The sequence below is a fragment of the Streptomyces sp. NPDC017520 genome (genome assembly GCF_044329855.1).
Lineage (GTDB): Bacteria > Actinomycetota > Actinomycetes > Streptomycetales > Streptomycetaceae > Streptomyces.
Genome location: NZ_JBIRKB010000013.1, coordinates 146611 through 196469, shown reverse-complemented (window position 1 = coordinate 196469; position 49859 = coordinate 146611). Strand labels below are relative to the sequence as shown.

The following is a 49859-nucleotide window of genomic DNA, read 5'->3' as shown; positions in this document are numbered from 1 at the left end:
GGTTTTGGGGGGGGGGGGGGGGGTGCTGGGGGGGGGGGGGGGGGGGGGGTGGGGGGGGGGGGGGGGGGGGGGGGGGGTTCTGGGGGGTGGGGGGGGGGGGGGGGGGCGCCCCCCCCCCGGGGGGGGGGGGCCCCCCCCCCCGAAGGTGTGCGGTCAGGAGGCCAGGGCCGCCCAGACGGCGTTGGAGTCGGCCACCACGTCGCCGGGGGAGAAGGACGTGGGCAGCGAGGTCCGGCCGGTGGTGCTGAGCCGGCCGTGGCGGATGAACTTGCCGGGCATCCTGGCGCTGCCGCCCGGCGCCACGCCCACACTGGCGCCGCGCAGGAAGCCGGGTCCGCTGTTGGTCGGGTTCGGTCCGTTGACGACGAGCCCCACCCAGTAGGTGCCGGCCGCCGCCTCGAACGGGGCGGTGAGCGGGCAGACGACCGTCTCGCCCTCGGTCTGGGGGATGGCGGTCTTGAGGGTGGCGGTCACCCCGACCCGGACTCCGGCGCCCGTGTAGAGACCGGCGTACGAGGAGGTGCTCAGGGTGCCGCCGGCGTACCCCGCGACGTAGAACACGACGTTGCGCACCGTCGTGGGTGCGTGCAGGGGGATTCCGATGAGGTACACCCAGCCGTTGATGCAGTACTGCACGGAGTGCGATGAGCCGGCCGCCGGGTCGAAGGCCCAGCCGCTGAACCCCATCGACGAGGGGGTCCAGGTACCGGAGGCCGCGACCGCGTCGACGTAGCCGCGCCGCGTCAGCTGGTCGGCGGTGACCGGAGCCGCGACCGTCGCGGGCGGGGTGGTGAAGGTCTTGACCCCGTCGACGGTCTGGTCGCCCGCCAGCAGCACGGCCTGGCCGTCCGGCACGGCCGAGACGTCCGCCGCGCCGAGGACGACCCCGCCGACGAGGCCGTTGACCGAGGTGACGGGCGCGCCGCCGAGCGCCAGGTAGCGGGCGTCGCCCGCCGCCTGGGTCAGGGCCCCCAGGTCGCTCGCCGTCAGCAGGACCTCGCCGGTCTGCCCGTTCACGGAGGCGACGGCGCCGCCGCCCGCCGGGAGCTGGGCGGGCGTGACCAGCCCGTCGGCGCCGAGGGTGGCCACCCCGCCCGGCGCGCCCGCCGCGTCGGCGGCGAGCGCCGAGACGTCCGCGGCGCCCAGCACGATGTCGGCCTCGGTGCGCCCGTTGACGGAGTGCACCGCGCCGGCCGGTCCCGCCGGGCCCTGCGGGCCCAGTTCCCCGGCCGGGCCGGGCGGCCCCGGCACGGCGACGTACTGCGGGGCGGCCGGATCGGCCGGGGCGATGTCGGCGAGGTCCACCGCCGACTGCCCGGCCGTGAGTGCGATCTGGTAGGTGCGGCCGCCGCGGGCGAGACCGGCGAGCTTCTCGGTGACGGTGTACGTCCAGACCGCCGGGTTCCAGCCGGGGGCGTCGGTTGCGGGCAGGACGACGCTGACGCGGCCCTCGGCGTCGAGGGCGGCGCGGGTCGGGCCGCCCAGGAAGAGATCCTCCTCGGCGTGGGTGAGGAGGGCCGGGGGGCGGAACTCGACGGTTCCGCTCATCGGGCGTCCGTCGGGGGTCATGTAGCGGGCGGTGACGGTGACGGTGGGGATGTTCTCAGGCAGCACGCGGGTGCCCCTTTCGGTGGTTGACGGGCCGCTGCGGTCGGCAGGTGGGGCGCGGTGGAGCTCAGGACTGGACGCCGTACAGGGCGAGGGGGCGGCAGCGCAGGGTGTCGCCGGCGGTCGCCACCCGGGCCTGGATCTCGAAGGAGACCGTGGCGCCGAAGTCGGCGGGCAGCCGCTCGGCGAAGGCCAGCCCGTCCCCCGGCCCGCCGAGCGGGCCGAGCTGGACGCCGTCGACGAGCAGCCGCACCTCGGCGCCCGCACTGCCGTCGGCGGCGATCACGCAGTGCAGCCGGGGGTGCTGGGCGATGCCGGGGCCCCGGTAGAGCGTGGTCCAGGCCGTGGACCCGGTGGACTCCCAGCGGGCGGTGTCGGCCGGGCCCGGCAGCGGGTACGGGATGTAGGGGCGGGCCAGCCCGCCGCGGATCGCGTCGTCGGCGACGACCACGTTGCCCCGGCGGTCGAGGATCTGCACCGGCTGGACGGGCAGCGTGTCCGGGGCCGCCGTCCACACGGTGAGGGCGAGGGACCCGTCGTCGCGGCGTACGACGAAGCCCTGCTGCGGTTCGTTCTCGCCGCGGTCCGGCTGGACCCGGCCCAGGTAGAGCAGGTCCTCGTCGCCCGAGGTGCGCACGCGCAGCCGGCCCTGGTCGCCGATGACGACCTCGCCGCCCATGATCCGGTTCAGCGCCGGAGTGGTGTTGGCGCTGCCCATCAGCTCCCTGACCTGGCGTTCCAGCGCGCGGATACGGTCGAGGAGATCGGTGGGGATGATGGCCACGGGTCAGGCTCCTTCCAGGTAGAGGACGGCGGTCTCCGCCTTGGTGCGTTGGGGCGGGGTGACGGCGATACCGACGATCCGGTAGGCGGCGTCGAGGCCCTCGTCGTGCCACAGGTCGTGGATCCGCAGCCGGATGCGCGCGCCGAGCAGCGCCGGGGTGATCTGCCCGTCCAGCAGCACGGTCAGCTCCGGGATGACCTCGGGGCGGTTCTGCCGGGCCAGTTCGGCACGGGCCAGCGAGCGCAGGGTCTCCTCGTCCGTGACGCCGCTGTGGTCGGAGGTCAGCTCCAGGCGGGGCCAGCCCGCGGCCAGGTCGTCCGGGGCCGCCTCGCGGGCGGTGAGCGGCTGGGAGTCCTGCGACTGGTCGGTGTTGACGGAGTCGCCACGGGCCACCCAGACGTTCGCCTGCACGGTGGAGTCCGTCGGCAGGCTGTAGGCGAGGACCTGGCCGGGATGGTTGAGCACGATGTCCGTGCGGCCCGTTCGGATCCGCGGGTGGCCGAGCTGGAGCCGTTTGATCCGGCGGCCCTCGGCGTCCCGGTAGCAGTGGACGCGCCACTCGAAGCCGTCGCTCAGCTGGCCGAGGTTGTGGAGCAGTTCCCGGACGCGGGCCAGTGCGGTGTAGGCGTAGGCGTAGTCCCGGACCACCCCGGAGCGGCCGTGGCCCGGCTCGATGCCGATGTCGCCGCCGGACTGCTCCTGCGCGTGGGCGATCAGGGTGCGGGCGATGTCGAACTGGTCCGTGCCGGTGCCGGCCAGATCGTGGGCGAGGATGCGGTGGTCCAGGTACGAGTCGAACGTGCCTGCCTGGAACTGCACCGTGATCCGGCCCTGTTCGTCGGCGGCCGGCGTGCAGGTCCACAGGACGCCGCCCCACCAGATGTCACCGTCGCGCTCCAGCCAGACCGCGGTGCGGCCGGGCTGGAGCGCCGCCCGGGCCCGGGCCGCCAGCGCGCCCGAGGGCAGGGGGATCTTGGCGGAGAGCGAGCCGGGCTTGCCTATGTAGTCGTCGAACTTGGTCTCCGTGAGTGGCAGCACGTCCAGCAGTCGGTCGGTGCGCAGGTCGCAGAAGAGTGCCCGGTAGACGGGTGTGGTGACGGACGCGGTCATCGGCTGCCTCACACGAGCGGGTCGACGCGGACGAATCGGTTGTCGAACCAGCCCCGGTTGCTGGTCGCCGACGTGGTGTAGGCGGAGACCGCCGTGTAGACCGCGCCGGGCTGTAGTCCCGCGATGCGGAAGGTGGCGGATACCGAGGTCATGGCCTTGGACCCGACCGTCGCCGAGCGGGCGTCGTTCGCTTCGAGGACCAGGACGCCGTCCTTGCGGATGTTGACGCCCATGCGGGACCACTGTCCGTCGACGCCGGTGTGTCCCATGAAGCCGACGGTCACCAGGACCGCGCCGGTGACCGGAACGGTGAAGGTCGCGGTGACCGTGGGGCCGGTGGTGTCGGTGACCGCCTCCACCCAGGAGGTGGCGGTGCAGTACCCGCCGTCGGTGTTGTGCGCCCAGGCGGTGGACGGTACGGCCGGGCGCCAGAGGGTGCCGTCCCAGCGCTGCAACTGCCCGTTCTCGTCGCGGTACTGGCCGGTGTACTCGCCCGCGGCCAGCGCGCCCTGCGGGGCGATGCCTCCGGTCTGCCGGGGGTAGCTCGCCCAGCGTGCCCCGTCCCACCGTTGCAGGGCGGCGGAGGAGTCGCGGTACTGCCCCGGGTAGCCGCCGGTGACGTCGCGGTTCCAGGACTCGACCAGGATGCCGCCGACCGCCACGGTCGGTACGCGCAGGTCGTAGACGGCCTCCTCCCAGACGATGCCGCCCGTGCCGACGGAGGCCCCGGCGGGCACCGTGATCCGGGCGAGCGGGAGGGAGGTCGGCGGGGTCTGCGGCTGCTCGGGGGTCGCCTTGGCCTCGCCCGTGATGACCTCCAGGGAGGCTTCGGTACGGTCGCCGCCGTCGTGCTGGGCGTCGCGGACGCGCAGCACGACGAGGTCGATACGGTCGTTGGAGGCGTTCCCGTCCTCGAGCACGAGGCTCGCGTAGTCGGTGAGGACGACCGGGTAGGCCCCGGCTGCCTCCTGGCCCTGGATCACCGCACGGCCGGGGGCGACGGTCACCCTCATGCCGGCGCTCTCACCGAAGACGTAGAGCCCGGACATCAGGTGCTCGCCGCCGACGGAGCCGGGGATCACACCGCTTGCTCCGGTCAGCGCTCCGTTCGGGGCCATGGTGCCGAGCGGGGCGAGCCGGGTGTCGGCGCGGCTCTGACCGCTCTCGGTCTCGGTGCGGTTGATGAGCCAGGCACTGCGTACAGGCATGTTGTCCTCCTGGGAAGGGGTGGTGGGTCGGTCGGGTGCCGCGGGAGGGTCACCAGTGGGCGTCGCGCCAGCGCAGGGTGACCGATGCCCGCGGGTCGGGTGTGGCGTCCTCGGCCCGGAAGGCCAGCTCCGTGGCGCCGGGCGGCAGGTGGAACAGCTGCTCGGGGGCGGAGGAGGGGGTCGCGGTGTAGAGCCGGGAGGCGGTGCCGTTGAGCAGCACGGTGCCCGCTTCGGTGTCGATGCTCAGGACGTCCTGGGGGCCGAGCACGATGTCGTACTGGAGTTGCCTGCCGTCACGGAGCCGGGTCAGCGTGGGCCGTCGGAGCGGCCCCCGGAACTCGACGACAGGGAGGGCCGCCGCTCCGCCGTCGTTGACCGCGGTGCAGGTGCCCGCGGTGCCGGTCCTGCCCCACTCCAGCGGCCACTGGAGCCCCAGGCCGGTGGCACCGGGTTCGGCGGGCCAGTCCAGGCCCGGTTCCTGCACGGGCAGGGATGTCCGGGTCTCGCGCAGTACCGCTCCGAAGCGGCGCGGGTCCGTCGCGGTCCACTGGATGCTGGTCTTGGACGTGCCGTGCACGACGAAGGACCGGTCCTGCGGTACGACGCGGCGGCTCACCCGTGCCCGGACGGCGAGCGTCTGGCCGTGCAGCCGTACGGCCAGCCAGCGTTCGCCGCCGTCGGCTCCGGTGGCCGTGCGGAAGGCGGAGAGGACGCCGAGGGACTGTTCGGCCTTGCGGGGCAGCAGCCAGAGGGAGGCCCCGACGATGCGGGGCTGGGCCCAGCGGGCGCCGGGCCAGGCGCCGTGCTGGTCGGGGCGGGAGACGTCGCCGGTGTCCAGGACCGGGAGATCGTCCCAGCCGGTGATGCCGGTGCGGTCGATCTCGTACGGCGTTCCGGGGCCCATCAGCAGTCCGGCCCACTGGATCTGCCCGTCGCGGGTGATCAGTGAGCCGGGTGCGGTCTCGTGGGTCTCGTGGGGATATGTGGTTGTGGTCTCGGCCATGCGGGCCGTCACCTCGCTTCAGTCGTGGGGCGGGTGGGTGTTCACGCCGCCGCCCCGTGGAGGAACAGCAGGTCGTCGGCGACGGCGAGCGGGCCGTTGCCCTCGGCCGCGTGGTACGTGTGCAGCCGGGTGCGGTCCGTGGGGCGGGCGGGGCCGGCCGTGCGCGGTTCCGTCTCGGCGGGGCGCAGCCGGCTGAGCGAGGAGAGCGGCAGCACGGCGGATGCGGCATCGTCCGGACCGGCGGGCCGGACGATGCCGCCCTCGGCGAGCTGGGGGATCTTGGGCAGGTCGACGCCGAACTTCTTCCCGAAGAAGCTGAAGCTCAGTTTGTTGAGGCCGTCGATGACCCAGTTGGCGAAGGAGATCAGTGCTTTGACGGGCCCGGTGACGGCAGCCATGACGCCCTGCATGCCGGTGCTGATGAAGCGGCCCATGCCGCTCAGAGTCCGGGACAGGGCGCTCCTCACCCGGGTGAACATGCTGGGGATCTTCTGCGTGATCCAGCTCAGGACGGGCCGGATCACGGCGCTGAAACCGCTCCAGGCACGGCGGACGAGGCCGGAGAGGGCGCGGGTGGCGGAGGTGACGGCGCTCCGGGTGGAGTGGAAGCCCTTGGAGAGGAGCGGACCGACGACGGACAGGACCGTGGTGATGACCTTGATGGCTGCCTTGAAGTAGGCCGAGATCACGGTGGCGTACGCCTTGAGGACCGGGCCGAGAAATTTCCAGATCGTCTGGAACACCTTGCGGACCTGGTCGAAGACCTGCTGCATGATCTTCTGCCCGGCCTGCGAGTTGAGCGCGTACTCGATCAGGAAGCCGATCAGCGGAGTGACCAGGCCGAGGACGAACCCGAAGGGGTTCGCGCGCATGGCGACGTTGACGGCGGTCATCGCGCCGGAGGCGACGGTGAGCGCGCCGCCGAAGAAGCCCATGAGCTTGGAGACCGTGCCCGAGCCCTTGCCCAGGACGCCGACGGCTCCGCTGAACACGGCTCCCTCGGTGGCGATCGAGTTCAGGGGCGCGACGGCGGGGCGGGCCTTGGCGCTGCCGGTACGGAGCTGGGTCGCCGTACGGCCGGCTGTCCGGCCCGTCTTCGTGAGGGACCTGCCGGCCGCGTCCGCCCCGGTCTTCATCTGCCGGAGCTGGGTGCTCGCGGAGGCGGCGGTGCCCTTGATCCGGCCGGCCGCCGTCGCTGCCTGCCCCAGGGTTCGCGCGGCGGAGCCGACGGACCGTCCGGCCGCGGTGAGCCTGGTGCGAAAGGTGTTCAGGGCTCCGGCGACCCTCGCGAGCGGGTCCGCGCCGGCCCGGAGGGCCGCGGCGCTCATCCGCGGGCCTTGGACAGGAACAGCAGGGCGGTGGCGGTCTCCTGGAGGTCGGCGGAGGACGCCTCGTAGTAGTTCTCGATCTGGAAGCCGGCCATCGCGCCGGCCGTGGCGTTGACCGAGTCGGCCTTGGCCCGGCGGGCGGTGTGCCGCAGCAGCCGGTCCAGCTTGGACAGCGGCAGCACGGCCTCGGCCTCACCGGCCTCGGCGACGATGGCGTGGACGCCGCCGTTGCGCGGGGCCACGATGCCGCCGGCCGCCAGTTGCGGGATCTTCGGCAGGCTGATGCCGAAGGTCTTCCCGCCGACGCCGGGGACCCAGCCGGGGATCGACACCTTGATGCGGTTGAGCTTGCCGATCGCGGAGTTGATGAGCCTGATGACGGCGTTGACGGGGCCCTTGACCGCCCCCTTGATGCTGCTGAAGGCGCGGCTCGCGATGCCCTTCAGTCCGCCCCAGATGCTGGACAGCCTCTCCTTGACGCGGCTGAAGGCCTGGGGGATGACGTTGCGTATCCAGTTGACGACGGGGGTGATGATCTTCCGGATGCCGTTCCAGACGCTGGAGATGACCTTCCTGACGGCGTTCATCACCGTGGTGATGATCTTCTTCCAGGCGTTGAAGTAGGTCGTGATGACCTTGGCGACGGCCTTGATGACGACGGTGATCGCCTTCTTGATGCCGTCCCAGACCTTCTTGATCAGCGCGCCGGCCTTCTTCATGATCGGCCCGACGACCTTCATGACCGAGCTGATGACCTTCTTGATCGCGGCGAAGGCGGCCTTGAGGACCTTCTGCATGGTCTTCGAGCGGGTGGCCATCTCGACCACCTTCTCGACGAGCGGGGCGAGCAGGGAGAACAACTGGCCGATGAGGTTGCCCTTCATCGACTTGTTGAGCCCCTTCATGCCCTTGGACGCCTTGTCGGCACCGGACTTGAAGGTCCCGACCTGGGGCCCGCTCTTCTTGGCGGTGCGGCCGGCCTTGGCCATCGAGCGCTCGGCCTTGTCGGCGGCCTTCTGGACCTTGGTCAGTTCGCGGGCGGATGCCTGGGCGGAGGTGCGGATCTTCCCCAGTTCCCGGGAGCCGGTACTCGCCTTCTGCTTGAGTCCGTCGGCGGCACGGCCTGCCGAGGACATTCCTGATGTGAATCCCCGCAGGGAACTCGAAGCTCTTCCCAGGGACCGTACAAGAGACACGTTGATTCCCATCCTTGGTGCGACGGCCCCGGTCCGGGGCGGCAGTCTTCCGGGGGACGCCCGTCGACTGCTCGCGATGGCTCTCGAACGAGGGCCCGGATGTCGCTCCGGCTGCGGTGCCGGTCGGTTTCTGCATGGTTTTCGATCGGAGAGAAGAAATCCGGTTCGATGTCTGATCGAGGCCGTTCCCCCCTCCTACGCGCCCGCAACTCTCAGCCGAGCGTGTTCTCCAGCTCCGCGGCCCTCCGCTGAACGGCTTGCAGATCTCGTTCCGCCTGGCGCAGTTCGCGAGCTTCGGCCGCATGAGCCTGCCGCCTCACCGGACTGAAACGCGCGCTTCGCTCAGCCCTGCCGGCGCGGGCGGAGACGTCAGTCCGGGCGGCGGCCGACGTGTGTCGCTGACCCCGTGCAAGGTCCTTGATGGCACTTTCGTGGCGACGGAGCTGCCGGGTATTGGCTGTCGTCCTGTCATCGATCTCCTGCTGTCGCTCGCGCAGGTTTCCCAGCTCGTTCTCGGCGGATCGGCCACCGTCCGGAGAATTTCCCGGAGCTGGCGAACCGTTACCTCCCGCGTCCCACGGAAGCAGGCCGCTTATGAAACCTTCGACCGCGTTCTTCCATCCCGGAGTGATGTTGACGCCGAGGATCTCGATACCCGTAGGCGTGATTTCCAGAAGATCCGGAGCGACAGTGAGGATGCTGGGGTCGAACTTGATGGCCTGAGTGCTCCAGTAGAGCTGCTGATCCGCTATGGCCGCGTGTTCGTCCGCCCATTCCTTTCCCGCGCTTTCGTCGATCAGTATCTTGGATACATCTCTAGGGGCAGGGGGCGGATCCTCAAGTGCAGTGATTCGTTCGTGTGCGTTGTCATTCTCCAGTGACCGAATTCTGTTGCGCGCGGCACTCAGGTCTTCGGTGAGCGTCAGTATGTCTTCGATCGCCTTACTGAGGCGTTGCGTGTCCTCGTCGTTGCTCAACGGTTCTGCCCCTTTCGGCATGCGGCCGGGGAGTCGGTCGGCGGGGTCCGCGCCGGTGGTACTGTCTGCGGCGTGAATATCAATCCAGTGACGCTATTCGTCCTCATGGCTGGGCTCGCCCCTATGGCTCTAGGATTGCGCCTCATACACTTGCGGTTTCGGCAGAATCGTTTTTACTCAAGCGGTAGAGGGTGCAGGGTGACGGGGGTCTGCGAGCGGCTGCGCTGGACATCGGGCGGAATGGTTTCCAGCGGTGTCCGCTATGCGGACGAGGAGGGACGTCAGCTCATGGCCTGGTCTGCACCGACCAGTTTGGTGCTGGTGGAGGTAGGTCAATCCGCACCTGTTCTTTATGACCCTCTGCATGCTGCGACTCCGATCGTGAACGATCAGAAGCGGAGAATCGGTTCCTATCCCCTCGGCGGATTGCTCTGCGGGATCGGACTCACACTTGTCTGGTTCCTGGGGAGCGGCATGTGGTAGACCGCGTTTCCGAATAACCTGCCACGCGAACAGTCCGCGCTCGCCGGCCGCGAACCGGGCCAGGGCGCACAGGGCGCACTTGACGATCTGAGTGTTCGCGCGGACCTGTAGGTTTCGGGGGCGGCGTGTTCGCCCAGTACCTCGCCCGTCGCGCTTTCCGTGTTGCTGTCGCGGGTGAATGCTATTCGCGTTCGCGTTCGCATGGAACTTGTCCGCCAAACGCATAAGCTCATTCTGTACTCTTGGTGCTCCGGTCCGACGCCCTGCGGAGCACGCAAATGCTGAGCGGCGTGTTATTTATCCTGGTCGTTTCCGGGCACGGTCGGAAAGAGCTACCGGCTGGAGTTCACCGTTCCCAGGGCGCAATCAACACGATCTGGACGCCTCGTTACTGCGAGGTCGGCGGGTGCGTCGGCCTGGTGGTCGTATCCGTGATCGCGCTGGTGATCCGGTGCTGTGACGGGGCGCCCCGCTCAGGAGAAGAAGCGCGCCAGATCGCTCGGGCTGGGCGCCTCCGGCGGCTCCGGGGGCTCGTCAGGGGCGGCCACGTCCCCCGGCCTCGGCACCGGCACGGGCAGCTCCGGAGGGTCGGAGTCCTCGTCGGTGTTGACCGAGGCGAACATCCAGTTGGCGGCCGCGAGATGGTCGACGACGGCGGCGAGCAGGTAGTCGGTGACGGTCCATTCGGCGCTCTCGCCGTGGAGTTGCTGGGTGGTGGCGCTGTCGCGTGGCAGGTGCTTGACCAGCACCGCGAGCCGGCGGGAGGAGAGCCGGCCGCGGTGCCAGTCGAGCAGGTCCACGCCGTAGTGCCGCAGCAGGTCGGCTTCCAGGGCCTCGGCGTGTTCTTCGGCGAACGCGTCGAGGCTCAGCCTTCCCCCAGGCCGAGCCCGGTCTCCTTGCCGTACGCCTCCAGGATCGCGGCGATGTCCTGCATGGTGATGTCGTGGCGCTCGAAGCGCGCGAACTGCTCCTCGCCCAGCAGGAGCTTCAGCAGGCCGTCGACGTCGTTGTCGTCGAGGCCGCGGAGCGCCTTGGCCGTGGCGCGGCCCAGCTCGGTGGGCAGTTCGAAGGTGTCGTCGTCCAGGTCGAAGGACCAGGAGCGGCCGAGCGCTTCCAGGCGCTGGGCGCGTGCTGCGTTGACGTCGAACGAAGCCATGGGTGGTGGGTCTCCTTACGCAGAGCAGGGCAGAGGTGGCGTGGGCCGGGGCGGTTACGGGCCCCGGGGGTGCCGGGCGGGTCCGGAACGTTCCGGACCCGCCCGGCGGGGGATCAGGCGCCGGTCGGCACCTTGTAGGCGGCGTCCTTCATGACGAAGGTGGCGAGTGCCTGGCCGTCGCCCGGGGAGAGCGCGGTGAAGGTGACACCGAGCATCGCGGCGGCCTTGCGGGCGAGCTTGATGTCGTCGGTGGCGGTGACCTGGCCGCGCGGGATGACGAAGCGGTAGGTGACCGCCGTGCCGTCGGTGAACTCCAGGCCGAGGGCGCGCTCGTCGAAGGTCGGGCCGTCCGGAACGTCGAACTGGACGATGTCCGGCTTGGTGGCGTCCCGGCGGATGTCCGCCGCCGCGCCGCCCAGGAAGAAGGGCAGCGTGTCCTCGTTGAACTGCAGCATGGAGAACTTCAGCGTCAGGTCACGGTCCGCGTAGACGAACCGGGCCGGGCTGATCGACTGCCACGTCTCGACCGGGTCCAGCTTGTCCTTCTTGGAGAAGGCCACTCCGTCCGTCGAGGTGTAGCCGAGGTCGGTCCACCCCGCGCCCCAGTCGGCCGACGGGTCGTCGGAGAAGACGTCGGGGAGAGGGGCGTTGACGTCCGCGATGAGGATGCGGCCGGTTCCGGCCACGCGGATCTCGGACGCGTTGTTGCCTGCCATGAATGGCTCCTTCAGTGGTTTCCGTGGGTGGTGGTGGTGGTGCCTGCCGTGGGTACGGCGAAGGCCCCGCCGGTGACGGGGCCCTGTCTGTGGGGCGCTCGGAGGCGCCGGGTCGGTACGGGTGGTGCGTGGACGGCCGCCGGGCGGGTGCCGGCGGTTCAGCCGATGCGCAGCGACACGCGCAGGACGCAGACGTAGCGGTTGGCCGCGGGGTGGAGGAACTCGGGCAGCCAGCGCGGACCATCGGCCTCGACCACATCGGTGATCACGAGGCTCGTTCCGTACGTCCGTCCGGCCGCCGACAGCAGCTCGGCGCGGGCGGCGTTCGCCAGGCGGTGCGCCGTCGCCTTGTCCGGCCCGTAGGCCTCCAGCTCGACGAGCGGCTGGTCGAGGTGGAGGTCGTCGACCCAGGCGCCACCGCGGCGGGAGACGATCACCGCCTGCTGGGTGCCGTCGAAGCCCGGCGGCGTGGTCTCGTCCACGACCGCGTCCGCGAGATCCGGGCGGTCGGAGAGGAGCTCCACGACGATGGCCTCCACGTCGGGGAAGGTACTCGGAGGTGAGGTCATGACAGGGCGATCACTCCTGTTCGTCGAGGGTGGGGAAGGGACGGGGACGCGGACGGCGGAGCCGCGCCCGGAGGGTGGGCGCAGCTCCGCCGCTGCACTTATTGTGACTCAGATCGTGCGCGCACGCAACTACGTGTGCGGGAGTGCAATTACTGAGGAGTGGGCCCAGGGGCGGTCGCACCCGGCGGACACGTGGCCGAGACCCGTTCCCGCCTCCCCGCATCGCCGCCGAGGGTGCGTTAGTCTGCGGCTATCGAACAAGTATTCGAGAGGTGGCGATCCTGAAGGGGAGAGCGTCCTGACGAGGCGTGTGGGAAACGAGGGAACGGGGAGCGGGTGGACGGGAGTGAGCCGGTGATCAGTGCCCAGGAGCGGCTGGCCGATGTCGTGGCCGCCGCGGTGGAAGTGGCCGCGGAGTCGGGGGAGTCGGGCACGTACACCGCGGAGGTCGCCCACACGCTTACCGCCGTCGTCGGCAAGGTCGGTGCCCGCGTCGCCGTCGAGGCGGAGACGCGGGGGTTCCGCAGCGGCTGGAGCGAGGCGATCGCGCTGGCGTCCGGAGGTGCGGAGGGCGGGGCCCAGGTGCTCCGCATGTCGTCCACGCCCGAGAAGTAGGCGGGGGACACGCAGGAAGGGGCGGCCCGAACGGGCCGCCCCTTCCTGCGTATCTGTTGTCCTTGCCATCCCTCTCCGGCCGTGTCCCTCAGCGCGCTTCGGGAGCCTTCCGCCGGGCCGCCCGCTCCGCCGCGAAGACGTCCTCCAGACGGAACACGTGCGCACGGCCCTCCCGGCCGGCGGGGCTGAGGTGGCCCAACTGGACCCACTTGCGGATCGTCGCGGGGCGCACGCCCGCCTCGTGTGCGGCGAGAGCACCGGTCACCAGGGTCGCGGCCGTCATCGCCGTCCCTCCCGGCGCGCGGTGTCCTCCGCCGAGGCGGTGAGTTCGGCGAGGTCGCCGCCGGACTCGGCCGCGAGCCGTGTCCACGCACCCTCGCTCCACGCGTGCCGGTGCGCCGGATCCGTACGGCAGTCGCAGGCGCGGTCCGCGCAGCGGCAGGCCGGGTTGACGCAGAGCACCGCCCGGCGGGCGGGGAAGGCCCGCAACGAGACCGAGTCGCACCACGGGCAGCGCCCGCTCACCCGCACCACCGGTTCGGCGCCGCCCAGCGCCCGGGTGCAGCGCCGCGCCATCCGGCGGGCCTCGTCCCGGATGTGTGCGAGGAGTACGTCGTCGTCGGCGGTCCGGTCGAGCAGCCCCGCGATGCGCAGCAGTCGTCCGGTGACCCGGTCGCGACGGGGGCGCGGAAGCCGGAGCCGGTCGTGCACGGCCTCGTCGAGCTCGATCACGCCATCCGTGATGTCCCGTACGGCGTCGGAGATGTGGAGTCGCACGGGGGAGGTACGCGAGCCGGACGGGGTGAGCCCGTGCGCCTGCTCGGTACGCAGGGCCTCCTCGCGCTCGGCGCGGGTCGGGCCGGCCGGGGTGGTGGGGGAGCCGGACGGGATGGCCGGCGGGGCCGAGGGGGAGCGGTAGGAGGGGGCGAGTTCGACAAGCAGCTCCGGGAACTGACACAGCAGCAGCTCGATCCAGAGCATGGCGTCCGCGACCGTGGCGTCCGCCGCGGAGGCGTCCGCCCCGGAGGTGCCTGCCGTGGAAGCGTCGCTCGCGGAGGCGTCCGCGACCGCGGAGTCCGTGGTCCTGAGGCTTTCGCGGCCGGGCTTCCGGGCGGTGGCCCGTGCTCCGGCCGACTGTCGCGTGGTCGGTGTGGATGTGGTCGGTGTGGATGTGTTCGGTGCAGTCATGGCGATCCCCTTCTCCCCGCACAGGGTGTTGCGAGTCCGCACACTGGCATGTTGCGCGCTCGCGCGCAAGACTGTTTGACAGCCTACCGGGCCTTTATCTCCACAGAATCTGCCCAAACGGTATGTGCGGAGGTGTAATTCCTTGCGCGCAAGCGCGATAGTGTGAACGTGCTTCGGAGGGAGGCGAGTGCCCCATGACCACGGGCGAACTCGACAGCTTCGCGACCTGGATCGAGGAACTGATCCGTCGGCGCGGCTTCGACATCGACAGTCCACGCGGCGGCGGCAAGTCCCGCCTCGCCGACGAGGCCGGGGTCCACCGGGCCGCCATCACCCGCCTCCTCCAGCGCCAGAGCATGCCCGACCTGGAGACCACCCGGCGTCTCGCCCAGGTGCTCCAGGTCCCGGTGCGCGACATGCTCATCCGCTCCGGCCGCCTCACCGAGGAGGACCTGCCGCTCCCGTCCGTGCCGACGGGAGCGCCCTCGGCGGACGGCCGTCCGCTCACCCTTGAGGAAGCCGCCGTCGCGCTGGGCGTACCGGCGGACCAGCGTGAGATGTTCGTCCGGGTCGCCGGTCAGTTCCTGCCCGCTCCGGCGGTCGAGGCCGGGCGGCGGCGCGTACCCCTCGCCTCCGACTGACGGGCGAACGGGCGACGATCGTCCCCGCCCCGCCCCTTCCGCTGTCGGGCCGGACCGGCACCGGGCCCCTTCTGCCGGCGCGTCCGGCCCCGCCGGCACTCCGCGCGGCTCCGGACGTCGGGGCCCACGGGCGATTCGATCGTGTGCCGGGCCGGGAGACCGGCCTCCCGGCCTGCCCCGTAAGCTGTTCCGGCCTGTCCCCCCGCCCCAGCGCAGGTGCGAACGACGCCGCAGGTTCATGGACGACAGTGCGTGGACGCGTCCCGCCGGGCGCGCCGCGCGGAGCGAGAGCGCCCGACCGGCGGGAACGGTCGGGTGCTCGCCCGGCGCGGGCGAGCCGCGCAGGCGGTAACGGGCGGTAAGCAGGGGGGCGCATGGTCGAGCGGGAAGGGTGCTCCCGGACCGCAGGCGACGCCCCCGAACCACCCGCCCCGCGCGCCGGGACACCGGTGCCGGAGACGTACGCGGCGCTCCTGGCCGAACTGGGCGTTCTCCTCGACGGCCACGAACCCCACGAGGTCGTCGTTCTCCTGCGTGCGGAGCTGGAGCGGCGCGAGATGCTGGCCTACTCCCACGGCTGGCGCGACGCCGCCGCCCACTACGAGCCCGCTGTCGAGGCGGCGCGGGCCGCGAGCCGGCGAACCCTGAGGCTGGTGGAGTCCACGCGTACGCCGGGGCAGGCCGCGGTGATCCCCTTCCGGCAGGAAGAGCGCGGCGACGAGCTCCGGCGGCAGGAGGGCGGGGCCGGGGAGGGGGAGGGGGCGGCCCGCGGCGCCTCCCGGCCGGACGGGACGGCTGAACGAGGTCGCAGTACCGGCGCCGGGCGCCGCCGCGACCGCCCCGAGACCGATGAGCGGACGGACCGGCCGCCCCGGCCGCCGCGCACCGCGACCGGGCCCGAACCCGCACTCGTGCGCAAGAGCCGCAGCTCCCGCGTTCCGACCATTCCCACGCTCCCGACGCCGAGGCTGCGGCGGCGGGAGGAGGAAGGGAAAGGCGTGGCCCCGGACGACCTGACCCGCTGAGGGGGTACGTACGGGACCGTTCTTCCCGTACGTGACACACGTACGGGAGGAACGCTCCCGGGGTCTGCGTCCGTGTCCGGAAAAGGAGCCCCGTACACGAAGAAACCTTACGAAACACGAAAAAACCCCGTGAAACACGGCGAAACCCTGGGGGAGAGCGGCCGGTGTGCGCGGCCGGGCCCGTCGCGGCCCTCCCGTCGGCGGGCTCCGACGCCCCGGCGTGTCGGCGTGACCAGCATTTGTTTTGACCCAGCTCCGTGAGGTAGGTACGCTCAAGCCTTGTGCCTGGGGTGTGCCTGGGCTCGGGTGCGTGTCCTCAACCGCACCGCGAGTCCGTCAGTAGCCACCGCAATCTGTGCCGACCGACGCCCTCGGGGTGGAAGTCCGCAGTATTCGACACACCCGACCGCGTGGGTCGGCGATGTTCCAGGTTAGTTTCACGAACGGCACACAGAAACCGGAGAAGTAGTGCCTACGATCCAGCAGCTGGTCCGGAAGGGCCGGCAGGACAAGGTCGAGAAGAACAAGACGCCCGCGCTCGAGGGTTCGCCCCAGCGGCGTGGCGTCTGCACGCGTGTGTTCACGACCACCCCGAAGAAGCCGAACTCGGCCCTCCGTAAGGTCGCGCGTGTGCGTCTGACCTCCGGCATCGAGGTCACGGCCTACATCCCGGGTGAGGGACACAACCTGCAGGAGCACTCCATCGTGCTCGTGCGTGGTGGCCGTGTGAAGGACCTGCCGGGTGTTCGTTACAAGATCATCCGCGGCTCCCTTGACACCCAGGGTGTCAAGAACCGCAAGCAGGCCCGCAGCCGCTACGGCGCCAAGAAGGAGAAGTAAGAATGCCTCGTAAGGGCCCCGCCCCGAAGCGCCCGGTCATCATCGACCCGGTCTACAGCTCTCCTCTTGTCACCTCGCTGATCAACAAGATCCTCCTCGACGGCAAGCGTTCCACCGCCGAGCGGATCGTGTACGGCGCCATGGAAGGCCTCCGCGAGAAGACCGGCAACGACCCGGTCATCACGCTGAAGCGCGCGCTTGAGAACGTCAAGCCCTCGCTCGAGGTCAAGTCCCGCCGTGTCGGTGGCGCCACCTACCAGGTGCCGATCGAGGTCAAGCCCGGTCGCGCCTCCACCCTCGCTCTGCGCTGGCTCGTCGGCTACTCCCGCGCCCGCCGCGAGAAGACCATGACCGAGCGCCTCATGAACGAACTGCTCGACGCCTCCAACGGCCTCGGCGCTTCGGTCAAGAAGCGTGAGGACACCCACAAGATGGCCGAGTCCAACAAGGCCTTCGCGCACTACCGCTGGTAGTCGCTACCCCCATCGAGACCGAGAGAAGATTGAGCCTTATGGCCACCACTTCGCTTGACCTGGCCAAGGTCCGCAACATTGGGATCATGGCCCACATCGACGCGGGGAAGACGACCACCACTGAGCGGATCCTCTTCTACACCGGTGTGAGCTACAAGATCGGTGAAGTCCACGACGGCGCTGCCACGATGGACTGGATGGAGCAGGAGCAGGAGCGCGGCATCACGATCACGTCCGCCGCGACGACCTGCCACTGGCCGCTCAACGATGTTGACCACACCATCAACATCATCGACACCCCGGGTCACGTCGACTTCACCGTCGAGGTGGAGCGTTCGCTCCGCGTCCTCGACGGCGCCGTCACCGTGTTCGACGGTGTGGCCGGCGTCGAGCCGCAGTCCGAGACCGTCTGGCGTCAGGCGGACCGCTACGGCGTGCCGCGTATCTGCTTCGTCAACAAGCTCGACCGCACCGGTGCCGACTTCTTCCGTTGCGTCCAGATGATCATCGACCGCCTCGGCGCGACCCCGATCGTCATGCAGCTCCCCATTGGCGCCGAAGCGGACTTCACCGGCGTCGTCGACCTCGTGTCGATGAAGGCCTTCGTGTACCCCGAAGAGGCCGCCAAGGGCGAGATGTACAACACCGTCGAGATCCCGGACAACCTCCAGGAGTCCGCCGCCGAGTGGCGCGGGAAGCTCCTCGAGGCCGTGGCCGAGAACGACGACGCCATGATGGAGCTGTACCTGGAGGGCACCGAGCCCACCCAGGAGCAGCTGCACGAGGCGATCCGCCGCATCACGCTGGCCTCCAAGGGCAGTGCCGACTCCGTCACCGTCACCCCGGTGTTCTGTGGCACCGCGTTCAAGAACAAGGGCGTCCAGCCCCTGCTCGACGCGGTCGTGCGCTACCTGCCTTCCCCCCTGGACGTCGAGGCCATCGAGGGCCACGACGTGAAGGACCCGGAGAAGGTCATCCAGCGCAAGCCCTCGGACGACGAGCCGTTCTCCGGCCTGGCGTTCAAGATCGCGAGCGACCCGCACCTGGGCAAGCTCACCTTCGTCCGGATCTACTCCGGTCGCCTGGAGGCCGGCACCGCGGTGCTGAACTCCGTCAAGGGCAAGAAGGAGCGCATCGGCAAGATCTACCGCATGCACGCGAACAAGCGTGAGGAGATCGCATCGGTGGGCGCCGGCGACATCATCGCCGTCATGGGTCTCAAGCAGACCACCACCGGTGAGACGCTGTGCGACGACAAGAACCCGGTCATCCTGGAGTCCATGGACTTCCCGGCGCCGGTCATTCAGGTCGCCATCGAGCCGAAGTCCAAGGGCGACCAGGAGAAGCTGGGTGTCGCCATCCAGCGCCTCTCGGAGGAGGACCCCTCCTTCCAGGTGCACTCCGACGAGGAGACCGGCCAGACCATCATCGGTGGTATGGGCGAGCTTCACCTCGAGGTGCTCGTCGACCGCATGAAGCGCGAGTTCCGCGTCGAGGCGAACGTCGGCAAGCCCCAGGTCGCGTACCGCGAGACGATCCGCAAGGCCGTCGAGCGCATCGACTTCACGCACAAGAAGCAGACTGGTGGTACCGGCCAGTTCGCGAAGGTGCAGATCGCCCTTGAGCCCATCGAGGGTGGCGACGCCTCCTACGAGTTCGTCAACAAGGTCACCGGTGGCCGCATCCCCCGTGAGTACATTCCCTCGGTGGACGCGGGTGCTCAGGAAGCCATGCAGTTCGGCATCCTGGCCGGTTACGAGATGGTCGGCGTCCGCGTCACCCTTCTCGACGGTGGTTACCACGAGGTCGACTCCTCGGAGCTCGCCTTCAAGATCGCCGGTTCGCAGGCGTTCAAGGAGGGTGCCCGCAAGGCCTCTCCCGTGCTCCTCGAGCCGATGATGGCCGTCGAGGTCACCACGCCCGAGGACTACATGGGCGATGTCATCGGCGACCTCAACTCCCGCCGTGGCCAGATCCAGGCCATGGAGGAGCGCAGCGGCGCTCGCGTCGTGAAGGGCCTCGTGCCCCTCTCGGAGATGTTCGGCTACGTCGGAGACCTCCGCAGCAAGACCTCGGGTCGCGCAAGCTACTCGATGCAGTTCGACTCCTACGCCGAGGTTCCGCGGAACGTCGCCGAGGAGATCATCGCGAAGGCCAAGGGCGAGTAACTCTCCCGAGCTCACGCTTTAGGCTTGTCACCGGAGCCGGGCGGGCATTCCGCACAGCGCGTCAGCACTGTGCGGAATGCCCCCGGCGCCGGCACCCCAGCAAAGATCACCTGGCGCCGATGAAGCAAGGCGTACAGAACCACTCAGGAGGACCCCAGTGGCGAAGGCAAAGTTCGAGCGGACTAAGCCGCACGTCAACATCGGCACCATCGGTCACATCGACCACGGTAAGACGACCCTCACGGCCGCCATTACCAAGGTGCTGCACGACGCGTACCCGGACCTGAACGAGGCCTCGGCCTTTGACCAGATCGACAAGGCTCCCGAAGAGCGCCAGCGCGGTATCACCATCTCCATCGCGCACGTCGAGTACCAGACGGAGTCGCGTCACTACGCGCACGTCGACTGCCCCGGTCACGCGGACTACATCAAGAACATGATCACGGGTGCGGCGCAGATGGACGGCGCCATCCTCGTGGTCGCGGCCACCGACGGCCCGATGCCGCAGACGAAGGAGCACGTCCTCCTGGCCCGCCAGGTCGGCGTCCCCTACATCGTCGTCGCGCTGAACAAGGCCGACATGGTGGACGACGAGGAGATCCTGGAGCTCGTCGAGCTCGAGGTCCGTGAGCTCCTCTCCGAGTACGAGTTCCCGGGCGACGACCTTCCGGTCGTCAAGGTCTCGGCGCTCAAGGCGCTCGAGGGCGACAAGGAGTGGGGCCAGACCGTCCTCGACCTGATGAAGGCCGTCGACGAGTCCATCCCGCAGCCCGAGCGTGACGTCGAGAAGCCGTTCCTCATGCCGATCGAGGACGTCTTCACGATCACCGGTCGCGGTACGGTCGTCACCGGCCGCATCGAGCGTGGTGTCCTGAAGGTCAACGAGACCGTCGACATCGTCGGTATCAAGACCGAGAAGACCACCACCACGGTCACCGGCATCGAGATGTTCCGCAAGCTGCTCGACGAGGGCCAGGCCGGTGAGAACGTCGGTCTGCTCCTCCGTGGCATCAAGCGCGAGGACGTCGAGCGCGGCCAGGTCATCATCAAGCCCGGCTCGGTCACGCCGCACACCGAGTTCCAGGCGCAGTCCTACATCCTGTCGAAGGACGAGGGTGGCCGTCACACCCCGTTCTTCAACAACTACCGCCCGCAGTTCTACTTCCGTACCACGGACGTGACGGGCGTTGTGACCCTTCCCGAGGGCACCGAGATGGTCATGCCGGGTGACAACACCCTCATGGACGTCGCGCTGATCCAGCCGGTCGCCATGGAAGAGGGCCTGAAGTTCGCCATCCGTGAGGGTGGCCGGACCGTGGGCGCCGGCCAGGTCACCAAGATCATCAAGTAGTTTCTGCTTGGTCCTTGGACCTGGTGGCTCACTGAGTCGCAAGAAGGGCCCCGCACCTCGAAAGAGGTGCGGGGCCCTTCGCCGTGTGCGGAGCCGTCGGGGTCACACCGGAGGCGGCGAGGACTCGCTGGGCGTGGGCGAGCTCGTCGGAGAGGGAGAGGTCGCCGCCGTCCGGCCGGCTGATCGACCGCACTTCGTCGTGGAGCCGCCGGGTCAGGGCGATGATCTCGGTCAGCGCACCGCGCTCCCGCTCGCGTCCGGGCGACGAGGAGCCCGGCGTACCGTCGCCGCGCAGGGCCACCTCGCCCTGGAGCACGATCGCCGTCAGCGACGAGCCGACCAGATCATGCAGGTCCTGCTGCATGCGGGCCCGCTCCCGCTGCTCCGCCGGGTGCGCGGTGTGTTCCCTGTTGGCGCCCGGCCGGGCCGCGAGGAGCGCCAGGTGGGCGACGGCGAAGACGGTGCTCGCGGTGATCGCCGTACTGAGCAGGATGCTGAGCGGGCTGCGGTCGGTGGTGATCAGGTCGGTGGTCGACAGCACGGGTCCGCTGACGCCGACCGCCAGGGCGATGGGCACGGAGGCGTTCGGCGGCAGGGGCAGCAGGACGGCCCCGGCGAGAAAGCCCAGCAGGCTCTTCACTGGTGGTGGAAGAGCAGCGGGAGGTAGGTCAGCACGGCCTGGACGAGCAGCAGCGCCCACCGCCCGCGGTGGGGCAGCCGGTACGGCGGCGGGGCGTACTGGCCCAGCATGATGGCGGGCATCAACACCAGCACGGTCAGGCCGACGACCACCGTACGCCTGCCGAGCGGCGGGGACGCCACCTCCAGGGCGACGAGCGCGAGCGACCCGACCACCAGAACGGCCAGTGCTCCGACGGCCACTCCGCATCCCTGCGGCACACCCGCGCCCAGGCGTGCGCGTAGGCTCATCCGTCCCCCAGGCCTTCTCTCCCCGTCACCGTTCGTGTACGGGGCACTGTCCCGTACCGAGGAGGGCCGGGGCCGACGGCCCCACGCCTCCGCGACGGAGGGCAAGTGAACTCCCGGGCCTACGTGAGATCTTCACTTCTCCCGCCCCGGCCCGCTTGCTTGGAGCTCCTCTGTTCATGCCCGACGACAGAGAGTGGTGCACCGTGCCGGAGCAGATATCTTCCGATCAACCGTGGGAGGGTTCCAGGGGACCCTCAACAGGAAGAACTACGGAGTCGGCTGGAGCGCCGTCGGGTTCGAGAAGGTGCTCGGCGTCAAGAAGGCCCGCACGGTCTTCCGCGTGAAGTTCGGCAAGAAACGGCACTGGGACTGGAGAGTGGGGAGGTTCTTGTCATGACGCTCCGGCACGGAGGGAAGCCTCTTCCGGTGGCCCTGGCCGAGGAGGCCCTGACCTCCTGCGGCGCGCGGGCCGCCGCGTTCGAGGAGCGCGAGGTCGAGCAAGGCAGCTGGTTCGCGGACTGGGTCGGGATGCTCGCCGGGTCCGAGGTGTACATCGGCCTCATGGGAGGGGCGCCGAAAGCGGAAGCGGTGCGGATCCTCCTGGACGACTGGACCTTCGAGCAGGTGGCGGCCGGCGATGTCGGCTCCCTCCTCACGCGGGTCTTCTCCGGGCAGGCGACGCTCAGCAGGCAGAAGTTCCTCTTCTTCTCCTCCTCCCACCTGCTGGAGGTCCGGGTGGGCTCGGCCACCTACTCAGCGGGACGGGACACCAGGCCGGACGATGAGCTGGCTCCCTGGGAGAGGGCCTTGACCGCCGCCTGACCTGCGGTGTGCCGCGGATTCCGCGCCCGGATCCGCAGCACACCGCCCGACGCCCGTGCTCGTCGGACCGGTCCGGCCCGCGGGGAGGAGCGGGCAGGCCCCGGCCCGCTCACCGACAAGGAGGCCGAGGCCCTCCGGCCGGCCGCCGGCGGGGCGCACTCCCGGGAGATCGCCGCCGACCCGTTCCTCAGCGTGGGAACCGTCCGCAACAGGCTTTCGTCGGCGGTCGGGAAGCTCCACGCCCCCACCCTCGTCGACGCCGTGCGGATAGCGAAGGACCAGGGATGGGTGTAGGGCCCCGGTACCTCAGGGCGGTGAGGTAGGGGCCCTACGGTTCACGGGGCGACGGGTCCGTCAGGTGCCCGGCGCCCCGGGTGGTGGGGTCGGTCAGACGCCCGCGATCGACTGGATCCAGGACCGGTACGCGGTGACGTTCGTGTACGCGGTCGTGGTCTGCCGGTCACTGGTGGACGCGACGCCGACCTGGATGCCGTTCGCCGTCATCGGGCCGCCGGAGTCGCCGCCGGCGGTGATGCCGTCGCCGCGGCGGGCGCAGATCGCCGAGCCGCCGTACGCGTCACCGCAGCCTCCGGTGACCGTCACGTTGGCGACCTTCAGGTAGCGGGACTGGCAGTTGGCCTCGGAGCCGCATCGCGAGGTGGCGCCCCAGCCCCAGACCTGCACGCCCTGCCCGACCCGCACCGAGCCGGGCTGGCCGAGACGGGAGTAGGTGGCCTGCACCGAGCGGTCCAGCCGGACCAGGGCCAGGTCCGAGCTGTGGGTGTAGGTCTGGGCGCCGTTCGCGACCACACCGCCGCTGTGCTGGTCGAGGCTGCCGATGCGGAACGACAGACCGCCGCCGGTGACGCAGTGCTTGGCGGTGAGGATCCAGGTCGGCGCGATGATCGTCGCCGAACAGGTCTCTCTGCCGTTCGAGAAGAGGCGAGCGGCCCAGGGCGCGTTCTGGGCGTAGCCGCCGCCGATGATCTGGGTGGTCGGGGGCGGGGCGTCCTGGAGCGGGGCCTCGGGAGCTGCCGAGGCGGACGGTGCGAAGAGGGCGAGGACACAGGCCGCTGCGGCGGCGGCAGCGGGCACGAGCCTGGATATACGCATGATTCCTCGTTTCGCGCGACACGCTGGGGTGTGCGTGTCCGTGGGGGATGGTGGGCAACAGGGTGCCGGAGCGCGACGAGGCCGGGGTACTAACGTTTGGGCATAACGCGGCTTTATGGGGCGGCAGTTGGGCCGAACGCGTCCGCTTCCGCGCCGGACGCCGCACCCGGCGCGCGGCGTCCGGCGCGCTCCGGCGGGTCGCCCGGGCCGCCGGGTCCGCCGGGCCGCGCCCGAACGCGGAGGGGCCCGGCACGCATGGCGCGTACCGGGCCCCTCACTCACCTGCCTACAGGTCAGTGACCTGCGGCCTTCTTCTTGCGCAGGATGAACACGGCCGCGCCGCCCGCGACCACGAGGGCCACCGCGATGCCGGCGATCACCGGAGTGGCGCTGGAACCGCCGGTCGCCGCGAGGTCACCGCCGCCGGTCGTGCCGCCGGTCGTGGTGTCGCCGGTCGTGGCACCGGTCGTGCCGCCGTCCTCGCTGGGGCTCGGGCTGGTGGACGGGGTCTCCCCGCCACCGCTCGTGCCCGGGGCGGGCGTGCCCTGGGTCTCGCAGTCCAGGACGCCCTGGAAACGCTCCGAGAAGCCGTTGGGGCCGGTCACGGTGATGTCGTAGGCCTCGTCCTCGCCGACCGGGACGGTCACGGTCTTGGACTCGCCCGCACCGACCGTGTGCTCGGCACCGGCCAGCTTGAAGGTGAAGGGGGAGTCGCCCTCGTTGGACGCCGTGACGTCGACGCCGTTCTTGTCGCAGTTCTTCTCCGCGGTGACCGCGGGGATGGCGCCCTTCGTGGCCCAGTTCGCGGTCGCGTCCGCGGTGATCGTGGACTCGGTGGAGCCGGCCAGGATCTGGGTCTGGCTCTTGCTCGGGCTCGCGAACGCGCGGCCGACCGGAACCTGCGTGGTCGCCTTGGTCGTGAGCGAGACCGTGCCGTCGGCGGTGCCCGCGGGCACGTCGAAGTACAGCTCGGTGCCGTTGACGGCAGAGGTGACGGGCTTACCGTCCTTGTCGGTCACCTTGACGCCGGCCGCCGCGGCGGTGGCGTTGGCGGCGACGGACACCTGGCCGGCGTCGGTGTGCACGGTCACCGGGCCGAGCTTGCTGCCCGACTTGCCGGACACCACGTTCGGGTCCAGCGTCAGGGAGGTCTTCGGCTCCTGGAGGTTCTGAGCCTGGGCCTCCAGCCAGTCCGCGAGCTTCTCGGCCTGCTCGTTCTTCGCCTCGACCTTCGCCCCGTCCGAGATGCGCCAGATGGCGACCTGCGTGCCGGCGGCAGCCGTCTTGGCCGACAGCTCTCCGGCGCCCGCCTTCTGGGCGAGCGCCGCGAGGTCACCGGCCTGCGGGTACGAGTTCTTGAGGATCCAGAGAATCTTTCCGGCGTCCTTGTTGGTGCCGAGCGACGTCTGGCCCCAGGGGGTTTCGAGGTACTTGGCCTTGTTCTGGGTCGGGTTGTGGATGTCGATGCAGTACGTCTGCAGCTGGCCGCCGCCATCGACGGTCATCTCGAACAGCCCCGCGGAGATGTCCTTTGACTTGCCGTTACCCAGGTCGATGCGGGCCGAGTCGAACGTCTTCAATCCGTTCAGAGTGGCGGTAGCGCCTCCCTGGTGATGGGTGTCGTCCCCGTCGGCCGCTGCGCTGCCGGCCCCTGCCAGGGAGCCCAGGGTCAGCAGACCGACCGTGGCGGCCACCGCGGCTATCCGGCGACCGGTGTTTCTCCGCCCGGGCGCGGCTGAGGATGAAAAGGCTGAAAACACAGAAGTCCCCTCCGGCGCGGCTCGTCCTCAAGGGCGCGACAAACGCGCGCGTCACACGAGGCATGTGGTGGGAGAGCCGCGAAATCAGTCTCAAGTGCCCTGCGAGCACGGGCAGATCCTATGAAGCGGAAGTCGCCCGTTGTTCCTCGTGGACATCATTTGAGTGTTCCGAATCGGAATCGTTACTGAGACCGACGCCGTGGTGTCGCGGGAAGCGGCGGGCCCGGGGCTTCCCCCGCGCGAGGGGCTGTCCGTGGAACAGCGCTGCTCCCGAAGGGAGTTGTGTTCGCGGTGCGCCCGAGAAGGACCGAAGCGGCGCGCCTGGCCTGCCCGGCGCGAAGCGGAATCCCCGCTGACCTCGGTCCGGCCCTCTCCGGGCACGTACCGGGAGAGGCGTGACCCGCGAGCCGCCCGCCACCGCCGAGCCGCCCCTGCCCGCGACCGGGGGAACGCGCCGGCCCCCGTTCCGCCCCCACGCGTCCGGGCCTCGCGACCCCGCGTGCACGTGCCCTCACGCACGCGTACCGCGCGCGGAGCGCGCCCCGCCGCCCCGCCGGATCCGCGCCCGCGTTTGAACACTCGCTCGCTCGGGGTAGGATTCCCGACTCGATTGGCCAGGCCCGCGCCCCGTATGGCACACTGACCAGGTTGCTCGGTTGAGTGTCAATGCTGCGCGCCTCCCGCCGGGAGGACCGGAAGCGAGTCCCACAGTACTCGTCGGCCCCCAGGGCCGGACGTACGGGAATCTTTCGGGAAGCAACGCAGGGCGCCGGCCAGGCACCCGGTGGGTGTTCCGCCCCCGGTTCCGCGGTCTCAGGGTCCGCACCCCCTTGGTTGGGATCTCCTTCGGGAGATTTTCGTAGAGGGGATGCGACACGCCCGACCGCGTGGGTCGGAGGAGGAGTCCAGAGAACCCCCGGGTTCCAGAGCGTTACGAGAGACAGGACTACTAGTAGCCATGGCGGGACAGAAGATCCGCATCCGGCTCAAGGCCTACGACCACGAGGTCATCGACTCCTCGGCGAAGAAGATCGTCGAGACGGTGACCCGCACTGGTGCGTCGGTCGCGGGCCCGGTGCCGCTGCCCACTGAGAAGAACGTGTACTGCGTCATCAAGTCGCCGCACAAGTACAAGGACTCTCGCGAGCACTTCGAGATGCGCACCCACAAGCGCCTCATCGACATCCTCGACCCCACGCCGAAGACGGTTGACTCGCTGATGCGCCTCGACCTGCCGGCGGGCGTCGACATCGAGATCAAGCTCTGAGGGGACGGGCCGAGATGAGCAAGAACATCAAGGGCGTCCTGGGCGAGAAGCTCGGCATGACCCAGGTCTGGGACGAGAACAACCGGGTTGTCCCGGTGACCGTCGTCAAGGCCGGTCCGTGCGTCGTGACGCAGGTCCGTACGAACGACAGCGACGGCTACGAAGCGGTGCAGATCGCCTTCGGCGAGATCGACCCGCGCAAGGTGAACAAGCCCCTCAAGGGTCACTTCGCCAAGGCCGACGTCACCCCGCGCCGCCACCTGGTGGAGCTCCGCACCCCTGACGCCAGCGAGTACACGCTGGGCCAGGAGGTCACTGCCGAGGTGTTCGAGTCCGGCGTCAAGGTCGACGTCACGGGCAAGAGCAAGGGCAAGGGCTTCGCCGGTGTCATGAAGCGTCACAACTTCAAGGGCCTCGGCGCCGGGCACGGCACCCAGCGCAAGCACCGTTCCCCCGGTTCCATCGGTGGCTGCGCCACCCCTGGGCGTGTCTTCAAGGGCATGCGCATGGCGGGCCGTATGGGTAACGAGCGCGTCACCACCCAGAACCTGACCATCCACGCGGTTGACGCGGAGAAGGGTCTGCTCCTCATCAAGGGCGCGGTCCCCGGTCCGAACGGCGGCCTCGTCCTGGTCCGTACCGCGGCCAAGGGGGCTTGAGGTAATGAGCACCATTGACATCCTTTCGCCGGCAGGCGACAAGGCCGGTACCGTCGACCTCCCCGCGGAGATCTTCGACGCCAAGACCAGCGTTCCGCTGATCCACCAGGTCGTTGTCGCTCAGCTGGCGGCTGCCCGTCAGGGCACGCACAAGACCAAGCGCCGCGGCGAAGTCCGCGGTGGTGGCAAGAAGCCTTACCGCCAGAAGGGCACCGGCCGCGCCCGTCAGGGTTCGACCCGCGCCCCGCAGTTCGCCGGCGGTGGCGTCGTCCACGGCCCGCAGCCGCGTGACTACTCGCAGCGGACCCCGAAGAAGATGAAGGCCGCCGCCCTGCGCGGTGCCCTCTCGGACCGGGCCCGTCACTCCCGTATCCACGTCGTCACCGGCGTGGTCGAGGGTGCCGCCTCCACGAAGGCCGCCAAGACGCTGCTCGGCAAGATCTCGGAGCGCCAGAACCTGCTCCTGGTCGTCGACCGCGCCGACGAGGCCGCGTGGCTGTCCGCGCGCAACCTGCCCCAGGTGCACATCCTGGAGCCGGGCCAGCTCAACACGTACGACGTGATCGTCTCTGACGACGTGGTCTTCACCCAGGCCGCTTTCGAGTCCTTCGTGTCTGGCCCCCAGACCGCTGAGACCGAAGGGAGCGACGCCTGATGAGCGAGGCGACCGTTACCAGCAAGACGTACTCGGACCCGCGTGACGTTCTCGTCAAGCCCGTGGTCTCCGAGAAGAGCTACGCGCTGCTCGACGAGAACAAGTACACGTTCATCGTCGCGCCCGGCTCCAACAAGACCCAGATCAAGCAGGCCGTGGAAGCGGTCTTCTCGGTCAAGGTCACCGGGGTCAACACGATCAACCGGCAGGGTAAGCGCAAGCGCACCAAGACCGGCTTCGGCAAGCGCTCCGACACGAAGCGCGCCATCGTGACCCTCGCCGAGGGCGACCGTATCGACATCTTCGGCGGCCCGACCTCCTAACGGAGGTCGTGTCGTCCGGAATCGGACGAGGACTGAGAAATGGGTATCCGCAAGTACAAGCCGACGACCCCGGGCCGTCGTGGCTCCAGCGTCGCCGACTTTGTCGAGATCACGCGGTCCACGCCGGAGAAGTCGCTGGTCCGCCCTCTGCACAGCAAGGGCGGCCGTAACAACGCCGGTCGTGTGACCGTTCGCCACCAGGGTGGTGGCCACAAGCGCGCCTACCGCGTGATCGACTTCCGTCGTCACGACAAGGACGGCGTGCCGGCCAAGGTCGCGCACATCGAGTACGACCCGAACCGCACCGCGCGCATCGCGCTGCTGCACTACGCGGACGGCGAGAAGCGTTACATCGTCGCTCCCCGTGGCCTGTCGCAGGGTGACCGTGTCGAGAACGGTCCGACCGCCGACATCAAGCCCGGCAACAACCTGGCGCTGCGCAACATCCCGGTCGGTACGACCATCCACGCCATCGAGCTGCGGCCCGGCGGCGGCGCGAAGTTCGCCCGTTCCGCGGGTGCCTCCGTGCAGCTGCTGGCGAAGGAGGGCACCATGGCCCACCTTCGTATGCCGTCGGGTGAGATCCGCCTGGTCGACGCGCGCTGCCGCGCGACGATCGGTGAGGTCGGCAACGCCGAGCAGTCGAACATCAACTGGGGCAAGGCCGGCCGCATGCGCTGGAAGGGCGTTCGCCCGACCGTCCGCGGTGTCGCGATGAACCCGGTTGACCACCCGCACGGTGGTGGTGAAGGCAAGACCTCCGGTGGTCGTCACCCGGTCTCGCCGTGGGGTCAGAAGGAGGGTCGTACTCGTTCTCCCAAGAAGGCGAGCAACAAGTACATCGTCCGCCGCCGCAAGACGAACAAGAAGCGCTAGGAGCGGGTTTAGATGCCGCGCAGTCTCAAGAAGGGGCCCTTCGTCGACGGCCACCTCATCAAGAAGGTGGACGTACAGAACGAGGCAGGCACCAAGAACGTCATCAAGACCTGGTCCCGTCGCTCGATGATCGTCCCGGCCATGCTGGGTCACACCATCGCGGTGCACAACGGCAAGATCCACGTCCCGGTGTTCGTCACCGAGTCGATGGTCGGCCACAAGCTCGGCGAGTTCTCGCCGACTCGCACCTTCCGCGGCCACGTCAAGGACGACCGGAAGTCGAAGCGCCGCTAGCGCGGGGTGGAAACGACTATGACTCACACCGAAGGGACAACCATGGAAGCCAGGGCCCAGGCGCGGTACATCCGCGTCACGCCCATGAAGGCCCGCCGAGTGGTGGACCTCATCCGTGGCATGGATGCCACGGAGGCTCAGGCGGTCCTGCGTTTCGCCCCGCAGGCCGCGAGCGTGCCGGTTGGCAAGGTGCTGGACAGCGCCATCGCCAACGCTGCACACAACTACGACCACCCTGACGCCTCTTCGCTGGTCATCAGCGAGGCGTACGTGGACGAGGGCCCGACCCTGAAGCGGTTCCGTCCGCGTGCTCAGGGCCGTGCCTACCGGATCCGTAAGCGGACCAGCCACATCACCGTGGTCGTCAGCAGCAAGGAAGGAACCCGGTAATGGGCCAGAAGGTAAACCCGCACGGGTTCCGGCTCGGCATCACCACGGACTTCAAGTCCCGCTGGTACGCCGACAAGCTGTACAAGGACTACGTCAAGGAAGACGTCGCCATTCGTCGCATGATGACGAAGGGCATGGAGCGGGCCGGCATCTCGAAGGTCGAGATCGAGCGCACCCGCGACCGCGTCCGCGTTGACATCCACACCGCCCGTCCGGGCATCGTCATCGGTCGCCGTGGCGCCGAGGCCGATCGCATCCGCGGCGAGCTGGAGAAGCTGACCGGCAAGCAGGTCCAGCTGAACATCCTCGAGGTCAAGAACCCCGAGGTGGACGCTCAGCTGGTGGCCCAGGCCGTCGCCGAGCAGCTCTCCTCCCGCGTCTCCTTCCGTCGTGCCATGCGCAAGAGCATGCAGAGCTCGATGAAGGCCGGCGCCAAGGGCATCAAGATCCAGTGCGGCGGTCGCCTCGGCGGCGCCGAGATGTCCCGCTCGGAGTTCTACCGCGAGGGCCGCGTGCCCCTGCACACGCTCCGCGCGAACGTCGACTACGGCTTCTTCGAGGCCAAGACGACCTTCGGCCGCATCGGCGTGAAGGTCTGGATCTACAAGGGCGACGTCAAGAACATCGCCGAGGTTCGCGCCGAGAACGCCGCGGCCCGCGCCGGCAACCGTCCGGCTCGTGGCGGCACCGACCGCCCGGCCGGCCGTGGTGGCGGCCGTGGTGGCGAGCGTGGCGGTCGCGGCCGTAAGCCGCAGCAGTCGCCGGCAGCCGAGGCCCCCAAGGCCGACGCCCCCGCCGCCGCTGCTCCGGCTGCTGAGAGCACCGGAACGGAGGCCTGACCGAAATGCTGATCCCCCGTAGGGTCAAGCACCGCAAGCAGCACCACCCGAAGCGCAGCGGTATGTCCAAGGGTGGCACGCAGGTTGCGTTCGGCGAGTACGGCATCCAGGCGCTGACCCCGGCGTACGTGACGAACCGTCAGATCGAGTCCGCTCGTATCGCGATGACCCGTCACATCAAGCGTGGCGGCAAGGTCTGGATCAACATCTACCCGGACCGTCCCCTGACGAAGAAGCCCGCCGAGACCCGCATGGGTTCCGGTAAGGGTTCTCCCGAGTGGTGGATCGCGAACGTCAAGCCGGGTCGGGTGATGTTCGAGCTGTCCTACCCGAACGAGAAGATTGCTCGTGAGGCGCTCACCCGCGCTGCTCACAAGCTTCCGATGAAGTGCCGGATCGTTCGGCGCGAGGCAGGTGAGTCGTGATGTCGGCCGGTACCAAGGCGTCCGAGCTGCGCGAGCTGGGCGACGAGGAGCTCCTCAACAAGCTCCGCGAAGCCAAGGAAGAGCTGTTCAACCTCCGCTTCCAGGCGGCGACGGGCCAGCTCGAGAACCACGGCCGGCTCAAGTCCGTCCGTAAGGACATCGCCCGGATCTACACCCTGATGCGTGAGCGCGAGCTGGGCATCGAGACGGTGGAGAGCGCCTGATGAGCGAGAAGACTGTGACTGAGACGAACACCGACCGCGGTTTCCGCAAGACCCGTGAGGGTCTGGTCGTCAGCGACAAGATGGACAAGACCGTCGTCGTCGCTGTCGAGGACCGCGTCAAGCACGCGCTGTACGGCAAGGTCATCCGCCGTACGAACAAGCTCAAGGCCCACGACGAGCAGAACAGTGCCGGCGTCGGCGACCGCGTCATCATCATGGAGACGCGTCCGCTGTCCGCCTCGAAGCGCTGGCGCATCGTCGAGATCCTCGAGAAGGCCAAGTAATTCCTGAGGGATTCTCCCCTCAGGTCAGTTCCGCCAGGCTCGGTGGGGTGCCTCCCCGGTAACGGAGAGGCACCCGCCGGGAACCGGCAGACGATCAGGAGATAGACGTGATCCAGCAGGAGTCGCGACTGCGCGTCGCCGACAACACGGGTGCGAAGGAAATTCTCACCATTCGTGTTCTCGGTGGCTCGGGTCGCCGCTACGCGGGTATCGGTGACGTCATCGTCGCCACCGTCAAGGACGCGATCCCCGGTGGCAACGTGAAGAAGGGTGACGTCGTCAAGGCCGTCATCGTTCGCACCGTCAAGGAGCGTCGTCGTCAGGATGGCTCGTACATCCGCTTCGACGAGAACGCCGCCGTCATTCTGAAGAACGACGGCGACCCCCGCGGCACCCGCATCTTCGGCCCGGTGGGCCGGGAGCTGCGCGAGAAGAAGTTCATGAAGATCATCTCGCTCGCGCCGGAGGTGCTGTAAGCATGAAGATCAAGAAGGGCGACCTGGTTCAGGTCATCACCGGTAAGGACAAGGGCAAGCAGGGCAAGGTCATCGTGGCCTATCCCACGCAGGACCGCGTCCTCGTCGAGGGTGTCAACCGGGTCAAGAAGCACACCAAGGCCGGTCAGACGGCTCGCGGTTCGCAGACGGGTGGCATTGTCACCACCGAGGCCCCGATCCACATCAGCAACGTGCAGCTGGTCGTGGAGAAGGACGGCAACAAGGTTGTCACCCGCGTCGGCTACCGCTTTGACGACGAGGGCAACAAGATCCGCGTTGCCAAGCGGACCGGTGAGGACATCTGATGACTGCCACCACTGCGCCGCGTCTCAAGACGCGCTACCGCGAGGAAATCGCCGGCAAGCTGCGTGAGGAGTTCTCGTACGAGAACGTCATGCAGGTTCCCGGTCTGGTCAAGATCGTGGTCAACATGGGTGTGGGCGACGCCGCCCGCGACTCCAAGCTGATCGACGGTGCCGTCAAGGACCTCACCACGATCACCGGCCAGAAGCCGGCCGTCACGAAGGCCCGCAAGTCCATCGCGCAGTTCAAGCTGCGCGAGGGCCAGCCGATCGGCTGCCACGTCACCCTCCGTGGTGACCGGATGTGGGAGTTCCTGGACCGTACGCTGTCGCTCGCGCTTCCGCGTATCCGCGACTTCCGTGGCCTGTCGCCGAAGCAGTTCGACGGCCGTGGCAACTACACCTTCGGTCTCACGGAGCAGGTCATGTTCCACGAGATCGACCAGGACAAGATCGACCGGGTCCGGGGCATGGACATCACCGTGGTCACCACGGCGACCAACGACGACGAGGGTCGTGCCCTCCTTCGTCACCTCGGCTTCCCGTTCAAGGAGAACTGACCGTGGCGAAGAAGGCTCTGATCGCTAAGGCCGCCCGTAAGCCGAAGTTCGGCGTGCGCGGGTACACCCGCTGCCAGCGCTGCGGCCGGCCCCACTCCGTCTACCGCAAGTTCGGTCTGTGCCGCGTGTGCCTTCGTGAGATGGCTCACCGTGGCGAGCTGCCGGGCGTGACCAAGAGCTCCTGGTAACTCCCCTCTGCCCTCGGGCAAAGGGAAGTTCCGGAGACTCTCGGTAAGCATCTGGGTCGGCAGGAGCCCGTCCTTTCATGCCGTAGGCTTGAAGGGTTGGGCGCCTGCCGCCCAAGACCGACTTACTACGCCGTAGGTCCCCGCACCGCACCCGTCCCGCCACTGAGTGGGGAGAGGGATGGCGCATACAGGAAACCCCGGCGAGAGAGGCCGAAGGCCAACTCATGACCATGACTGATCCCATCGCAGACATGCTCACGCGTCTGCGTAACGCGAACTCGGCATATCACGACGATGTCTCGATGCCGCACAGCAAGATCAAGTCGCACATCGCGGAGATCCTCCAGCAGGAGGGCTTCATCACCGGCTGGAAGGTCGAGGACGCCGAGGTCGGCAAGAACCTCGTCCTCGAGCTGAAGTTCGGCCCGAACCGCGAGCGCTCGATCGCCGGCATCAAGCGGATTTCGAAGCCGGGTCTGCGTGTATACGCAAAGTCCACCAACCTGCCGAAGGTTCTCGGCGGCCTGGGCGTGGCGATCATCTCCACGTCCCACGGCCTCCTGACCGGCCAGCAGGCAGGCAAGAAGGGCGTAGGTGGGGAAGTCCTCGCCTACGTCTGGTAGTCGGGAAAGGAAGGAAAGCTCATGTCGCGAATCGGCAAGCTCCCCATCCAGGTTCCCGCCGGTGTGGACGTCACCATCGATGGCCGCACGGTCGCGGTGAAGGGCCCCAAGGGTTCCCTCACGCACACCGTTGCCGCGCCGATCGAGGTCTCCAAGGGTGAGGACGGCGTGCTCAACGTCTCCCGCCCGAACGACGAGCGTCAGAACAAGGCCCTCCACGGCCTGTCCCGCACGCTGGTGGCGAACATGATCACCGGCGTGACCACGGGTTACACCAAGGCGCTCGAGATCAGCGGTGTCGGTTACCGCGTCCAGGCGAAGGGCTCCAACCTGGAGTTCGCCCTGGGCTACAGCCACCCGATCCTCATCGAGGCTCCGGAAGGCATCACCTTCAAGGTCGAGTCGCCCACGAAGCTCAGCGTCGAGGGCATCGACAAGCAGAAGGTCGGCGAGGTAGCCGCCAACATCCGCAAGCTGCGGAAGCCCGACCCGTACAAGGCCAAGGGCGTCAAGTACGCGGGCGAGGTCATCCGCCGCAAGGTCGGAAAGGCTGGTAAGTAGCCATGGCATACGGTGTGAAGATCGCCAAGGGCGACGCGTACAAGCGTGCCGCTCTCAAGCGCCGCCACATCCGCGTCCGCAAGCACATCTCCGGTTCGCCGGAGCGTCCTCGCTTGGTCGTGACGCGTTCCAACCGCCACATCGTGGCCCAGGTCATCGACGACATCGCGGGCCACACGCTCGCGTCGGCGTCGACCCTGGACACCTCGATCCGTGGTGGCGAGGGTGACAAGAGCGCCCAGGCCCAGCAGGTCGGCGCCCTGGTCGCCGAGCGTGCCAAGGCCGCAGGCGTCGAGGCCGTCGTGTTCGACCGCGGTGGTAACCAGTACGCCGGGCGGATTGCCGCTCTGGCTGACGCCGCCCGTGAAGCCGGGCTGAAGTTCTAAGCCCCGGTTCCTACGCACAGCGTCCGTAACAGAGAGAGGTAATTCCAATGGCTGGACCCCAGCGCCGCGGAAGCGGTGCCGGTGGCGGCGAGCGGCGGGACCGGAAGGGCCGTGACGGTGGCGCCAGCGCCGCCGAGAAGACCGCGTACGTCGAGCGCGTCGTCGCGATCAACCGCGTCGCCAAGGTTGTGAAGGGTGGTCGTCGCTTCAGCTTCACCGCGCTGGTCGTGGTGGGCGATGGTGACGGCACCGTCGGTGTCGGATACGGCAAGGCCAAGGAAGTTCCCGCGGCCATCGCCAAGGGTGTCGAAGAGGCCAAGAAGAACTTCTTCAAGGTCCCGCGCATCCAGGGCACCATCCCTCACCCGATCACGGGCGAGAAGGCCGCGGGCGTCGTCCTGCTCAAGCCGGCGTCCCCCGGTACCGGCGTTATCGCCGGTGGCCCGGTGCGTGCCGTGCTCGAGTGCGCAGGCGTTCACGACATCCTGTCGAAGTCGCTTGGTTCGTCCAACGCGATCAACATCGTGCACGCGACCGTGGCGGCCCTCCAGGGCCTGCAGCGTCCCGAGGAGATCGCGGCCCGCCGCGGTCTGCCCCTCGAGGACGTCGCCCCCGCGGCTCTGCTTCGTGCACGTGCGGGAGCGGGTGCGTAATGGCTCGCCTCAAGATCACGCAGACGAAGTCGTACATCGGCAGCAAGCAGAACCACCGCGACACCCTGCGTTCGCTCGGGCTCAAGCGCCTGAACGACTCGGTTGTCAAGGAGGACCGCCCCGAGTTCCGCGGAATGGTTCAGACCGTCCGCCACCTCGTGACGGTTGAGGAGGTTGACTGACATGGCGGAGAACAGCCCGCTGAAGGCCCACAACCTCCGGCCTGCCCCGGGCGCCAAGACCGCCAAGACCCGTGTGGGTCGTGGTGAGGCGTCCAAGGGTAAGACCGCAGGCCGTGGTACCAAGGGTACGAAGGCTCGTTACCAGGTTCCGGAGCGCTTCGAGGGTGGCCAGATGCCCCTCCACATGCGTCTCCCGAAGCTCAAGGGCTTCAAGAACCCGTTCCGCACGGAGTACCAGGTCGTGAACCTGGACAAGCTCGCGACGCTCTACCCCGAGGGTGGAGAGGTCACGGTGGCCGACCTGGTCGCCAAGGGCGCTGTGCGCAACAACCACCTCGTCAAGGTCCTCGGACAGGGCGAGATCTCCGTGGCACTGCAGGTTTCGGTTGACGCCGTCTCCGGCTCCGCCAAGGAGAAGATCACCGCCGCCGGCGGTACGGTCACCGAGCTCGTCTGAGCCGCGGGACAGAACTGAGCCTGGCCGGCTGCCTCTTCGGAGGTGGCCGGCCAGGCTTTTCTGCGTTTGTGCCGCTGTACGGGAACCGTAAAGGCTCGGGAAAGGTTGAACGGGTGTCCACCGCACCGGCGGTGGGGGAGCGGAGGGGCGTTCACGTCCCAAATGGTGTGGCTTGGCCGGTCTTTCGCGGCGCGGGCCGGGAAGCGGACCGTACACCGGTGTGCGGCGCGTGTTTCCTGCTCAGTCCTGGGCCGGGTAGGGTGGCGCCGTTAATCTTTTGTGGCCTCCTTACGATGTAGGGCTGCCTTGTATCCGATCCCATCCAGTCCCATCCAGACCCGTCGCCTCTGACGCATAGCGCGGGGGTCGCAGGAGGCACCGTGTTCACCGCGTTCGCCCGAGCGTTCAAGACGCCCGACCTGCGCAAGAAGCTGCTCTTCACGCTCGGCATCATCGTGATCTATCGGCTCGGGGCGCACGTCCCGGCCCCTGGAGTCGACTACTCGAAGGTGCAGCAGTGCATCGACCAGGCCGACTCGGGTGGCCTCCTCGGTCTGATGCAGATGTTCAGCGGTGGCGCCCTGCTGCAGATCACCATCTTCGCGCTCGGCATCATGCCGTACATCACGGCGAGCATCATTCTCCAGCTGCTGACCGTCGTGATCCCGCGCCTGGAAGCCCTGAAGAAGGAGGGGCAGTCCGGCACGGCGAAGATCACGCAGTACACGCGTTATCTGACGGTCGCGCTGGCCATCCTCCAGGGCACCGGCCTGGTCGCCACCGCCCGTAGCGGTGCGCTCTTCCAGAACTGTTCCGTGGGCAGCCAGATCGTCGCGGACAAGTCGATCTTCACCACGATCATCATGGTCCTCACGATGACCGCCGGTACGGCCGCCGTCATGTGGCTCGGTGAGCTGATCACCGACCGCGGCATCGGCAACGGCATGTCGATCCTCATGTTCATCTCGATCGCGGCCACGTTCCCCGGCGCCCTGTGGGCCATCAAGGAGAGCGGCAAGCTGGCCGACGGCTGGATCGAGTTCGGCACGGTCATCCTCATCGGCTTCGTGATGGTCGGCCTCGTCGTCTTCGTCGAGCAGGCCCAGCGCCGCATTCCGGTGCAGTACGCGAAGCGCATGATCGGACGCCGGTCCTACGGCGGTACGTCCACGTACATCCCGCTGAAGGTGAACCAGGCGGGTGTGATCCCGGTCATCTTCGCCTCGTCGCTGCTCTACATCCCGGCGCTGATCGTCCAGTTCTCCAACTCGCAGGCGGGCTGGGCGACCTGGATCACGGACAACTTCGTGACCGGTGACCACCCGTACTACATCGCGACGTACTTCGTCCTGATCGTGTTCTTCGCCTTCTTCTATGTCGCTATTTCGTTCAACCCCGACGAAGTCGCGGACAACATGAAGAAGTATGGTGGCTTCATCCCGGGTATCCGGGCAGGTCGACCTACTGCCGAGTACCTGAGCTACGTGCTCAACAGGATCACTTGGCCGGGCTCGCTGTATCTGGGCCTGATCGCTCTGGTGCCGACGATGGCGTTGGCAGGCTTCGGCGGGGCTAACCAGAACTTCCCCTTCGGCGGGACGAGCATCCTCATCATCGTGGGTGTGGGTCTGGAAACCGTGAAGCAGATCGAGAGTCAGCTCCAGCAGCGCAATTACGAAGGGTTCCTCCGCTGATGCGAATCGTCCTCGTCGGGCCTCCGGGTGCCGGCAAGGGAACGCAGGCTGCGTACCTTGCTCAGAACCTCTCGATTCCGCACATCTCCACGGGCGACCTCTTCCGCGCCAACATGAGCCAGGGCACCGACCTTGGCAAGCAGGCCCGCGAGTACATCGACGCGGGACAGCTGGTGCCGGACGAGGTCACCATCGGGATGGCCAAGGACCGTATGGCCCAGTCGGACGCCGTGGGCGGCTTCCTGCTGGACGGCTTCCCGCGGAACGTGGGCCAGGCCGAAGCCCTTGACGTGATGCTCAAGGACGAGGGCGTGAAGCTGGACGCGGTGCTCGACCTCGAGGTCCCCGAGGACGAGGTCGTGAAGCGGATCGCGGGTCGCCGCGTCTGCCGCAAGGACAGCGCGCACGTCTTCCACCTCTCGTACAGCCCGCCGAAGACCGAGGGCGTCTGCGACGTCTGCGGCGGCGAGCTGTACCAGCGGCACGATGACAGCGAGGAGACGGTCCGTACGCGGCTGGAGGTCTACCACACGCAGACCGAGCCGATCATCGACTACTACCGGGCCCAGGGCCTCGTGGTGACCATCTCCGCGCTGGGCGAGGTCGCGGACGTGACCGCCCGCTCCATGGAGGCGCTGAAGGCCTCCCGCGAGGGCTGAGCGTCACCCCCGCACCACCCGTAGTGCAAGCCGGCCGCGGCGCCTCTCAGGGCGCCGCGGCCGACTGCTTGCGCCCGTATCGTTGAACACGCCGAGCCGTACCCCGTCACCGTCGATGCAGAGAGGCGCCGAGCAATGGTGCAGATCAAGACCCCCGAGCAGATCGCGAAGATGCGCGAGGCGGGCCTGGTGGTCGCTGCCATCCACGCCGCCACCCGTGAGGCGGCCGTGCCCGGGGCCACCACGCACGACCTGGACCAGGTCGCCCGCAAGGTGATCGCCGACCACGGCGCCAAGTCGAACTTCCTCGGGTACGGCGGGTTCCCCGCGACCATCTGCACCTCGGTCAACGAGGTCGTCGTCCACGGCATCCCGGACGAGAAGACGGTTCTGAAGGACGGCGACATCATCTCGATCGACGCCGGCGCGATCGTCGACGGCTGGCACGGCGACGCGGCCTACACCGCCTTCGTGGGCACCGGTCACGCTCCGGAGCTGATCGAGCTCTCCCGGGTGACCGAGGAGTCCATGTGGGCCGGGATCGCCGCGATGAAGGTGAACAACCGCCTCGTCGACATCTCCCGGGCGATCGAGTCCTACATCCGCCGCCAGCCCCGCCCGGCGACCGGCAAGTACGGGATCATCGAGGACTTCGGCGGCCACGGCATCGGTACCGAGATGCACATGGACCCGCATCTGCTGAACTACGTCTCCCGCAAGCGCGGCAAGGGCATCAAGCTGGTCCCGGGCGTCTGCCTGGCGATCGAGCCCATGGTCTCGCTCGGCACGGCGCGGACGGAGACCCTGAGCGACGACTGGACGGTCATCACGACGGACGGCACCTGGTCCTCGCACTGGGAGCACTCCATCGCGCTGACCGAGCAGGGCCCGCTGGTCCTGACCGCCCCGGACTGCGGCAGGGCGAAGCTCGCGGAGTACGGCGTGGAGGCGGCGCCCGACCCGCTCGGGTGATGTGACCCTTCCGGGAGGTCTAAGGATCACCCCGGCTGGGCAAACTTGACGGATTCGTCTTTTGGAGTCCGCTGACGTAGACTGACTCGTCGGCTCTCGTGCATCAGTGTGCCCGCATATCAGCACACCGACAATCAAGAGCCGATCAAGGTAGCCGATTCGAAAGGCGAAGCGTGGCCAAGAAGCAAGGTGCCATCGAGATTGAGGGCACCGTGATCGAGTCCCTCCCGAACGCAATGTTCAAGGTGGAGCTCCAGAACGGTCACAAGGTCCTGGCGCACATCAGCGGCAAGATGCGGATGCACTACATCCGCATCCTCCCGGATGACCGGGTCGTGGTGGAGCTCTCTCCGTACGACCTGACGCGTGGCCGGATCGTCTACCGCTACAAGTAGATCTTGCCGGCACCCCGTTTCGGCGGGTGATGGCACTGACCCGGAGAACCTGACATCCCATGAAGGTCAAGCCGAGCGTCAAGAAGATCTGCGACAAGTGCAAGGTGATCCGCCGTCACGGTCGGGTCATGGTCATCTGCGACAACCTGCGCCACAAGCAGCGCCAGGGCTGACGCACGACCGCCTGCATCTCGCAGCTCTTCGCGCGACGCACGTAATACGTACATACGCAGAGCCCGTCCAAGCCACGGCTGACGACACCTCCGGCGGGGGCCGGGGACCCGGACGTACCACTGCTCCTCGTGAGCGGTCGGCGGTCGGGAGTGGCACTGCGGAAGACCCCCGATCTAACAACTGGAGCCATTGAATGGCACGCGTTTCAGGTGTTGACATCCCGCGCGAAAAGCGCGTGGAGGTTGCCCTCACCTACGTCTTCGGTATCGGGCGCACCCGATCCAAGGAGATCCTCGCCTCGACCGGCGTAAACCCGGACGCCCGCGTCCGCGACCTTGCCGAGGAAGACCTCGTCAAGATCCGCGAGTACGTGGACGCCAACCTCCGCACCGAGGGTGACCTCCGCCGCGAGGTCCAGGGCGACATTCGCCGCAAGATCGAGATCGGCTGCTACCAGGGCATTCGTCACCGCCGTGGTCTGCCGGTCCACGGTCAGCGCACCAGCACGAACGCGCGTACCCGCAAGGGCCCGCGTCGCGCCATCGCCGGTAAGAAGAAGCCGGGCAAGAAGTAGTCCTCAGCGGACGCACTGCGGACCTCCGGTTCTCCGGAACCCGCAGCAACCAGCGGTCTTCGCTGTAGGACCGATCACCTCCCCTCTCCATCTGGAGTCAAGACATGCCCCCCAAGGGTCGTCAGGGCGCAGCCAAGAAGGTGCGTCGCAAGGAAAAGAAGAACGTCGCTCACGGCCACGCGCACATCAAGAGCACGTTCAACAACACCATCGTCTCGATCACGGACCCCTCGGGCAACGTGATCTCCTGGGCCTCCGCCGGCCACGTCGGCTTCAAGGGCTCGCGCAAGTCCACCCCCTTCGCCGCGCAGATGGCCGCCGAGTCGGCCGCCCGCCGCGCGCAGGAGCACGGCATGCGCAAGGTCGACGTCTTCGTCAAGGGTCCCGGCTCCGGCCGTGAGACCGCGATCCGCTCCCTCCAGGCCACGGGCCTGGAGGTCGGTTCGATCCAGGACGTCACCCCGACGCCGCACAACGGCTGCCGTCCGCCGAAGCGTCGCCGCGTCTGATGCGTCGCGGCCGGTGACGGCCGTGCGTCAGTAGCGTTCGGTCCGGGCGGTACACCTCTTACGGGGCGTGCCGCCCGTACCCTTGTTACATCTGTCGGGCATCAAATAGTGGGTGCCCACGACTGAAGGATCACCGCATGCTTATCGCTCAGCGTCCGTCGCTGACCGAAGAGGTCGTCGACGAGTTCCGCTCCCGGTTCGTGATCGAGCCGCTGGAGCCGGGCTTCGGCTACACCCTCGGCAACTCCCTCCGCCGCACCCTCCTCTCCTCGATCCCCGGTGCCGCTGTCACCAGCATCCGGATCGACGGGGTCCTGCACGAGTTCACCACCGTGCCGGGCGTCAAGGAGGACGTGACCGACCTCATCCTCAACATCAAGCAGCTGGTCGTCTCCTCGGAGCACGACGAGCCCGTCGTGATGTACCTGCGCAAGCAGGGCCCGGGTCTGGTCACCGCCGCCGACATCGCGCCCCCGGCCGGTGTCGAGGTGCACAACCCCGACCTCGTTCTCGCCACGCTCAACGGCAAGGGCAAGCTGGAGATGGAGCTGACCGTCGAGCGCGGTCGCGGCTACGTCTCCGCCGTCCAGAACAAGCAGGTCGGCCAGGAGATCGGCCGGATCCCGGTCGACTCCATCTACTCGCCGGTGCTCAAGGTCACGTACAAGGTCGAGGCGACCCGTGTCGAGCAGCGCACCGACTTCGACAAGCTGATCGTCGACGTCGAGACCAAGCAGGCCATGCGTCCCCGTGACGCCATGGCGTCGGCCGGTAAGACCCTGGTCGAGCTGTTCGGTCTGGCGCGCGAGCTCAACATCGACGCCGAGGGCATCGACATGGGCCCGTCCCCGACGGACGCCGCGCTCGCCGCCGATCTCGCCCTGCCGATCGAGGAGCTGGAGCTCACCGTTCGGTCGTACAACTGCCTCAAGCGCGAGGGCATCCACTCCGTGGGTGAGCTCGTGGCCCGTTCCGAGGCGGACCTGCTCGACATCCGCAACTTCGGCGCCAAGTCGATCGACGAGGTCAAGGCGAAGCTGGCCGGTATGGGCCTCGCGCTCAAGGACTCGCCTCCCGGCTTCGACCCGACCGCCGCCGCCGACGCCTTCGGCGCCGACGACGACGCGGACGCCGGTTTCGTGGAGACCGAGCAGTACTGAGTCGCCTCCGGCAGGGGTGCCCCGGTTTTCAGGGTGCCCCCGGGCCGGGGCCGAGGCTTTGTCCTCAATCGCCGGACGGGCTTGATCTTGGCTGATGTCCGGCGAACGCCGGACGGGCTGGAGTGTGGCTGATGCCGGACTCCGCGCCCTGACGGCAGCTACGACTTCCGGGAGGCGTCCGCCTCGCGGGAACTGACACCGGTACCTGATACGGCCGGTGCAGCACACAAGGAGAATCACCATGCCGCGTCCCGCAAAGGGTGCCCGTCTGGGCGGCAGCGCCGCGCACGAGCGTCTGCTCCTCGCCAACCTGGCGAAGTCGCTGTTCGAGCACGGCCGCATCACGACGACCGAGGCCAAGGCCCGTCGCCTGCGTCCGGTCGCCGAGCGCCTCGTCACCAAGGCGAAGAAGGGCGACATCCACAACCGTCGCCTGGTGCTCCAGACGATCACGGACAAGAGCATCGTCCACACGCTCTTCACCGAGATCGCTCCCCGATACGAGAACCGCCCCGGTGGTTACACCCGTATCACCAAGATCGGCAACCGTCGTGGCGACAACGCCCCGATGGCGGTCATCGAGCTGGTCGAGGCGCTGACCGTGGCCCAGCAGGCCACCGGTGAGGCCGAGGCCGCGACGAAGCGTGCGGTCAAGGAAGACGCCCTCAAGAAGGACGAGGCCCCCGCGGCCGAGTCCGTCGAGGACGCCAAGCCGGCCGACGACGCGGAGTCCAAGGACGCCTGAGCGTTCTGAGACACCACGGGACGGGCCCGCATCTCCCTTCGGGGCGGTGCGGGCCCGTTCTGCTGACCAGGGGAGTCGAGAGGATGACGCGGTGAGTGACGAGGCGGAGCCCGGTTTCGTACGGGTGCGGCTGGACCTGGCCTACGACGGCAAGGACTTCTCCGGCTGGGCGAAGCAGACCAGCCGGCGCACGGTGCAGGGCGAGATCGAGGACGCGCTGCGTACCGTGACCCGCTCCGCCGTGACGTACGACCTGACGGTGGCCGGCCGGACGGACGCCGGGGTGCACGCGCGCGGTCAGGTGGCCCACGTGGACCTGCCCGAGGCGGTGTGGGCCGAGCACGAGGAGAAGCTGCTGCGGCGGCTGGCGGGCCGGCTGCCGCTGGATGTACGGATCTGGCGCGCGGCCCCCGCACCGGCCGGGTTCAACGCCCGGTTCTCCGCGCTGTGGCGGCGGTACGCGTACCGGGTGGGGGACCGGCCCGGCGGTGTCGATCCGCTGACCCGGGGTCATGTGCTGTGGCACGACCGGCCGTTGGACGTGGACGCGATGAACGAGGCGGCCGCGCTGATGGTGGGCGAGCACGACTTCGCCGCGTACTGCAAGAAGCGTGAGGGCGCGACGACCATCCGCACGCTCCAGAAGCTGAGTTGGGTACGGGACCCGGCGTCCGGGGTGCTGACCGCGACCGTGCAGGCGGACGCGTTCTGCCACAACATGGTGCGGGCGCTGATCGGGGCGGCGTTGTTCGTCGGCGACGGGCGGCGGCCGGCCGGGTGGCCCGCCGAGGTGCTCGCCGCGAAGGTGCGCGACCCCGGGGTGCACGTGGTGCGCCCGCACGGGCTGACGCTGGAGGAAGTGGCGTACCCGGCCGACGCGTTGCTGGCGGCCCGTGCCGTGGAGGCGCGGAACGTGCGGACGTTGCCGGGGGCGGGCTGCTGCTGAGCGTTGCCCCGGCGTGAACTCCCGTTCGCCGGGCGGGAGTTCGGAGTCGAGGGTGGCGGCTCCTCTGTCAGCCGTTGGGCGCGGCGGCGGCCTGGGAGGCCTGGAGCTGACCCCGGCGGTGGATCTGGCGGAAGGTGAAGTTCGTCAGGTCCTTGTTGACCGCGTAGACGTCCTTGTCGGCGGTGGTGACCCGCTTGCCGTTCACGAAGCCGGAGACGGCGAAGTAGGCGTAGCGGCCGTAGGAGTTGGCGGTGCGCAGGCAGACCGTGCCGCCCCGGCAGAAGGTGTCGACGCCGCCGCCGCTGAGGGAGGCGATGCCGCCCGAGCTCTGGTCGACGGCCTTCTTCGCGCGGGCCTCCGAAGCGAAGACGGCGATGCCGACGGTGACCGCCACGCCGTCCTTGCGGTAGGTGGCCCGGATGAGCTGCCCGCAGCCGTTGTTCGTGAGGACCGGGCCGAGGGCGCCCTGGGTGCCCGTCGCGCACTTCGCGGAGGTGCTCGTCGCGCCCTTGAGGTGGACGCGGTCGCCCATGGTGAGCTTCTTGCCGGGGAAGAACCCCTCCACGGTGATCGGCGCCTTGTCCTTCTCGGCGCTGGAGATGTAGTCCTTGGGATCCGGCGGGGGCGGCGGTGCGACCGAGGAGAACGAGGGCGCGGGCGCCGAGGTGTCCTCGGGGAGTTCGGCGGGTGCGGGCAACTGGCTCGCGTTCTTGTCCGCCTTGCCCGTGCCGCCGCCGTTCGACGTGACCACGGCCGTCGTCACGATCGCGCCTATCGCCACGGTGGCCAGCGCGCCACCGCCGATCATCATCAGCTTCTTCCGGCGGGCGCGCGCCGCGGATTCCTCCGCCAGCGCCGCCCAGTCCGGAGTCCCGTCGCCCCCGGGCCCCCAGGAGGCCCCCCCTTGCCCAAAGCTCATGCGCGCAGTTTAGGGGGTGACGTAAACCGGTTGGGCCAGGAGTTCGCGGACCGTGACAATGCTCTGTATGGGACATCTCGAAGCAGGCCACCTGGAGTACTACCTACCGGACGGGCGGGTGCTGCTCGGCGATGCCTCGTTCCGGGTGGCCGACGGGGCCGTCGTCGCGCTCGTCGGGGCGAACGGGGCGGGCAAGACGACCTTGCTGCGGCTGCTCGCCGGTGAGCTCCAGCCGCACGGCGGCACGGTGTCGGTGAGCGGCGGGCTCGGCGTGATGCCGCAGTTCGTGGGCTCGGTGCGGGACGAGCGGACGGTGCGGGACCTGTTGGTCTCCGTGGCCCAGCCCCGGATCAAGGAGGCCGCCAAGGCCGTCGACGCGGCCGAGGAACGCATTCTCACCGTCGACGACGAGGCCGCGCAGATGGCGTACGCGCAGGCGCTGAGCGACTGGGCGGAGGCACGCGGTTACGAGGCCGAGACGGTCTGGGACATGTGCACCATGGCCGCGCTGGGCGTCCCGTACGAGAAGGCGCAGTGGCGCGAGGTCCGCACGCTCAGCGGCGGTGAGCAGAAGCGGCTGGTGCTTGAGGCGCTGCTGCGCGGGCCCGACGAGGTCCTGCTGCTCGACGAGCCGGACAACTATCTGGACGTGCCCGGCAAGCGGTGGCTGGAGGGGAAGCTGAAGGAGACCCGTAAGACGGTTCTCTTCGTCTCCCACGACCGGGAGCTGCTGTCCCGTGCCGCCGAGAAGATCGTCAGCGTCGAGCCGAGCCCGGCGGGCAGCGACGTATGGGTGCACGGCGGCGGCTTCGCCACGTACCACGACGCGCGCAAGGAGCGCTTCGCCCGGTTCGAGGAGCTGCTGCGGCGCTGGCAGGAGGAGCACGCCCGGCTGAAGGCGCTCGTCCTGCGGATGCGGCAGCAGGCGGCGAACAGCCCCGACATGGCGAACCGCTACCACGCGATGCAGACGCGCTTCAAGAAGTTCGAGGAGGCCGGCCCGCCGCCGGAGCCGCCGCGCGAGCAGGACATCAGGATGCGGCTGCGCGGCGGGCGGACCGGTGTGCGGGCGGTGACCTGCGAGGGCCTGGAGCTGACCGGGCTGATGAAGCCGTTCGACCTGGAGATCTATTACGGGGAGCGGGTCGCGGTCCTCGGCTCCAACGGGTCGGGCAAGTCGCACTTCCTGCGGCTGCTGGCCGGTGAGCCGGTGGCGCACACGGGGGAGTGGAAGCTCGGGGCGCGGGTCGTGCCCGGGCACTTCGCCCAGACGCACGCGCATCCGGAGCTGCTCGGCAAGACGCTGGTGGAGATCCTCTGGACCGAGCACGCCAAGGACCGGGGCGGGGCGATGTCGGTGCTGCGGCGCTACGAGCTGGAGCGGCAGGGGGACCAGCCGTTCGAGAAGCTGTCCGGCGGGCAGCAGGCGCGGTTCCAGATCCTGCTCCTGGAGCTGGCCGGCACGACGGCGCTGCTGCTGGACGAGCCGACGGACAACCTGGACCTGGAGTCGGCGGAGGCGTTGCAGGACGGGTTGGAGGTGTACGACGGCACGGTGATGGCCGTCACGCACGACCGGTGGTTCGCGAAGTCCTTCGACCGGTATCTGGTCTTCGGGTCGGACGGGGTCGTGCGGGAGACGGCGGAGCCGGTGTGGGACGAGCGGAGGGTTCAGCGGGTGCGGTGACCTTGGGCGGTCGGCGGTCGGCGGTCGGCGGCGGGGGGCGGGGTCCGGGTGCCGATGGGCGCGGGGTGCGGAGTGTGGGCCGTGCGGCACCGTTGCGGGGGCGCTGCCCCCGGGCCCCCGCGCCTCAAACGCCGGCGGGGCTGGAACGGTCGCCTCAAGCGCCGGCGGGGCTGGAACGGTCGCCTCAAGCGCCGGTGGGGCTGGGGTGGTGTGGGGCGGGGCTGGAAAGGGTCGCCTTAAACGCCGGCTGGGTTGGTGTGGGGCGGGGCTGGAACGGTCGCCTCAAGCGCCGGCGGGGCTGGGAAGGTGTGGGGCTGGGACAGGGGCGTTTTGACCCGTGCGGGGGGTCCCCGGTAGGCTCTCGGTTTGTTATACGTATTGGCTTCGTCGTTCTCACGCGAAGGGCCTTACGTAGGTTCCCTGGAGCAGTTACCAGTGGCTCGCATACGGGCAGCGTCCCCGGCATTGTGAGCCCCAGCTGCATGATCGCTTCAGAGGTGCCGTGTGTCTGGATCCCATCCACTGAAGAAGCGAAGGCTGCGAAGTGCGTACGTACAGCCCCAAGCCCGGCGATGTCACGCGCCAGTGGCACATCATTGACGCTCAGGACATCGTCCTGGGCCGTCTGGCCACCACGGCTGCGAACCTCCTCCGAGGCAAGCACAAGGCGATTTACGCCCCCCACATGGACATGGGCGACTTCGTCATCATCATCAACGCCGACAAGGTTCACCTGTCCGGCAACAAGAAGACCCAGAAGATGGCGTACCGCCACTCGGGCTTCCCGGGCGGTCTCCGTTCGGTGCGCTACGACGAGCTGCTCGCGAAGAACCCCGAGAAGGCCGTCGAGAAGGCCATCAAGGGCATGATCCCCAAGAACACCCTGGGCCGTCAGATGCTCTCGAAGCTCAAGGTCTACGCGGGCGACCAGCACCCGCACGCTGCTCAGCAGCCGGTCCCGTTCGAGATCACCCAGGTCGCGCAGTAGTACCGGCCACCCCCTAAGACATACAGAAAGATCTGAGGAGAATCGTGGCCGAGACCACTGTTGAGACGACCGCCGACGACACGGCGGGCACCGAGGGCGAGGAGACCTTCGCCGAGGTGACCACCTTCGAGTCGGAGGTCCCCGTCGAGGGTGAGTACACCTCCGAGTCGCTCGCGGGCCGCTTCGGCGACCCGCAGCCCGCGGCCGGCCTTGGCCGTCGCAAGAACGCCATCGCCCGTGTCCGGATCATCCCGGGCACCGGCAAGTGGAAGATCAACGGTCGCACCCTTGAGGACTACTTCCCCAACAAGGTGCACCAGCAGGAAGTCAACGAGCCCTTCAAGGTTCTCGAGCTCGACGGTCGCTACGACGTCGTGGCCCGCATCTCGGGTGGCGGTGTCTCCGGTCAGGCCGGCGCCCTGCGCCTCGGTGTGGCCCGCTCGCTGAACGAGGCGGACGTGGACAACAACCGCGCCATCCTGAAGAAGAACGGCTTCCTCTCCCGCGACGACCGTGCGGTCGAGCGCAAGAAGGCCGGTCTCAAGAAGGCCCGTAAGGCCCCGCAGTACAGCAAGCGCTAAATATCGCCTGCTCGACTGTCACGTTCGCCCCGGCAGCACATTCTGTGCTGCTGGGGCGTTCGTTTATCGGCGCTCGTGGGCGTATAACGGCATAAGACGTTCATCGGACCGGGTGGGAGCGCGGCCCGATGAGCGCCGTCGCGCATCCGGCGGCAGGTCGGTCGCGCCATGCCGCCCGGCGTGCCTTTTTGCGCTTTTCCCTTGCTTTCGTTGTTTGGTTGCTCAGTTCGTTTCGTTTGCTGTGCAGTGGTTGTTTGTGGTTTCGGAGCACTTCGGAGGACACCAGTGGGACGACTCTTCGGTACGGACGGAGTACGCGGTGTCGCCAACGCCGATCTGACGGCCGAGCTCGCGCTCGGCCTCTCGGTCGCGGCGGCGCACGTACTCGCCGAGGCCGGCACCTTCGCGGGCCATCGCCCGACCGCCGTGGTCGGACGGGATCCGCGGGCCTCCGGAGAGTTCCTGGAGGCCGCCGTCGTGGCGGGCCTGGCCAGCGCCGGTGTGGACGTGCTGCGCGTCGGGGTCCTGCCGACGCCCGCCGTGGCGTATCTGACCGGCTCGCTCGGCGCGGACATCGGCGTGATGCTCTCCGCCAGTCACAACGCGATGCCCGACAACGGCGTCAAGTTCTTCGCGCGTGGCGGCCACAAGCTCGCCGACGAGCTGGAGGACCGGATCGAGACGGTCTACGAGCAGCACCGCACCGGTGAGCCGTGGAGCCGCCCGACCGGCGCCGGCGTCGGCCGGGTCACCGACTACACGGAGGGCTTCGACCGGTACGTCGCCCACCTCATCGGCGTCCTGCCCAACCGGCTCGACGGGCTCAAGGTCGTCCTGGACGAGGCGCACGGCGCCGCCGCCCGGGTCTCGCCCGAGGCGTTCGCGCGGGCCGGGGCCGAGGTCGTCACCATCGGGGCGGACCCGGACGGCCTCAACATCAACGAAGGCTGCGGCTCCACCCACCTGGAGCTGCTGCGTGCCGCCGTCGTCGAGCACGGGGCCGACCTCGGCATCGCGCACGACGGCGACGCCGACCGCTGCCTCGCGGTGGACGCGGCGGGCGAGGAGGTCGACGGCGACCAGATCCTCGCCGTGCTGGCCCTCGCGATGCGGGACGCCGGTCAGCTGCGCAAGGACACCGTCGTCGGCACCGTGATGTCGAACCTCGGCTTCAAGCTGGCCATGGAGCGCGAGGGCATCCGGCTCGTCCAGACGGCGGTCGGCGACCGGTACGTCCTGGAGTCGATGAAGGCCGAGGGATTCGCGCTCGGCGGTGAGCAGTCCGGGCACGTCATCGTCCTGGACCACGCCACGACCGGCGACGGCACGCTGACCGGCCTGATGCTGGCGGCCCGCGTCGCCGCCACGGGCCGGAGCCTCGCCGAGCTGGCCGGCGTCATGCAGCGCCTGCCGCAGGTCCTCATCAACGTCCCCGACGTCGACAAGACCCGGGTCAACACCTCCGCCGAGCTGGCCACCGCGGTCGTCGAGGCGGAGCGCGAGCTGGGCGAGACCGGGCGCGTACTGCTGCGCCAGTCGGGCACGGAGCCGCTGGTGCGGGTCATGGTCGAGGCCGCCGACATCGAGCAGGCGCGGGCCGTCGCGGGCCGGCTGGCCGATGTGGTGAAGTCCGCGCTGGGCTGAGCCCCGGGGACCCACCTGCCCTCATCCACCCGCTTGTGGAGAGCCCTCGGCGATTGATCCAGCCGTCTGCGGAAGCCCTCGGCGATTGATCCAGCCGTCTGCGGAAGCCCTCGGCGATTGATCCAGCCGTCTGCGGAAGCCCCCGGCGATCACGTGGATCCATGTGGTCGCCGGGGGCTTCCGCGCGCGGTGCCGGGTGGTCGTTGCGTAGCTACGCCGGGGGAAGGGCGGGGCGGGTGACGACGACCATCGCGGCATCGTCGTTCAGGTGTCCGCCGACATGGCGCAGCAGGTCGCGCCGGAAGCGGTCGAGAAAGGCGTCGGGGTCGCTCTCGTTCCAGCCGGTGATGCGCTCGGTGAGCGGGTAGAAGACGCCAGCGGTGTCGCGGGCCTCGGTGACGCCGTCCGTGTACAGCAGGAGGAGCTCTCCCGGCTCGAACGGGAAGCTGTCGACGTGATAGCGGGGATGCGCCAGTTCGCCCAGGCCCAGTGGGGGCGCGGGG

The 49859-nt window shown here is 68.9% G+C and carries 65 protein-coding genes (1 of these 65 running past the window's edge); 45 read left to right on the top strand and 20 right to left on the bottom strand.

Going from position 1 to position 49859, the window contains the following annotated elements; translation table 11 throughout:
* Positions 1-153 precede the first annotated feature (153 nt).
* The 12 genes from ACH4KB_RS28115 to ACH4KB_RS28060 all read right to left on the bottom strand — a co-directional run bounded on the left by ACH4KB_RS28115 (position 154) and on the right by ACH4KB_RS28060 (position 12138).
* Complete coding sequence (locus ACH4KB_RS28115; RefSeq protein WP_398068645.1) at positions 154-1614, bottom strand: phage tail protein; 1461 nt, start codon at positions 1612-1614, stop codon at positions 154-156.
* 61 nt (positions 1615-1675) lie between these two features.
* Complete coding sequence (locus ACH4KB_RS28110; protein WP_398068644.1) at positions 1676-2392, bottom strand: hypothetical protein; 717 nt, start codon at positions 2390-2392, stop codon at positions 1676-1678.
* Positions 2393-2395: 3 nt separating this feature from the next.
* A complete protein-coding gene (locus ACH4KB_RS28105; RefSeq protein WP_398068643.1) occupies positions 2396-3502 on the bottom strand; it encodes a hypothetical protein in 1107 nt (368 codons plus the stop codon).
* Positions 3503-3510: 8 nt separating this feature from the next.
* Positions 3511-4710, bottom strand: a complete 1200-nt coding sequence (locus ACH4KB_RS28100; protein WP_398068642.1) for a hypothetical protein — start codon at positions 4708-4710, stop codon at positions 3511-3513.
* Between the two features lie 49 nt (positions 4711-4759).
* On the bottom strand, positions 4760-5713 hold the full coding sequence (locus ACH4KB_RS28095; RefSeq protein ID WP_398068641.1) for a phage distal tail protein: 954 nt from the start codon (positions 5711-5713) through the stop codon (positions 4760-4762).
* Between the two features lie 41 nt (positions 5714-5754).
* Complete coding sequence (locus ACH4KB_RS28090) at positions 5755-7041, bottom strand: tape-measure protein (protein WP_398068640.1); 1287 nt, start codon at positions 7039-7041, stop codon at positions 5755-5757.
* Positions 7038-8177, bottom strand: coding sequence for a phage tail protein (locus ACH4KB_RS28085; RefSeq protein ID WP_398068639.1), 1140 nt, complete (start codon positions 8175-8177; stop codon positions 7038-7040). Before ACH4KB_RS28085 ends, ACH4KB_RS28090 begins: the two co-directional genes overlap by 4 nt.
* A gap of 272 nt (positions 8178-8449) precedes the next feature.
* Positions 8450-9214 carry a hypothetical protein gene (locus ACH4KB_RS28080; protein ID WP_398068638.1) on the bottom strand — a complete coding sequence of 255 codons (765 nt, stop codon included), beginning with the start codon at positions 9212-9214 and terminating at the stop codon, positions 8450-8452.
* A 956-nt stretch (positions 9215-10170) separates the two neighbouring features.
* Positions 10171-10497 carry a hypothetical protein gene (locus ACH4KB_RS28075; RefSeq protein ID WP_398068637.1) on the bottom strand — a complete coding sequence of 109 codons (327 nt, stop codon included), beginning with the start codon at positions 10495-10497 and terminating at the stop codon, positions 10171-10173.
* A gap of 65 nt (positions 10498-10562) precedes the next feature.
* Positions 10563-10853 (bottom strand): hypothetical protein, encoded by a 291-nt coding sequence (locus ACH4KB_RS28070; protein ID WP_097870332.1) that lies wholly within the window; start codon positions 10851-10853, stop codon positions 10563-10565.
* Between the two features lie 113 nt (positions 10854-10966).
* Complete coding sequence (locus ACH4KB_RS28065; protein ID WP_398068636.1) at positions 10967-11569, bottom strand: phage tail protein; 603 nt, start codon at positions 11567-11569, stop codon at positions 10967-10969.
* 158 nt (positions 11570-11727) lie between these two features.
* Positions 11728-12138, bottom strand: coding sequence for a hypothetical protein (locus ACH4KB_RS28060; RefSeq protein WP_398068635.1), 411 nt, complete (start codon positions 12136-12138; stop codon positions 11728-11730).
* Between the two features lie 354 nt (positions 12139-12492).
* Here ACH4KB_RS28060 and ACH4KB_RS28055 point away from each other — a divergent pair, with 354 nt between their 5' ends.
* On the top strand, positions 12493-12753 hold the full coding sequence (locus ACH4KB_RS28055; RefSeq protein ID WP_398068634.1) for a hypothetical protein: 261 nt from the start codon (positions 12493-12495) through the stop codon (positions 12751-12753).
* A gap of 88 nt (positions 12754-12841) precedes the next feature.
* Here ACH4KB_RS28055 and ACH4KB_RS28050 read toward each other — a convergent pair whose 3' ends face one another.
* Positions 12842-13036, bottom strand: coding sequence for a hypothetical protein (locus ACH4KB_RS28050; protein WP_398068633.1), 195 nt, complete (start codon positions 13034-13036; stop codon positions 12842-12844).
* Positions 13033-13941: a hypothetical protein gene (locus ACH4KB_RS28045; protein ID WP_398068632.1), complete on the bottom strand. Its 909-nt coding sequence runs from the start codon at positions 13939-13941 to the stop codon at positions 13033-13035. Before ACH4KB_RS28045 ends, ACH4KB_RS28050 begins: the two co-directional genes overlap by 4 nt.
* Positions 13942-14135: 194 nt before the next feature.
* Between ACH4KB_RS28045 and ACH4KB_RS28040 the strand changes: the two genes are divergently transcribed.
* From ACH4KB_RS28040 to tuf, 6 genes are all read left to right on the top strand, one after another.
* Entirely contained in the window at positions 14136-14582 is a 447-nt protein-coding gene (locus ACH4KB_RS28040; RefSeq protein WP_398068631.1) for a helix-turn-helix domain-containing protein, read from the top strand.
* 374 nt (positions 14583-14956) lie between these two features.
* Positions 14957-15607, top strand: coding sequence for a hypothetical protein (locus ACH4KB_RS28035; RefSeq protein ID WP_398068630.1), 651 nt, complete (start codon positions 14957-14959; stop codon positions 15605-15607).
* 468 nt (positions 15608-16075) lie between these two features.
* Complete coding sequence (gene rpsL / locus ACH4KB_RS28030; RefSeq protein WP_003948652.1) at positions 16076-16447, top strand: 30S ribosomal protein S12; 372 nt, start codon at positions 16076-16078, stop codon at positions 16445-16447.
* Positions 16448-16449: 2 nt separating this feature from the next.
* Positions 16450-16920 carry a 30S ribosomal protein S7 gene (gene rpsG, locus ACH4KB_RS28025; protein ID WP_003966970.1) on the top strand — a complete coding sequence of 157 codons (471 nt, stop codon included), beginning with the start codon at positions 16450-16452 and terminating at the stop codon, positions 16918-16920.
* Positions 16921-16958: 38 nt separating this feature from the next.
* Positions 16959-19088 carry an elongation factor G gene (fusA, locus tag ACH4KB_RS28020; protein ID WP_398068629.1) on the top strand — a complete coding sequence of 710 codons (2130 nt, stop codon included), beginning with the start codon at positions 16959-16961 and terminating at the stop codon, positions 19086-19088.
* A gap of 157 nt (positions 19089-19245) precedes the next feature.
* Positions 19246-20439, top strand: coding sequence for an elongation factor Tu (tuf, locus tag ACH4KB_RS28015; RefSeq protein WP_018960199.1), 1194 nt, complete (start codon positions 19246-19248; stop codon positions 20437-20439).
* Positions 20440-20467: 28 nt separating this feature from the next.
* On the opposite strand, the gene ACH4KB_RS28010 is transcribed toward tuf, so the two are convergent.
* Together ACH4KB_RS28010 and ACH4KB_RS28005 are read right to left on the bottom strand one after the other, a co-directional pair.
* Positions 20468-21079 carry a histidine kinase gene (locus ACH4KB_RS28010; RefSeq protein ID WP_398068628.1) on the bottom strand — a complete coding sequence of 204 codons (612 nt, stop codon included), beginning with the start codon at positions 21077-21079 and terminating at the stop codon, positions 20468-20470.
* Positions 21076-21369, bottom strand: a complete 294-nt coding sequence (locus tag ACH4KB_RS28005) for a hypothetical protein (protein WP_398068627.1) — start codon at positions 21367-21369, stop codon at positions 21076-21078. The genes ACH4KB_RS28010 and ACH4KB_RS28005 overlap by 4 nt, the downstream gene beginning before the upstream one ends.
* Before the next feature lie 232 nt (positions 21370-21601).
* On the opposite strand from ACH4KB_RS28005, the gene ACH4KB_RS28000 reads away from it, so the two are divergent.
* Genes ACH4KB_RS28000 through ACH4KB_RS27990 form a run of 3 tightly spaced genes read left to right on the top strand, consistent with a single transcriptional unit; the run spans position 21602 to position 22485 of the window.
* Positions 21602-21766, top strand: coding sequence for a hypothetical protein (locus ACH4KB_RS28000; RefSeq protein WP_398068626.1), 165 nt, complete (start codon positions 21602-21604; stop codon positions 21764-21766).
* Complete coding sequence (locus ACH4KB_RS27995; protein ID WP_398068625.1) at positions 21763-22191, top strand: hypothetical protein; 429 nt, start codon at positions 21763-21765, stop codon at positions 22189-22191. Before ACH4KB_RS28000 ends, ACH4KB_RS27995 begins: the two co-directional genes overlap by 4 nt.
* A gap of 6 nt (positions 22192-22197) precedes the next feature.
* The gene (locus ACH4KB_RS27990; RefSeq protein ID WP_398068624.1) at positions 22198-22485 is read left to right on the top strand and encodes a response regulator transcription factor; all 288 of its coding nucleotides are present in this window, start codon (positions 22198-22200) and stop codon (positions 22483-22485) included.
* Positions 22486-22578: 93 nt separating this feature from the next.
* Here the strand turns inward: ACH4KB_RS27990 and ACH4KB_RS27985 are convergent, their stop codons facing one another.
* Both ACH4KB_RS27985 and ACH4KB_RS27980 read right to left on the bottom strand, forming a co-directional pair.
* Positions 22579-23304 carry a S1 family peptidase gene (locus ACH4KB_RS27985; RefSeq protein ID WP_398068623.1) on the bottom strand — a complete coding sequence of 242 codons (726 nt, stop codon included), beginning with the start codon at positions 23302-23304 and terminating at the stop codon, positions 22579-22581.
* Positions 23305-23597: 293 nt separating this feature from the next.
* Positions 23598-24998 (bottom strand): LAETG motif-containing sortase-dependent surface protein, encoded by a 1401-nt coding sequence (locus ACH4KB_RS27980; protein ID WP_398068622.1) that lies wholly within the window; start codon positions 24996-24998, stop codon positions 23598-23600.
* Between the two features lie 1024 nt (positions 24999-26022).
* On the opposite strand from ACH4KB_RS27980, the gene rpsJ reads away from it, so the two are divergent.
* The 31 genes from rpsJ to truA all read left to right on the top strand — a co-directional run bounded on the left by rpsJ (position 26023) and on the right by truA (position 43537).
* The gene (rpsJ, locus tag ACH4KB_RS27975) at positions 26023-26331 is read left to right on the top strand and encodes a 30S ribosomal protein S10 (RefSeq protein ID WP_003948644.1); all 309 of its coding nucleotides are present in this window, start codon (positions 26023-26025) and stop codon (positions 26329-26331) included.
* Between the two features lie 14 nt (positions 26332-26345).
* Complete coding sequence (rplC, locus tag ACH4KB_RS27970; RefSeq protein ID WP_003966960.1) at positions 26346-26990, top strand: 50S ribosomal protein L3; 645 nt, start codon at positions 26346-26348, stop codon at positions 26988-26990.
* 4 nt (positions 26991-26994) lie between these two features.
* Positions 26995-27645, top strand: coding sequence for a 50S ribosomal protein L4 (rplD, locus tag ACH4KB_RS27965; RefSeq protein WP_003966959.1), 651 nt, complete (start codon positions 26995-26997; stop codon positions 27643-27645).
* Positions 27645-27968, top strand: a complete 324-nt coding sequence (gene rplW, locus ACH4KB_RS27960; RefSeq protein ID WP_007446738.1) for a 50S ribosomal protein L23 — start codon at positions 27645-27647, stop codon at positions 27966-27968. The genes rplD and rplW overlap by 1 nt, the downstream gene beginning before the upstream one ends.
* 39 nt (positions 27969-28007) lie before the next feature.
* On the top strand, positions 28008-28844 hold the full coding sequence (gene rplB / locus ACH4KB_RS27955) for a 50S ribosomal protein L2 (protein WP_003966957.1): 837 nt from the start codon (positions 28008-28010) through the stop codon (positions 28842-28844).
* 12 nt (positions 28845-28856) lie between these two features.
* Positions 28857-29138, top strand: a complete 282-nt coding sequence (rpsS, locus tag ACH4KB_RS27950; RefSeq protein ID WP_003966956.1) for a 30S ribosomal protein S19 — start codon at positions 28857-28859, stop codon at positions 29136-29138.
* A 42-nt stretch (positions 29139-29180) separates the two neighbouring features.
* Positions 29181-29528, top strand: coding sequence for a 50S ribosomal protein L22 (gene rplV / locus ACH4KB_RS27945; protein ID WP_026290933.1), 348 nt, complete (start codon positions 29181-29183; stop codon positions 29526-29528).
* Complete coding sequence (gene rpsC / locus ACH4KB_RS27940) at positions 29528-30367, top strand: 30S ribosomal protein S3 (protein ID WP_018510593.1); 840 nt, start codon at positions 29528-29530, stop codon at positions 30365-30367. Before rplV ends, rpsC begins: the two co-directional genes overlap by 1 nt.
* Positions 30368-30372: 5 nt before the next feature.
* Positions 30373-30792 (top strand): 50S ribosomal protein L16, encoded by a 420-nt coding sequence (gene rplP / locus ACH4KB_RS27935; RefSeq protein ID WP_003966953.1) that lies wholly within the window; start codon positions 30373-30375, stop codon positions 30790-30792.
* Positions 30792-31016 carry a 50S ribosomal protein L29 gene (gene rpmC / locus ACH4KB_RS27930; protein WP_003966952.1) on the top strand — a complete coding sequence of 75 codons (225 nt, stop codon included), beginning with the start codon at positions 30792-30794 and terminating at the stop codon, positions 31014-31016. The genes rplP and rpmC overlap by 1 nt, the downstream gene beginning before the upstream one ends.
* A complete protein-coding gene (rpsQ, locus tag ACH4KB_RS27925) occupies positions 31016-31300 on the top strand; it encodes a 30S ribosomal protein S17 (RefSeq protein ID WP_018960204.1) in 285 nt (94 codons plus the stop codon). Before rpmC ends, rpsQ begins: the two co-directional genes overlap by 1 nt.
* 107 nt (positions 31301-31407) lie before the next feature.
* Positions 31408-31776 carry a 50S ribosomal protein L14 gene (gene rplN, locus ACH4KB_RS27920; protein WP_003966950.1) on the top strand — a complete coding sequence of 123 codons (369 nt, stop codon included), beginning with the start codon at positions 31408-31410 and terminating at the stop codon, positions 31774-31776.
* A 2-nt stretch (positions 31777-31778) separates the two neighbouring features.
* Complete coding sequence (gene rplX, locus ACH4KB_RS27915; protein ID WP_018960205.1) at positions 31779-32102, top strand: 50S ribosomal protein L24; 324 nt, start codon at positions 31779-31781, stop codon at positions 32100-32102.
* The gene (gene rplE / locus ACH4KB_RS27910; RefSeq protein ID WP_003966948.1) at positions 32102-32659 is read left to right on the top strand and encodes a 50S ribosomal protein L5; all 558 of its coding nucleotides are present in this window, start codon (positions 32102-32104) and stop codon (positions 32657-32659) included. Before rplX ends, rplE begins: the two co-directional genes overlap by 1 nt.
* A 2-nt stretch (positions 32660-32661) precedes the next feature.
* Positions 32662-32847: a type Z 30S ribosomal protein S14 gene (locus ACH4KB_RS27905; protein ID WP_003948630.1), complete on the top strand. Its 186-nt coding sequence runs from the start codon at positions 32662-32664 to the stop codon at positions 32845-32847.
* 224 nt (positions 32848-33071) lie between these two features.
* Positions 33072-33470, top strand: a complete 399-nt coding sequence (gene rpsH / locus ACH4KB_RS27900; RefSeq protein ID WP_007446728.1) for a 30S ribosomal protein S8 — start codon at positions 33072-33074, stop codon at positions 33468-33470.
* 21 nt (positions 33471-33491) lie between these two features.
* On the top strand, positions 33492-34031 hold the full coding sequence (gene rplF / locus ACH4KB_RS27895) for a 50S ribosomal protein L6 (protein WP_030579867.1): 540 nt from the start codon (positions 33492-33494) through the stop codon (positions 34029-34031).
* Positions 34032-34033: 2 nt separating this feature from the next.
* Complete coding sequence (gene rplR, locus ACH4KB_RS27890; protein WP_015610732.1) at positions 34034-34417, top strand: 50S ribosomal protein L18; 384 nt, start codon at positions 34034-34036, stop codon at positions 34415-34417.
* A 47-nt stretch (positions 34418-34464) separates the two neighbouring features.
* Positions 34465-35070: a 30S ribosomal protein S5 gene (rpsE, locus tag ACH4KB_RS27885; RefSeq protein WP_003966944.1), complete on the top strand. Its 606-nt coding sequence runs from the start codon at positions 34465-34467 to the stop codon at positions 35068-35070.
* Positions 35070-35252, top strand: coding sequence for a 50S ribosomal protein L30 (gene rpmD, locus ACH4KB_RS27880; RefSeq protein ID WP_006126892.1), 183 nt, complete (start codon positions 35070-35072; stop codon positions 35250-35252). Before rpsE ends, rpmD begins: the two co-directional genes overlap by 1 nt.
* A 1-nt stretch (position 35253) precedes the next feature.
* Positions 35254-35709, top strand: coding sequence for a 50S ribosomal protein L15 (gene rplO, locus ACH4KB_RS27875; RefSeq protein WP_003966942.1), 456 nt, complete (start codon positions 35254-35256; stop codon positions 35707-35709).
* A 380-nt stretch (positions 35710-36089) separates the two neighbouring features.
* Positions 36090-37403: a preprotein translocase subunit SecY gene (secY, locus tag ACH4KB_RS27870; RefSeq protein WP_361873354.1), complete on the top strand. Its 1314-nt coding sequence runs from the start codon at positions 36090-36092 to the stop codon at positions 37401-37403.
* Positions 37403-38062 (top strand): adenylate kinase, encoded by a 660-nt coding sequence (locus ACH4KB_RS27865; protein WP_398068621.1) that lies wholly within the window; start codon positions 37403-37405, stop codon positions 38060-38062. The genes secY and ACH4KB_RS27865 overlap by 1 nt, the downstream gene beginning before the upstream one ends.
* 135 nt (positions 38063-38197) lie before the next feature.
* Positions 38198-39034, top strand: a complete 837-nt coding sequence (gene map / locus ACH4KB_RS27860) for a type I methionyl aminopeptidase (RefSeq protein ID WP_018960209.1) — start codon at positions 38198-38200, stop codon at positions 39032-39034.
* A 173-nt stretch (positions 39035-39207) separates the two neighbouring features.
* The gene (gene infA / locus ACH4KB_RS27855) at positions 39208-39429 is read left to right on the top strand and encodes a translation initiation factor IF-1 (protein ID WP_003956442.1); all 222 of its coding nucleotides are present in this window, start codon (positions 39208-39210) and stop codon (positions 39427-39429) included.
* A 59-nt stretch (positions 39430-39488) separates the two neighbouring features.
* Positions 39489-39602 (top strand): 50S ribosomal protein L36, encoded by a 114-nt coding sequence (gene rpmJ / locus ACH4KB_RS27850; RefSeq protein WP_003956441.1) that lies wholly within the window; start codon positions 39489-39491, stop codon positions 39600-39602.
* 194 nt (positions 39603-39796) lie between these two features.
* On the top strand, positions 39797-40177 hold the full coding sequence (gene rpsM / locus ACH4KB_RS27845; protein WP_007446719.1) for a 30S ribosomal protein S13: 381 nt from the start codon (positions 39797-39799) through the stop codon (positions 40175-40177).
* A gap of 104 nt (positions 40178-40281) precedes the next feature.
* Positions 40282-40686: a 30S ribosomal protein S11 gene (gene rpsK / locus ACH4KB_RS27840; protein WP_003956432.1), complete on the top strand. Its 405-nt coding sequence runs from the start codon at positions 40282-40284 to the stop codon at positions 40684-40686.
* Positions 40687-40823: 137 nt separating this feature from the next.
* Positions 40824-41846 (top strand): DNA-directed RNA polymerase subunit alpha, encoded by a 1023-nt coding sequence (locus ACH4KB_RS27835; RefSeq protein ID WP_003966937.1) that lies wholly within the window; start codon positions 40824-40826, stop codon positions 41844-41846.
* A 241-nt stretch (positions 41847-42087) separates the two neighbouring features.
* On the top strand, positions 42088-42591 hold the full coding sequence (gene rplQ / locus ACH4KB_RS27830) for a 50S ribosomal protein L17 (protein ID WP_018960210.1): 504 nt from the start codon (positions 42088-42090) through the stop codon (positions 42589-42591).
* Positions 42592-42682: 91 nt separating this feature from the next.
* On the top strand, positions 42683-43537 hold the full coding sequence (gene truA / locus ACH4KB_RS27825) for a tRNA pseudouridine(38-40) synthase TruA (protein ID WP_398068620.1): 855 nt from the start codon (positions 42683-42685) through the stop codon (positions 43535-43537).
* A 67-nt stretch (positions 43538-43604) separates the two neighbouring features.
* On the opposite strand, the gene ACH4KB_RS27820 is transcribed toward truA, so the two are convergent.
* Complete coding sequence (locus ACH4KB_RS27820) at positions 43605-44456, bottom strand: hypothetical protein (protein WP_398068619.1); 852 nt, start codon at positions 44454-44456, stop codon at positions 43605-43607.
* Between the two features lie 67 nt (positions 44457-44523).
* Here ACH4KB_RS27820 and ACH4KB_RS27815 point away from each other — a divergent pair, with 67 nt between their 5' ends.
* The 4 genes from ACH4KB_RS27815 (at position 44524) to glmM (ending at position 49356) form a co-directional block, all read left to right on the top strand.
* Entirely contained in the window at positions 44524-46143 is a 1620-nt protein-coding gene (locus ACH4KB_RS27815; protein WP_398068618.1) for an ABC-F family ATP-binding cassette domain-containing protein, read from the top strand.
* 544 nt (positions 46144-46687) lie between these two features.
* A complete protein-coding gene (gene rplM, locus ACH4KB_RS27810) occupies positions 46688-47131 on the top strand; it encodes a 50S ribosomal protein L13 (RefSeq protein WP_003966932.1) in 444 nt (147 codons plus the stop codon).
* A gap of 44 nt (positions 47132-47175) precedes the next feature.
* A complete protein-coding gene (rpsI, locus tag ACH4KB_RS27805) occupies positions 47176-47712 on the top strand; it encodes a 30S ribosomal protein S9 (protein WP_397919916.1) in 537 nt (178 codons plus the stop codon).
* Between the two features lie 285 nt (positions 47713-47997).
* Positions 47998-49356 (top strand): phosphoglucosamine mutase, encoded by a 1359-nt coding sequence (gene glmM / locus ACH4KB_RS27800; RefSeq protein ID WP_398068617.1) that lies wholly within the window; start codon positions 47998-48000, stop codon positions 49354-49356.
* A 211-nt stretch (positions 49357-49567) separates the two neighbouring features.
* Here the strand turns inward: glmM and ACH4KB_RS27795 are convergent, their stop codons facing one another.
* Positions 49568-49859 carry the end of a PP2C family protein-serine/threonine phosphatase gene (locus ACH4KB_RS27795; RefSeq protein ID WP_398068616.1) on the bottom strand. Its footprint extends 812 nt past the window's final position, so 292 of the gene's 1104 nt are visible here — the last part of the coding sequence; the start codon falls outside the window, past its right edge; its stop codon occupies positions 49568-49570.

Bases quoted from the DNA above. Each gene is read 5' to 3' on its own strand.
- rpsS (WP_003966956.1), top strand. From the start codon at position 28,857: ATGCCGCGCAGTCTCAAGAAGGGGCCCTTCGTCGACGGCCACCTCATC.
- rpsC (WP_018510593.1), top strand. From the start codon at position 29,528: ATGGGCCAGAAGGTAAACCCGCACGGGTTCCGGCTCGGCATCACCACG.
- rplP (WP_003966953.1), top strand. From the start codon at position 30,373: ATGCTGATCCCCCGTAGGGTCAAGCACCGCAAGCAGCACCACCCGAAG.
- ACH4KB_RS28095 (WP_398068641.1), bottom strand. From the start codon at position 5,713: ATGGCCGAGACCACAACCACATATCCCCACGAGACCCACGAGACCGCA.
- ACH4KB_RS28100 (WP_398068642.1), bottom strand. From the start codon at position 4,710: ATGCCTGTACGCAGTGCCTGGCTCATCAACCGCACCGAGACCGAGAGC.
- ACH4KB_RS27820 (WP_398068619.1), bottom strand. From the start codon at position 44,456: ATGAGCTTTGGGCAAGGGGGGGCCTCCTGGGGGCCCGGGGGCGACGGG.
- ACH4KB_RS28045 (WP_398068632.1), bottom strand. From the start codon at position 13,941: ATGACTGCACCGAACACATCCACACCGACCACATCCACACCGACCACG.
- ACH4KB_RS27835 (WP_003966937.1), top strand. From the start codon at position 40,824: ATGCTTATCGCTCAGCGTCCGTCGCTGACCGAAGAGGTCGTCGACGAG.
- ACH4KB_RS27995 (WP_398068625.1), top strand. From the start codon at position 21,763: ATGACGCTCCGGCACGGAGGGAAGCCTCTTCCGGTGGCCCTGGCCGAG.
- rpsH (WP_007446728.1), top strand. From the start codon at position 33,072: ATGACCATGACTGATCCCATCGCAGACATGCTCACGCGTCTGCGTAAC.
- rplE (WP_003966948.1), top strand. From the start codon at position 32,102: ATGACTGCCACCACTGCGCCGCGTCTCAAGACGCGCTACCGCGAGGAA.
- rplX (WP_018960205.1), top strand. From the start codon at position 31,779: ATGAAGATCAAGAAGGGCGACCTGGTTCAGGTCATCACCGGTAAGGAC.
- rpsQ (WP_018960204.1), top strand. From the start codon at position 31,016: ATGAGCGAGAAGACTGTGACTGAGACGAACACCGACCGCGGTTTCCGC.
- map (WP_018960209.1), top strand. From the start codon at position 38,198: ATGGTGCAGATCAAGACCCCCGAGCAGATCGCGAAGATGCGCGAGGCG.
- rpsG (WP_003966970.1), top strand. From the start codon at position 16,450: ATGCCTCGTAAGGGCCCCGCCCCGAAGCGCCCGGTCATCATCGACCCG.
- ACH4KB_RS27985 (WP_398068623.1), bottom strand. From the start codon at position 23,304: ATGCGTATATCCAGGCTCGTGCCCGCTGCCGCCGCCGCAGCGGCCTGT.
- rplW (WP_007446738.1), top strand. From the start codon at position 27,645: ATGAGCGAGGCGACCGTTACCAGCAAGACGTACTCGGACCCGCGTGAC.
- rplD (WP_003966959.1), top strand. From the start codon at position 26,995: ATGAGCACCATTGACATCCTTTCGCCGGCAGGCGACAAGGCCGGTACC.
- fusA (WP_398068629.1), top strand. From the start codon at position 16,959: ATGGCCACCACTTCGCTTGACCTGGCCAAGGTCCGCAACATTGGGATC.
- ACH4KB_RS28040 (WP_398068631.1), top strand. From the start codon at position 14,136: ATGACCACGGGCGAACTCGACAGCTTCGCGACCTGGATCGAGGAACTG.
- rpsE (WP_003966944.1), top strand. From the start codon at position 34,465: ATGGCTGGACCCCAGCGCCGCGGAAGCGGTGCCGGTGGCGGCGAGCGG.
- ACH4KB_RS28070 (WP_097870332.1), bottom strand. From the start codon at position 10,853: ATGGCTTCGTTCGACGTCAACGCAGCACGCGCCCAGCGCCTGGAAGCG.
- ACH4KB_RS28050 (WP_398068633.1), bottom strand. From the start codon at position 13,036: ATGACGGCCGCGACCCTGGTGACCGGTGCTCTCGCCGCACACGAGGCG.
- ACH4KB_RS28035 (WP_398068630.1), top strand. From the start codon at position 14,957: ATGGTCGAGCGGGAAGGGTGCTCCCGGACCGCAGGCGACGCCCCCGAA.
- rpsK (WP_003956432.1), top strand. From the start codon at position 40,282: ATGCCCCCCAAGGGTCGTCAGGGCGCAGCCAAGAAGGTGCGTCGCAAG.
- ACH4KB_RS28105 (WP_398068643.1), bottom strand. From the start codon at position 3,502: ATGACCGCGTCCGTCACCACACCCGTCTACCGGGCACTCTTCTGCGAC.
- rplO (WP_003966942.1), top strand. From the start codon at position 35,254: ATGGCGGAGAACAGCCCGCTGAAGGCCCACAACCTCCGGCCTGCCCCG.
- rplF (WP_030579867.1), top strand. From the start codon at position 33,492: ATGTCGCGAATCGGCAAGCTCCCCATCCAGGTTCCCGCCGGTGTGGAC.
- rpsJ (WP_003948644.1), top strand. From the start codon at position 26,023: ATGGCGGGACAGAAGATCCGCATCCGGCTCAAGGCCTACGACCACGAG.
- rplC (WP_003966960.1), top strand. From the start codon at position 26,346: ATGAGCAAGAACATCAAGGGCGTCCTGGGCGAGAAGCTCGGCATGACC.
- rplV (WP_026290933.1), top strand. From the start codon at position 29,181: ATGGAAGCCAGGGCCCAGGCGCGGTACATCCGCGTCACGCCCATGAAG.
- ACH4KB_RS28060 (WP_398068635.1), bottom strand. From the start codon at position 12,138: ATGACCTCACCTCCGAGTACCTTCCCCGACGTGGAGGCCATCGTCGTG.
- rplR (WP_015610732.1), top strand. From the start codon at position 34,034: ATGGCATACGGTGTGAAGATCGCCAAGGGCGACGCGTACAAGCGTGCC.
- rplB (WP_003966957.1), top strand. From the start codon at position 28,008: ATGGGTATCCGCAAGTACAAGCCGACGACCCCGGGCCGTCGTGGCTCC.
- rplQ (WP_018960210.1), top strand. From the start codon at position 42,088: ATGCCGCGTCCCGCAAAGGGTGCCCGTCTGGGCGGCAGCGCCGCGCAC.
- ACH4KB_RS27865 (WP_398068621.1), top strand. From the start codon at position 37,403: ATGCGAATCGTCCTCGTCGGGCCTCCGGGTGCCGGCAAGGGAACGCAG.
- rpsM (WP_007446719.1), top strand. From the start codon at position 39,797: ATGGCACGCGTTTCAGGTGTTGACATCCCGCGCGAAAAGCGCGTGGAG.
- rpmJ (WP_003956441.1), top strand. From the start codon at position 39,489: ATGAAGGTCAAGCCGAGCGTCAAGAAGATCTGCGACAAGTGCAAGGTG.
- ACH4KB_RS27815 (WP_398068618.1), top strand. From the start codon at position 44,524: ATGGGACATCTCGAAGCAGGCCACCTGGAGTACTACCTACCGGACGGG.
- ACH4KB_RS28090 (WP_398068640.1), bottom strand. From the start codon at position 7,041: ATGAGCGCCGCGGCCCTCCGGGCCGGCGCGGACCCGCTCGCGAGGGTC.
- ACH4KB_RS28085 (WP_398068639.1), bottom strand. From the start codon at position 8,177: ATGTCCTCGGCAGGCCGTGCCGCCGACGGACTCAAGCAGAAGGCGAGT.
- ACH4KB_RS28065 (WP_398068636.1), bottom strand. From the start codon at position 11,569: ATGGCAGGCAACAACGCGTCCGAGATCCGCGTGGCCGGAACCGGCCGC.
- rpmD (WP_006126892.1), top strand. From the start codon at position 35,070: ATGGCTCGCCTCAAGATCACGCAGACGAAGTCGTACATCGGCAGCAAG.
- ACH4KB_RS28005 (WP_398068627.1), bottom strand. From the start codon at position 21,369: ATGAGCCTACGCGCACGCCTGGGCGCGGGTGTGCCGCAGGGATGCGGA.
- rpmC (WP_003966952.1), top strand. From the start codon at position 30,792: ATGTCGGCCGGTACCAAGGCGTCCGAGCTGCGCGAGCTGGGCGACGAG.